The sequence below is a fragment of the uncultured Marivirga sp. genome (assembly GCF_963974845.1).
GTDB classification, from domain to species: domain Bacteria; phylum Bacteroidota; class Bacteroidia; order Cytophagales; family Cyclobacteriaceae; genus Marivirga; species Marivirga harenae.
The window spans coordinates 57,672-101,648 of sequence record NZ_CAXBEQ010000009.1 but is presented as its reverse complement, the minus strand read 5'-3'; the positions used below and the strand labels follow the sequence as shown (position 1 = coordinate 101,648).

The window sequence follows — 43,977 nt, the reverse complement described above, 5'->3', positions numbered from 1 at the left end:
ATGTAAAAGAATACTAGGACTATTCATCTTAGTAAAGTTATATTAGGACAATAATGTAAAACTGTAAAGTAAAATCAGGACGAGACAATTAATCCCTGAAACGCGCATATCATTTAAATGCTGAATCATGTATTGGGCGCCAACGGGTGCATTATTGCCATCGAAACCTGCATCAAAAGCAACATTTAATCGTACTTCGTGATCTTCCGAAAACCGTTTTTCCCAATCTGCCAATGCATATTTAGCTATGACACCTCCTGAACTCAAACCAATAATGACTATATCCTCCTCACGCTCCGAATGAGCTTTTAGCTCCTTAATTGCTTTCTGCACGAGATAAGCACTATTCTGCATATAATCAGTTGATTCGTCAAAGTTTAGATGTACTATATCGTAACCATTTGTTTCTAATCTATCCTTTAACAATTGTACTTCTGCTAACTTTTTTCTAAAAACGAATTGTAATCTTTCGGTTTATCCCTTTCCCATATCCAAAGCGTTGCAGGGTTAACATAATCTGTCTCGTCAAAGCCTTCCACAATCAATATTGGTTTATCCAGCTTTTCATTAGAGGATTCACCGTAATCGTAGGTTAAGGTACCGCTTGCGTAATTGGATGAAAGCGAATATTTATCGTCTGCTGTGATTGGGTCTGTAAAGTCTCCTCCTTCCTCTATAGTTCTATTTGATTCGCTTTTCCTGTTTTGAAAATACTTAGAGTGGGACTGCATTTTATCCTCAAGAGAGAAAATGATTTTAACCGAATCCTGATTTTAATATCTTATTGTGTAATAAGAACCGGGTTTGAGTTCTCGAAACCCATTTCCATCACCAAAATCAACCTTTAGGTCTTTTTTCTTAAATTCATTGTTCGAGAAAAATGATTTGTTGTCGAGGTAGAAAGTTTGATTTTGCTTCAATTCTTGGCTTCCCAGCGAACCCATCGCAAACATAGATTTCTCCACAAAAAACTCATCCTCTATTTTGTTAGAATTATTTACTAACTTCTTATTTTTCAAGATTATCTCCCCAGAGCTAATAGCGTTTTCTATTAGCCGATTATAATGGAAAGCAAACCCGGCCATGTAAATGGTATCATTGCTTCCCTTACCTTTTGCAAATAAGTCCTCAATCTCTGAATAATGCTTGAGCTGGTTTTTCTCTTTAATTTGCATGGTGAAAAGCGTGGCATAGATTTTACGCAATTCTGTTTCATCTACATAATTTGAATCTGAAAGTTCACCATTATAATAGTCTATTCTTGTAAAAGGATGCCCCTGTTCCAGCAGCAGATTAGTTGACAATTTGTTCAGTTGGAAATTATCAAATAAGTGCTCATAAAATTCTTCACGATTTGAAATGGTATCATATTTTTGCGCCATTAAAAAAACTGGGCATAGTAATATTAAGGTTAAAATTTTAAGTTTCATTTTAAGGTGATTTTAAGTTTAAAGAAATGCTATAAAGTCATATCAAATCTGCCATTGGTAATTTCAACTGTTTCCCCTTCTTTAGAGAATACAGTTCCGGAAAAGGTTCCAGCAAAAATACCCGCATCCAAATCTATTTTATGAAGATTGATTACCGCATTGCTACCATCCTCAATATTGGATCTATAATTTACACTATTATCATCATTATATTCGATATAGTTGTGATCTGATATCAGTTCGTAGGTTTTATTTTCCTCAAGTTTTTCATTAGCAACTAATAAAATGGATAAACTATGGCTATTGCAACTGCCACTTAAGGTAAAAGTAGAGTCATTAGGATTCCCAATTGCATGAGCAGACTGCCAAAGTCCTTCTATGCAGCCTTCTTGAACTTCACCGTCTGCTTCATAACCAAAGGTGCCTTTGCCTTCGGCTGTAATGGGAGGGAGTTTGTTTGGAAGTACTTCTTTGCACCCCTGATTTATAATAAACATGCATAAAAGGAATAATAAGATAGACTGTTTAATTAGGTAAGGCTTTGATACTTTAGTAAGTTATTATTTCTTTATTAAAAAAACAAGTAGACTATATGATTTTAAATCAAGCCCTATTTTTAAGCAATCTTCAACCTTACAGAATACTATCAAGTTTTATCAAATCTGCCGTTGGTAATTTCAACTGTTTCCCCGACCTGAGAAAATACAGCTTCGGAAAAGATATCTTTTTTGCCTTCGAAAGTGATGAAGGACTTTGAGCTAATTAAAAGGCTGTGGAAAAAACATCGATTTGGAATTATTCCTAAATCCGTAAAAGTATCTGCTAGGAAATATGAACTCAATAGTTATTGGACAGTGAACATGGCGAATCTGAAAATGTACCGCATGTTTATGAAAGGCTATCATCCTCAAATCTTGAAAGGAAAATATTTTCAGTTGATAAAGCATCCGAAAGAAAGTAAATAGTCAACCCTTATTTAAATTAAATTTGACATATTGACAATAAATCCATTTCCCACCTTTCAGGTGTTTTCACCTGAAAGAATCTATTAGATGCGATGAGCCAATTTAGTAGTTGTTTAGGTGAAAACACCTAAACATGATAGGGGTTAGAGCAGTTATTTAAGTGAGAACACCTTAATACGGGAAGAACAAAATAACGTGACCAAATTCAGCCACTAATTATATAAAAACATCAACAATAGTCAACCCCTCCAATTTAAACTCACCTATTGAGCTATAAACCCTAATTACCCAATTTGCTTTCCAAAATTAATCGACATTTATGGAAAGACTAAAAGATAAAGTAGCGGTGATTACGGGTGGAGCCAACGGAATTGGAAAAGCCACCGCAGAAAAATTCATTGCCGAAGGTGCTCAAGTTGCCATTTGGGATATTACTAATGAAAAAGGTGAAGAAACTGCCAAAGATTTAGGAAACAATACCAAATTCTATCAAGTAGACACTACTTCGTTTGAGCAAGTTGAAAAAGCGGCAAAGCAAACTCATCAAGATTTTGGTAAAATCGACATCCTCATCAACAATGCTGGTATCACACAAGATGCGACATTAACTAAAATGACGATCGAGCAATGGCAGAAAGTATTGGATGTAAATCTCAGCGGAGTGTTTTATTGCACTAAAGCTATTTCACCTTTCATGGTGGAGCAAGCCTACGGAAGAATTGTTAATGCTTCATCAGTGGTAGGTGTTTACGGCAATTTTGGACAAACCAATTATGTAGCTACAAAAGCTGGGGTAATCGGTATGACCAAGACTTGGGCAAAAGAATTAGGCAGAAAAGGAATTACCGTGAATGCAATTGCTCCGGGCTTTATTGCTACGGAAATGGTCAAAAGCATACCGGAAAAAGTAATCAATATGCTAGAAGGAAAAACACCACTGGGAAGATTAGGTGAACCGTCAGAAATTGCCAATGCCTACGCATTCTTAGCATCTGATGAAGCCTCTTTCATCAGTGGAACTACGCTTAGTGTTGATGGGGCAGTTACCATCTAATTTAGAGATTTCCAAAACCATTCTATTCAGACTTTATATAAACTATGAGAAAAGCAGTAATAAGCGGGACAGGTTCACATGTTCCTAAAAGACTATTAAAAAACGAATACTTTAATGAACTTTTGGGTGAGGATGTTGATACCTGGCTGCGTGAGAATTTAACCATTGAGCAGAGATACTGGTGCGATGAGGACGAATCAACCATTGACCTATGTGAGCAGGCTGCTCACAAAGCATTGGAAAGTGCCGGTGTACGAGCAGATGAATTAGACCAAATTATCGTCTCTACCGATACTCCTGAGTATATTTCACCGGCAACTGCTGCCATATTACAACATCGCTTAGGTGCAAAAGGAGCGGGAACATTCGACTTAAATACCGCCTGCGCAGGATTTGTAACTGCACTAGATACCGCCTCAAAATATATTATTGCGGATCAGCAGTACCGGCATATTTTAGTGATTGGTGCATATGCAATGAGCAAATATTTAAATAAGTCCGACAAAAAAACCGTGACGCTCTTCGCTGATGGTGCTGGCGCGGTAATCCTTAGTGCGGAAGAAAATACTGAGAGCGGTTTTATCAATGCACACCAATTCACTGAAGGTCAATATCATGATTGGATGGGAATTTATGCTGGAGGTGCTGGATCTCCTGTGACACACAGTGTAGTTGATAGCGGTAAACATCAACTGCAATTTGTCAAGAAATTCCCTAAAGAGTTGAATCCTACCATGTGGACGGAAATGAGTAATAGAATGGCGAAAGAAGCTGGAATTGAAATAAAAGATGTAAGCAAATTCTTCATGACTCAAATTAATATCAATGCCATCTATGAAATGTTGGATAATTTGGGTCTGGAAAAAGACAAAGCAAAATACATTATGCATAAATACGGATATACTGGTTCTGCGGCTATCCCAATGGCTCTGGACGAATCTTTCCGAAGCGGAGAAATAAAAAAAGGGGATATCATTTTTATGATTGGTTCAGGCGGGGGGTTATCCTTTGCAGGAGCGGCTTTCAGATTATAATTTTTTAAACTTAGATTTAGCAGTGAATATGAACATAATATTAGGGATGATACCTGTAGCGACTGCAACGGTCATTTTATTGTCAGTATATGCAATTGCAGTTATATACCTTGTTTTCAAAGGTTTTAAGCAGACGCAAAATATGAATGACTATGCCGTTGGAAGCATTTCATTCTCACCTGCTTTTGTGGGATTATCTTTGGCTGCCTCCATGACTAGCGCTGCCACTTTCATTATCAATCCTGGATTAATTGGTACTTATGGAATCAGCGCATTTATTTCGTACGGTTTGGCATTGCCTATAGCCGCTGTTTTTTCTCTTATTTTATTAACCAAGGGCTTTAGGAAGTTTGGAAGCAAAGTGGCTGCATTAACTATGGCTCAATGGATGGGAAATCGCTACAGCAGCAAAGGCTTCGCGTTATTTTTTGCATTTCTCTCTCTCTTACTCATTACATTCATAGTATTGATTTGTGTAGGAATAAGTCAAGTATTGTCAAAAGCTTTGGACGTAGATGCTGTTTGGGTACTGATTGGAGTTGTAGTTTTTATTTTTGGATATATGATGTTTGGTGGAGCTAATTCTATGGTTTACACCAATGCCATTCAAGCCATTTCAATGCTAGTTGTAGCAATCATATTAATTGGCTCAGGTTATGAGTATTTGGAAAATGGTATTAATGGTTTTTTTGAAAAGCTCAACAGTATAGACCCGATCTTAACCAAGCCTTTAAATCCAAAGAGTCCGATTTTTAGGGATTATTTTGAAATTATCTTTTGCCAAATGGTAGTGGGTATAGCCATTGTCTGCCAACCGCATATTTTGACTAAGTCTCTACTTTTAAAGAAAGAAAGCGATGTAAACCGCTACTTAGTAGTAGGTGCGATCGTACAATTCCTTTTCTTCTTGGTAGTGATCGCTGGACTCTATGCTCGAATTGAATTTCCTACTTTAATGCTTGACGGAAGCCCGATTGCACCTGACGGATTAATTTCCACCTATGTAGTCAGTAAATTTCCAGTTTACATCAGCATTATTATTATTTTTGGTCTAATCTCTGCAGGTATGTCGACCCTTGAAGGCTTAATTCAAAGTTTAAGTACTACCATCACCTCTGACATTCTATTAAAAATCAGTCCTAAGAATATGCGTAAAAAGCTTACTAAGCCCAAAACCGGGATGTTAGTAAACAAATTGGTCATTATCTTATTGGCAGTAGTTTCCTTTATATTTTCATACCAGCAATTAATAAACCCCAACATGAGCGTGGCAATATTTGCGCAAAACGGAGTTTATGCCTACTTCTCCTGCGCATTCATACCCGTTCTTTTTGGTATGTTCTTTCAAAAAACCAATCCAAAAGCGGTGTATTTTGCAGCATTTACTGCACTAATAGTATACTTTAGCATCTATTATGGAGGCTTAACTCCTTATATGCAAGGAGAGGTTAAAAATCCAGCAATATCATCGACCATTGCCATAATAAGCTCTTCAATTGTCGGATTAATTTTTTATGTTGTATTACCAAAACAAGAAACAAATGAAGTGTGATTGGTTTGAAAAATGGAGCACTTACAGTCCGAATAAATTAGCTGTTAAAAACATTGATACCGGCCTAGGGTATGATTACAAATCGCTCAATTACGGTGCTAATGGCTTATCCAAAATCTTGGAGAACGATTACAACTTAACTAAGGGAGATAGACTATTAATCCTCGCAGACTTTAATGCCGAATATGTAGCGCTTTTGGGTGTCTCTCAAAAAATGGGTGTGATTTTGGTACCTATCAATTATAGATTAAGTGCAAGTGAAATCGCATTTTTGGTTCAAAATTCAGATCCTAGCCTTATCATAGTAGCTGACGAATATAGAAGTTTACTGAAAGAGGTACCTAAAATAGTCGGTGAAAAAGTGATTAGTTTCACTCAGTACAGTGAATGGCTTGGCAGCGCTGCAACAGAGCGAAATGCAGAATATATCTCTAAGCCTTTGGAAGAAACTCATCCTGCATTTATCCTTTATACATCAGGAACAACGGGTCAACCGAAAGGAGCCATCTATACACACGGGATGATGCTTTGGAATAGTATTAACACTTCTATTCGGTTGAAAATCACTTCTGACGATATCTACTTAAACGTAATGCCACCTTTTCATACCGGAGGCTGGAATGTTCTGACTGCACCTATTCTACATTTTGGTGGAACCCTCATCATGATGCCTAAATTTGATTCGGAAAAAGTTCTGTATGCTTTAGAAAAAGAACAAGTAAGCATAGGTATGTTGGTGCCTACCATGGTAAGGATGCTGAGTGAAAGTGAAAATTTCAAAAAGACAGATTTCAGCAAATTACGCTTTATGATAGTGGGTGGTGAAGCATTACCGATTCCATTGATTGAGCAATGGAATGAACAGGGAGTCCCTATCCGCCAAGGATATGGGCTGACAGAATGCGGTCCCAATATTACCTCATTGGAAGCTGAAGATGCTATTCGAAAAAGAGGATCGATTGGTTTCCCGAATTTTTATGTGGATACAAAATTAATGGATGAAAATGGCGTGGAAGCAGGGTCTCAAGAAAAAGGAGAGCTTTGGATTAAAGGCCCGATTGTAACGCCTGGTTATTGGAAAAACCCTAAAGAAACGGAAAAAGCTATAGTGGATGGATGGTTCAAAACTGGAGACATTCTTAAAGAAGATGAAGAGGGCTACTTATATGTGGTCGATAGAATTAAAAACATGTATATCTCTGGGGGAGAAAATGTATATCCAGCTGAAGTGGAGAAATGTATTCTTAGGCATCCTGAAATAAAAGAAGTCTGTGTTATTGGGGTACCACATGAAAAGTGGGGAGAAGTAGGGAAAGCTTTTGTGGTATTTAAAAATGGCCAAAAAGAAACCTGCGATCTAACTGCCTATTGTATTAAGCATCTGGCAAAATATAAAGTTCCTAAACACTTTGAGGTTTTAGAGGAGCTGCCTAAAAACGATACTGGTAAGATTAATAGGAAAATGTTGAGCTGACCCCTTCCCTTGTTTGCATTTAAATTAGCAGTATAAAGTTAAAAGCGCTTTGTCCCCCATGTTTAGGTGTTTTCACCTAAACAACTCCAACAGCTATCTTTATCTCACAGATGCTTTCAGGTGAAAACACCTGAAAAGGGGAAAGCAAAGTTATTAAAGCGGAAGTGGTGAAAACACCTGAAAGAGTGAGTAATAAATTTGATTAGGGGACACACATTACATAATTTATAGAAATTTGCTTTTACCTCTTGATGTAATAGGCTTATTACAAAAATAAACACGGCTAATTTTCTTTGTTTTCTTTTGTAACTTTTGTGATGGGAACGGGCTGACTGTTGGTGAAGTATAATATATTTTTGATTTAATACATAAATTAACTTAATTTTCGTGGCCGTAAGATTCAGGTTTCACATTAGTCCACTACCCTTTTGAAAAAACAGAAACTTAAAAAATTCAATGAATACATTTTGGGTCTTTTACCCCATGAAACTACTTACCTATTAAATAAACAACAATTTGCAGACCCAGACAATCTCACCATCCTAAAGCAAACTCATGAGAAGGTTGCTGGCGTTACTCCACAACCTGATTTTTCCACTCATATTGATAAACGGAAATATTCCCGTATGATGCAGTGGATTAGCGAAAACCTGAATAATGCAGATGTAGACAAAGAATTTGACCAACTGATCGAGCTAGAGAAGAAATTAATGAATGATGCCATCAGTACTGAGGATGAGCAGATTCTGTTAACCATAATTAAGAATACGGATACCTCTCATTACTACTTCATGAAGCGCTTTGAGTTAGCAATGCATTTACTTAATTACCTATTGGTTCGAATGCGCCATAAAGAATATAATGAAGCAGTGAATTTTGTCAATTGTTATAAAAACAATTACGACCAATGTCGACTGGTGTACGGTCGAATTCAAGAAGCAACTTTCGATATTACGAATCAATACACTTTTAACGATAAAGAATCAAAGCAGTGGGAAAGTTGGCTTCTCACCATCTTCAGAGATCCCATGATGGATGGAATGAACCGCTATTACGCTTTGGTCCGGTTGATCTTTCTATACTACAACTACAATCAGCAAGAGAAAATGGAAAACCTGTTTGAGGAAGTAGAGCCTCTGCTGGAATCCGGAAATTTTTATAGCAAACGAATTTTGATCAACTATTATGGAAATCGGCTACTATTCCATAGCAAGGCTAATCAGCTGGATTTAGCAGAAAAATACGGTTATCTATCGATTCGAGTTGAAAACAGTGATTTTTTGCACTATGTAAATAATCTCAATACCGTTTTATTAAAAAAAGGAAAAACACAAGAAGCCTTAAGTTTAATGAAAACTGCCTTCCCACAAGCAAAAAAAAGTGCCAATTTCCACCACCGGGTCAGCTTTGTAGCTTCTTACGTTCGTTGTCTTACCGATTCAGATGAATTAAACAAAGCCATAACCCATGCAGAAATATTTCTTTCCGCTTACAAAAAAGAACTTCTGGAACATAGATGGCATTTTTTCTTTACTGTTTACTTTAGGGCCTTGTTCTTAAAAGGTCATTACAGAAAAATATTACAACACATAAACAAGTACAAACTTCTAGAAAGAGAAGCTAAGTATCTCCAAAAAATTACGTCCGTTGCGACATTAGAATGGTATTACAATTCTGCATCTTACAAAAGTGAAAAAATAGAACTTGATGCCTTAAAAGAATTCTCAAAAAGTTTCTTAAAGTCCTACAACAAAATCACTAACCGAAGCAAAGCAGTAAACGAATTGTTAAAAGACACCCAAAAAGTGATTCCCGAGATGTTCTAAAACACGAAAGTCGCACCCATTTAGAACTACTGAAACCAATCTATTTTATCTAAATTGATGCTTATTTACACTTCCCCTTGCAATAGTCAACCTCCATTTAATAATATTCTTCATTTGGTTTAAAATAAGCTTTCATAGATTAGCAAAAGCGATTTAAAGCAAAGTTAATTTTATACAAATGAAAAATGAAAGTACATTATTCTTACAACAAAAAGAATTTCACTCTAAGTGTTATTCTTCTAATAATCATAATCATGGGCTTGATCTCTAGCAATGCATATAGTCAAGCTCAATTTGAGGCCTTGGCATATCCTTACGAAATGAAAGTAGCAAAGCTTTCTGACAATAAGTCCATGGCATATGCTGACTTAGGGGAAGGCGAGCCTATCCTATTTATTCATGGTTTGGCCAGTTATGCCCCTGCTTGGAAATACAATATCAAAGATCTGTCTAAATCCTATAGGTGTATTGTGGTGGATTTGATAGGCTACGGAAAGTCGTCAAAGGGAAAATACACTGCCGACATGAGTTTTCATGCCGAACATCTATTTGAATTAATGGAAAAGCTTAATATCTCTACGTATCATGTAGCGGGTCATTCGATGGGCGGGCAAATCGCATTAAAAATGGCTATTGAGCAGCCTGAAAAGGTAAAGTCGCTAATGTTAATGGCTCCAGCTGGAATTGAAACCTTCACAGATCAGGAAAGGACTATTTTTAAGAACTCGACAACTGTAGAAAATATTGCTAATGTTTCAGATGAGCAATATCGAATTAATCTTTCATTGAATTTCTACGAAATGGATGAAAAGGCTGAATTTATGTATGAAGACAGGATGAAAATCAAATCCGATGAACAATTCATGGAGTACAGCTATGTGGTAGCTGAAGGCGTAATCGGAATGTTAAATGAACCTGTATTCGATCAATTGGGTAAAATTATTCAACCCACATTAATATGCTACGGAAAGGAAGACCGATTAATCCCAAATACCTACTTACATAAAAATTTAAATACTGAATTAATCGGAGAGATTGCTGCAAAGAAAATCCCTGATAGTCAATTGGAAATGATATCAAAAGCAGGTCATTTTGTTCATTTTGACCAAGCGGAACAAGTGAATCAGATCATGAAAAAATTTTTAGAAAACAATTAAACCACTAAATATACGACTACTATGAAAACTATAATTACAATTTTTATGAGTGTTTGTCTTTTTTGGGCAAATACTTCATTCGCACAACAAACCATTACTGGTAAAGTAATGGATGGAGACACAAACGATCCTTTACCAGGCGTGAACGTGATGATCGAAGGGACTCAAGAAGGTGTTTCAACTAAAACAGATGGTACCTTCGAATTAAAAACTTCAAAAACTGATTTTACATTAGTTTTTAGTTTTATAGGCTTTGAAACACTTAGGAAGTCAGTAAGCGGATCTTCAAATGTAGGAACAATTACAATGACACCTTCACTGGTCTATTTATCAGAACAAGTAGTGGTTTCTGGAACAAGAAAAGCAGAGAAAATCACAGAAACACCGGCAACCATACAGGTTATTGATTCAAGACAAATCAATGAATTACCTTCTTTCAATCCAGGAGAACTACTTGCAAGAGTAAAAGGAGTTGAATTTGTCAGATCGGGTGTGATTGGTACGGGTGTCAATATCAGAGGTTTTAACAGTAACTTCAATGCAAAAAATCTCCAAGTAAATGATGGTAGATTTGCCACTTTAGTTGCGACCGGTTTACCATTCGGCCCTCTATCCACTAATATCAAAGAAGATGTTGACCGAGTTGAAGTTATTTTAGGACCAAATGCGGCTCTTTATGGACCTAATGCCCACAACGGATTAGTAAATACAATAATGAAAGACCCAAGAACCTCGGAGGGAACAACAGTTGCCTTAGGAGCTGGTAATCAAAACATGTTTACTGGTAGATTAAGACATGCGCAAAAGATCTCTGATAAGCTCGCATTCCGAGTTTCAGGAGAATATACTAGAGGTACCGAATTCGAATATGCTGATTCTGTCTATATCACAAGAATTGACAATGAAGGTAATCCTTACAGAAGAGGATATGAGGAATTGGAACTTGATAGAGATTTCGAATTTTTAAGAGGTAATGCTTCAATGGTGTATGAAGTAGCCGATAATGCAGAGTTAGTGGCCACTTGGGGAGGAAGTAGCAGTACCTATCTTGCTCCGACTAATGTAGGTAGAAACCAAATCAAAGATTGGAGAATCAATCATTATACTTTAAAATTCATCTCTGATAAATGGTTTGCACAAGCTTATTTAACTACAAGTAAAACTGATTCTACTCATTCACTAGATGATAGAACCAAAGCCTATTATGGAGCTATAGATGCTGGCGTTTCTGATGCAGAGGCTAGAGGACCTATGTCATATCAAACGGGAGCTTTGTTTATTGATGACTCAAGAAGATTCAATGCTGAAATTCAGCACAACAATAGCATAGGTGATTTGGATATTGTTGTAGGTTCTCAGTTTCAAAGAGACATGGCCAATAGCCATGGAACCTATTTATTGGACGAAGATGAAAATGATTTTATTACTATTAATCAAGTCGGTTTCTACACACAACTGGATTATAAACTTGGTAATGGTTTTAAGTTAACCGGAGCAGCCAGAGGCGATTATCATCAAATTTATGAATTCAATTTTGTTCCAAAAGCAGGGCTTGTAAAATCATTTGACTTTGGTGCAGTACGATTAACCTATAGCAAGGGAATAGCCGCTCCTACCATCTTGAACATGTATGGTGATTTGTTTAGCGGTTTAATTTTAGGAAATGCAGAAGGATTTACCTTAGCTGATGGGAGCATGATTGAACCTCAGAGAGTAGAACAAATACAAACCATTGAATTGGGATATAAGGGTAAGCCTGCAAAAAAATTATTTGTAGATGCTAATGCGTACTACAATATGTCCAAAGATTTCCTAAGCCCTGTGACAGTTGTTGGTGTTACTACCCAAAGAGGTGATACGCCAATAGAAGAAGTGCAGTCTGGTTATGGCGCTTATGGTGGATTGGTTGCTACTTACATTAATTTTGGAGAAGTAGATACATATGGTTTTGATCTCGGCATAAACTATGCCCTAACGAATACTTTAAGCTTGAATTTGAATTATTCATACTTCGACTATAGTGTTGATGAAAACAATATGGAAAATGATTTCAATAACGATGGCGTAGTGAATAAACTAGATGTATTGGTCAACTCCCCAAATAATAGAGCAGGTTTTGGACTAACGTATTCAGGTAGCAAATTTTTTGGTACTGTTTTCACCCGCTGGGTGGAAGAATTTGACTATTTCTCTAGTTTTCAGATCGCAGCTAAAACTCAGGATCTAACCTATAGAGGTACTCCTATTGTTGAAGATGCTAGAAGTACAGATTCTTGGAATTATGGGCCACTGGGAGGATTTGTGAATGTTGATGTAAGTTTAGGTTATAGAATAAATGATAAATTCACTGTTTCAGGTCAAGTTACCAATCTATTTGATTCAGAAATCAGAGAATTCACAGCCTCCCCTTTCATAGGCAGATTATTCAATTTTGAATTTAAAATGAACTTGCCTCCGATCGGAAGTAAGAAGTAATATTCAAAATCATTACAACCAACCTTCACTTAAAAGACTGCTAGTACTAGCAGTCTTTTTTTGCTTCAAAAAAGCCTCTGTATTGCTACAGCAGCTTCGGTCTTACTTCATTTAAAATATATCAATTCAGCTCTCCTCTTAGATCATACGCCTTTCGCATCTTATTTACCATCGCACTGCTTTCCTCAAAATATAGAGATTGTTGACCATCACTCATAGCTTTTTCCGGATCAGGATGTAATTCATATATTACGCCATCAGCCCCAGCCATGATTCCTGCTAAAGCTACCGGTTCAACATATTTTCTGATGCCTATTCCATGTGATGGATCAACCACTACTGGCAAATGCGATCGGTCCTTTAAGACAGGGATAGCATTGATATCTAAAGTATTTCTAGTCATATTTTCGAAGGTTCTTATACCTCTTTCACATAAAATTAAGTCTTCATTTCCTCCACTGAACACATACTCTGCTGAATACAATAGCTCCTCAATAGTACCACTCACTCCCCGTTTTATCATTACAGGTTTGTCAACTTTTCCCAAAGCATCAAGTAAATTGTAGTTTTGTGTATTTCTTGCTCCTACTTGGAATATGTCAATGAAATCATACATCTCTTCCACCTGAGAAACTTGCATCACTTCTGTAATGATCTTGATGCCAGCCGCTTTGGCTTTTTCATGCCACATACGCAAGCCTTCCATCCCCAGGCCACGGAAAGAGTAAGGGGAACTTCTAGGCTTGTACACTCCTCCACGCATAATTCTTACGTTATTTGCCACTAAATGAGCAATAACAGCATCTACTTGCTCTTCATTCTCAATACTGCATGGACCCGCCATAATATTGAAATGATTTTGGGAGATAATATCTCCATCTCTAAGCTTGATTTCAGCAGGATTGACCTTCCATTTTTTAGAAACCAGCTGATAACTATCGGAAACCACATGCACATCCTTGACACCTTCAATATGTCCGATTTCACGGATGTCAATATCACCTTTTTCTAATGCAACCAGGTAAAATCCTTTTTGAGTTTGTACCTCACTCACCGATTTGGTGAATTTTCCCAAAGAAGCAATTAAGTCCTCTTTTTGAGTGTTGTTTATGTTTTTTTCTAATTGTAAAATCATATTTTTAGATATTTAGAACCTAGAGTCTAGATTCTGGAATCAAGACTTTTCGATCAACTCTATGTTTATTTTTTATATATTTCAAATAAGCTATTCTTAACTAACACGATTCAGTTTCTCCTAGCTGAATTATTCTAAGCACTGAACACCCCTATAATCCCCTCTAGGGGATAGCCTCCCGGAATCCCTCTACTGGTAAATGATAAATTGCATCTCTATTTTCTCTCCAAGTACTTCAATTTTTTATGTCAGCATGACATGTTTTATCAAAATTGAAAGCAGTAAAAATCCGTGCGTCTCCCCCCTTAAGGGGGGGCGAGGGGGGTGTTGCAATCACCGTCTCTCTCTCATCTTAATAATGAAACTTTCAACACTAGCCTCCAAATCATTTTCATCCAAAGCCTTGATAAACGCACTGCCGATAATTCCTCCATCAGCATATTTATTTACCATACTTAAGGCTTTATTATCACTGATCCCAAAACCTACCATTCTTGGAGTTTTTAAATCCATTGCTTGAATTCGCGTCAAATAATCAAGTCTTTCCGGACTATCTCCCCAGCTGCCTCCTGTTGTACTGGAGCTGCTCACCATATAAATAAAGCCACCTTCTTGGGCATCTACTTCCCGTATTCTTTCTTCAGCAGTTTTTGGAGTAACCAAAAACACATTCTTTAAATTATACTTTTCAAATATAGGCTTAAACTGCAATTTGAATTCATGCATTGGCATATCGGGCAAAATCAAACCGTCCACTCCTACCTCAGCACACTTCTGGCAAAACTTTTCAGTGCCGAATTTCAATACATTATTACAATAGCCCATCAGGAAAACTGGTTTGTCTGTAATTTTACGCATTTCAGCCAATTGCTCGAAAAGTTTATTCAAATTCATCCCGTTTGACAAGGCTTTCATGCTGCTCTGCTGAATCACAGGTCCATCAGCCAAGGGATCTGAGTACGGCATTCCTATCTCGATAATATCCACATCGGCTTTATCCAAGGCTTTTAAAATAGTAGAGGTGTCTTCCAAATTTGGATATCCTGCCGTAAAATAAATCGTCAGCTTTTCTTTGTCTTTTTGCTGAAATATATGTTCAATTCTGTTTTTCATGTTTCAAGAACCTAGAGTCTAGAACCAAGAACCAAGACTATAATTCTCAATTCTCAATTATTAATTACTAATTAGTTTTCAGTAGTTTCCGAAATTAATGTAAGTCTGCAAGTCTTTATCACCGCGACCTGATAGATTAATCACCACAATATCATCTTTCTTAAATTCAAATTGATCTAAAGCTGCTAAAGCATGTGCAGTTTCCACCGCTGGAATTATTCCTTCCAATTTACTTAATTCTACTCCCGCATCCATGGCTTCCTTATCAGTTACATATTTAAAAATTCCTCTTTTGCTAGCATATAAATGAGCATGCAATGGCCCAATACCTGGGTAATCTAAACCTGCTGAAATAGAGTATGGTTCTGTTACTTGTCCATCTTCAGACTGCATCAATAAAGTTTTAAAACCATGCAAAACCCCTGAACTTCCTCTGGCAGTAGTCGCTGCAGTTTCTCCACTATCTAAACCATGTCCAGCAGCTTCAACGGCTACTAGTTTAACTTTTTCATTATTCAAGTAGTGATAAAATGCTCCAGCAGCATTGCTACCTCCACCTACGCAAGCTACTACGTAATCTGGTGCATGGGTTCCTTCTTGCTCTTGCAGTTGGGCCATCATTTCCTCACTAATAACAGACTGGAAACGAGTCACCATATCGGGAAAAGGATGAGGACCAACAACCGACCCTATAATGTAATGTGTATCATCAGGATTATTGATCCAGTATCGCATGGCTTCGTTAGTAGCATCTTTCAATGTTTTTGATCCTGAAGTAGCCGGAATCACCTCAGCACCTAATATTCTCATTCGCTCTACATTAGGCTTCTGTCTTACCATATCTTTTTCTCCCATAAAAACCTTGCATGGTAAATCCAATAAGGCGCAAGCTGTAGCGGTAGCCACTCCGTGCTGACCTGCGCCTGTTTCCGCAATAATCTTCTTTTTACCCAGCCTTTTGGCCAACAATGCCTGACCAATGGCATTATTGATCTTGTGTGCGCCTGTGTGGTTCAAATCTTCTCTTTTCAAATAGATCTTCGCTCCGTGCTTTTCTGAAAGTCTCTTTGCTAAATATAGTGGTGTTGGTCTTCCTACATAGTCTTTTAGCAAAGCCTTAAATTCTTCTTGAAATTCTGGATCAGCTGAAATTTTCAAGTAATTATTTTTTAATTCTTCGATATTCGGGTGTAGAAGCTCAGGAATATAAGCACCACCGAACTCTCCGTAATATCCGTTTTCATCTATTTTAATTTCCATAATCCTTAATTCCTAATTATTAATTACTAATTGAACTTTGTCCAAATCCTTTAATCCGGGTTCTAGCTCTAATTTACTGTTGAAATCCAATGCGTAGAGCTTTTTAGATTTAAAATCGTTAATCCTGTGCTTATCTTCTATCGCCAAGCCACCGCTTAGGAAAAAAGGCTTCTTTATCTTACTATTTTCTAATAGCTCCCAATTAAATTGAACTCCATTTCCACCTGGTAACTTTCCCTTAGTATCGAATAAGTAGTAGTCAGCATCAGAGTATTTATTTAAAACCTTAAAATCAAAATCATCATCAACTGAAAATACCTTGATAACCTCCAAGCCTTCCTCTTTCAATGCCTTTACAACTTTCGGTTCTTCATTTCCATGCAATTGCACAATGTCAAAAAAACCTTTATCTGCATAATCTAAAATCTTTTCAGCGCTTGCATTCACAAAAACACCTACCCTTTCCGTTTCGCCAAAGTTCAATTTGATAATTTCCTTCATTTCATTTTCCGAAACGTAGCGCGCAGATTTCTCATAAAAGATAAAACCTAAATAATCAGGTCCAAACTCTATAAGTTGCCGAATATTATTTAGATCCCGCATTCCGCAAATCTTTATTTTCAAGTCTTGTTCTTTCATATTTTTACAAAGGTTTTGATTTCAATTTGAGCTGTCTATTTACCAATTTTGTCTGCCATCATATTTTTCACTTGCTGAGAAAAACGCTGGCAAGCTTTACCCGGTTCACTACTTTTCATAAAAGAGGTACCTATCAAAAAGCCATCAAATCCGGCTTTTTTCATTTTCACCACATCTTCAGGAGTCTTTAATCCGCTTTCAGCTATTTTCGGAACATCACTAGCTAGTTGATTTACAAGTGCCTCAGCTATTGTCAAATCGGTATTGAAGCTTTTCAAATCACGACTATTTATTCCTACCAAATCAGCATAGTTTCCATAGTGTGAATCCAACTCTTCTTGATTGTGAACTTCTAATAGCACTTCCATTCCCAGCTCGTGAGCCAAAGAAGCTAGGTCCTGACATAGTGATTTATCAATCATGGAGGCAATAAGCAATATGGCATCTGCTCCATGCGCCTTTGCTTCATAGACTTGATAAGGGTCTAGCATGAAATCTTTGCGAAGAATAGGGCAATAATTGTACTTTCTAGCCACTTCCAAATCTTTTAAACTCCCGCCAAAGGAAGGTTCATCTGTTAGTACAGACAAAGCACTCGCTCCACTTTGCATATAGCCAATAGAAACCTCCTCCACTGATATGTGGGCATTGATTTTCCCTTCAGAAGGAGATTTTCTTTTAATCTCTGCAATGATTCCTGTTTTAGTTTCATCCATTACATAGGATTTAAGGCTTACAGGTTTCGATTTGTAATAGAGCTTTTGCTTCAAGAATTCCACAGGAAATAGTTTTTGCCGCTCTATTACTTCTGCCTTTTTATATTCTGCTATTTGTTGTAGTATATTCATTTTCGTTAGATTTTAGATTCTAGAGCCTAGAACCTAGATTTTATATATTAATCAATTTTTTAAATACTTCATTCGCTTTTCCTGATTCAATGGCATCTTTGGCTGCTTCGGTTGCTTCGATTAAAGTGCTATATTTTCCAGCTGCTTGGAGAGCTAAAGCACTATTAGCAAATACTACTGAATTTTGAGCTTTTGTTCCTTCACCTTTTAAAATATCAGTAAAAATCTTAGCGGCTTCTTCTATGGTTTCGCCCCCGTGAATTTCATTTGCATTTATTTTTTCCAAGCCGAAATCAGCGGGTTTCAAGATTTGCTCTCCACTGGAAGAAAACACCTTCGTTTCTCCTGTCAAGGAACATTCATCATAGCCTTCCAAGTCATAAACCACGATATATTGAGCATCTGATTCCTGAAATAAGTAAGAATAGATCCTTGCCAATTCATGACTAAAAACACCAGCCATTTGTTTTTTAGGTAAAGCAGGATTTACTAATGGCCCTAGCATATTGAAGAAAGTTTTTACTCCCAATTCTTTCCTAATTGGACCTACAAAGCGCATAGCAGGATGAAATTTTGGTGCATGCAAAAAGCAAATTCCACTTTCTTCTAATTGCCTTTCCAATCCATCTTGTTCATTTGTAAATTCATATCCAAAGTGCTCTAACAAATTAGAACTTCCACATTTGGAGGAAACTCCGTAATTACCATGCTTTACCACATTCTGACCACAAGCCGCAACTACAAAAGCAGACATGGTGCTGATATTAAAAGTGTTTTTACCATCACCTCCAGTTCCGCACAAATCCATTCCGTCATAAGCGGAAAGATCGATCGGAACCCGCAACTCCATAAGCCCATCACGGAAACCGCTCAGCTCCTCTACTGTTACTGGACGAATCATGAACAGCGTCATAAAGGCCGCTAGTTCCGAATTATTAAATTCACCTTGTCCAATTCGTAAGAAGATTGCCTTCGCCTCTTCTGTAGTCAAAGTATTGTATTGTGATAATCTATTAATAAGTTCTTTCATTAATTTTAAATTTTTAGATTCTAGAACCTAGATTCTAGACTTTTCTCTGATTCACTGATTGTCTGTATTTCTATTTGCTTCAACTGCATTGCTATTCTCCCATCATCCTTGGCCAAATATCTACCTTCTGAGTTCAATCTTACTACTCCTAACTCCCCACTTCAATCTCTGGCTATCCAATTTTTCAGAATTTTGCTACCCTCAGGTGTCATCACTGACTCAGGATGAAACTGCAACCCGCAAACATCATATTTTTTATGCTGCACTGCCATGATTTGACCATCTTCTGAACGAGCCACTACTTCTAAATCCGCGGGGAAATCTACTTCATTGATTGACCATGAATGATATCTTCCAATGCTGATTTCTTCGGTAATACCTGCAAAGAGGTAATGATTATCCAGTTTAGCTCGGCTTTGAATCCCGTGCATTACGGGTTGAATATTAAATAATTTCGCTCCAAAAGCCTGTCCAATGGCTTGATGCCCTAAACAGATTCCCAAAATCGGTTTTTCGGCTGCATATCTTTTGATCAAATCCAACATAATACCCGCATTTTCAGGTACACTCGGTCCTGGTGAAAGTAAAATCTTGTCATATTTTTCTACTTCCTCTAGCGTGATTTTATCATTTCTAATGACATCAATTTCAACATTAATGTTTTGTTGTCTGATTACCTCCACCAAATTGTAAGTAAAGGAGTCATAATTATCTAGTAATAGTATCTTCATGTCCTAAACTTATTTTTGATATTGGTCGAATAGATTTTCTGCTTTCTCCATCGCCTTTCTCAAGGCATATAATTTATTGTGGACTTCCTGCAATTCACTCTGAGGATGTGACAAAGCCACAATTCCTGCTCCAGCTCGATAATTCAATTTATTATCTTTACTTACAAAGGAGCGAATTACAATGGCATGATTTAAATTACCATTCAACCCAATTAAACCCACAGCACCACCATACAGTCCTCGACCTGTTGGCTCGTATTTATTGATCAGTTCTAATGCTTTATATTTTGGTGCCCCACTCAAAGTGCCTGCCGGAAATGTATCGGCCAGCAATTTCACAGCTGATTTCTCAGGAACATCTGCCGTTACTTTACTTACTAAATGAATCACATGAGAATAAAACTGGATTTCTTTATAGACATCCACTTTAACATTACTTCCATGCTTTGACAAATCATTTCTTCCTAAGTCTACCAGCATGGTGTGCTCGGCATTTTCTTTTTCATCATTCAACAGCTGTTCCGCTAATTTTGCATCTGCGGCATCATCTCCACTCCTTCTGTATGTTCCAGCTATTGGGTTCACATAAGCTTTGTTGCCTTTGACTCCAACTTGTGCTTCGGGTGATGACCCAAATAATTTATAATCTCCATAATCAAAATAGAACAAATAAGGAGATGGATTTAAAGATCGTAATGCTCGATAAACAGTAAACTCATCTCCTTTAAATTCTTGGGAAAAAGCACGGGAAAGCACCATTTGAAAAACATCCCCTAATTGAGCGTGAGCTATTCCTTTATTAATGATTTCCAGAAACTCCAGATCGCTCATATTGCTGCTTTCCTCACCTACTTTTTGGAATTTGAATTGCGGAACTGAACGATTTAAAATGACTTGGACCAAATCATCTTGTGTGAACTCATACTTAGTATTGATTTCATGTTCAAAAACATGAAGCTCATCTTTAAAATGATCAAAAACCAGTACAAATCGATAAAAGTGATAGCGAAGAAACGGGATATCCTCTTGTACTTTCTCAAAATTGATATCTTCGAAGTATTGAACACCATCGAAGCCAGTTGCACCAAAAAATCCACTTTCCTCAAACTCTTCTCCTTTCAAAATATCCTCAGCTTCAAATTGATTAATGAAATCTTGAAGTTTAGCTGGAAGCGATAGTTTATCTACCAATTCCTCAGTTCTTTCCACCCCCTCAATTTCAGTATAGAATGAATTATTCGTGGCTTTAACTTCTGCTATGGATTGCACTCCAATATATGAAAATCTATTCCTTCGCGTGTGATAATCAGAACTTTCCATCAAAAAAGTATGGGGGAATTGATCTCGCAGCCGAAGATATAATGCAACGGGGGTAAATGAGTCTGCCGGTAGTGTGATATGTGATTTCTTTACTTTCATTTATCTGTATTTAGGTCTTTAAAACCTGTCAGGTTTCAATTAGTTTATTGGTAAAATTCTTCAATTGTCTAGTTAATTTACCGATCCAAACCTGACAGGTTTAGTCAGATTTTAATAGACAAAAAAAAGGCTTACCGAATGTCCGGTAAGCCTTTTTTGTTTGCATTTTGAGCATGGCATATCCTTTCATCCAGTATTAGATGCTATTCCGTGCCACCACCATGCGTTATTCAATTTATTAATCATTTTCGAAAATATTAAGTCAAAAAAAAACCTCGCTAGACAGCGAGGTTTTAAATATTTTATATACCAGTGCTGTCTTCTAAAATTTAGAAGTCCACCACCAGTTGATATTTGTTTTTCTATTTTGCATTTGCACAAATGTAAACGCCAAATTCAAATTACCAAAGTTATTTTTCAGTTTTTTTCTTGGTAGTTGTTTTTTTAGCTGCAGTAGTCTTTTTGGATGTGCTGTCCTTTTTAGCTGTACTTGCTTTCTTTTCTTTTGACTCTGCCTTAGGAATCACAGCACTACTTGTAGTTTTCTTTGGTCTTCTTACTCCAAAAGAACCAGCAAAGATTTTGCCTTTTTTTGTTTTTTTATCTCCTTTTCCCATAGTTTTAAATTTATTAACTCTATTAATTATAGAATTCTAAAATAAGAATATTTACACTATTTTGACAATAATTTATAGTACTTGTTTCCCAATATAAATAGTTATGCTAAATTGGTGAGTAAAATTTTAACATTATAATTTGGAATTATTACTTGATACGGGATTAATTGTTTTAGGATTTATACTATTAATAAAGGGGGCTGATTTTATGGTCACGGGAGCCTCTTCCTTCGCTAAAAAATTTAATGTTTCTGAAATCGCTATAGGCCTAACCATTGTCGCCATGGGAACTTCAGCACCAGAACTCGTGGTCAACTTAGTTTCGGGCTCTCAAGGATTGGATGATGTTGTATTTGGAAATCTAATAGGTAGCAATATTTTCAATTTATTTTTCATATTGGGCATAGCAGGTGTTATAAGACCGCTTGTAGTTCAGTCTGAAACCGTTTGGAAAGAGATTCCATTTGGAATGGCTTTGGTAATTATCTTATTCATCCTAGTAAATGATGTTTTCTTTTTTGGCAGCGAAGAAAACAGCGCAGGCTTAATTGATGGATTTATACTTTTATTATTGTTCGTTGCATTTATTTACTACGTCTTTTATAATGTCAAAAACAATAGCGATGTAATTGAAACAAATGTCAAAGAAACACCTATTTACAATCATTGGGTAACACTATTAATGATTCTAGGTGGAATTACTGGTTTGGTAATAGGCGGGAAGCTAGTGGTTGACAATGCTGTGGAAATTGCGCGTAGTTTTGAATTAAGCGAAAAATTAATCGGCTTGACAATTTTGGCCGCAGGAACCTCCTTACCTGAATTAGCCACTAGTGCGGTGGCAGCATTTCGAAACAGAGCCGATATCGCCATAGGCAATGTCATAGGTTCTAACATTTTCAATTTAACCTTCATCTTAGGGATCAATTCGCTGGTGACACCCCTAAATTTCAACACTGAAATGAACTTTGACTTTTTTGTTCTAATCGGAGGTTCCATCATGCTTTTCATCTTCATGTTTACCTTAAAAAGTAAAAAGTTGGACCGCTGGGAAGCTGTTCTTTATTTGATTACGTTCATAGCTTATGTCTGCTATATTTTCATCAGAAAATAACCAACATTAACACCTGAAAATCAACGTCTTAAAAATTTATTGAAAATATTTTCTTTACAAGAAACTAATCGTAATTTCTGGCGTTATCGAATTACTTTTAAAAAATAAATTGAAAAATAACATACTCCGACTGGATATTTCCAGACAACCTACTGACAGCACTTGCGGTCCAACAAGTTTACATGCTGTTTATAATTATTTCAATGAAGATCTTAGCTTAGAGGAAGTCATCCAATCCATAGAATATTTGGCAAGTGGTGGAACATTAGCTGTTATGTTGGGTATAGATGCCTTGAAAAGGGGGTTTCAAGCTGAAATCATAACTTTTAATTTAAAAATATTTGATCCTAGTTGGTTTCAAAATGAAAATATTGATTTAGTAAATAAATTAAAAGAACAACTTAAACACAAAAAGACTCCGAAATTTAAACAAGCCTCTAAAGCATACATACAATTTCTGGAAAGCGGTGGGAAAATTTCATACAAGACTCTAAGTAAAGATTTAATACAATCATACTTGAGCAAAGAAATCCCTATTTTGACAGGTCTAAGTGCCACTTATCTGTATAATGAGAAAAGAGAGTTTGGTGAAGAACCTGTACTGTATGATGATATTAAGGGGCAACCATCAGGTCATTTTGTTGTTTTAAATGGATTGAATTATGAAAATGGAAGTGTAAAAGTAGCAGATCCACTTCATGCTAATCCGTTCGAAACTCAAAATTATTCTGTCGATATCGATCATCTAATTTGCGCTATTCTATTAGGTATTATTACCTATGATGCTAACTTATTAATTATTAATAAATGAAAATTATCATAACCGTTACGAACCTCAAAGATTGGGATTTTGATATTAAAGGCATTGAAGTAATTACAGGTAAACAGTACCTGACCAATCCTGTATATTCAAATATGAAAAATGCAAGAGTTTTCAACCTTTGCAGAGATTATAAATATCAAAACACCGGTTATTACGTATCTCTATTGGCAGCAGCAAGAAAGCACAAGGCCGTCCCAAGTATAAATACCATTCAGGAAATGAAAACACTTTCTGTTGTGAAAATTTTATCAACAGAATTAGATTCACTGATCCAGAAATCATTAAAGGACATAAAATCAGAAAAATTTACGCTAAGTATCTATTTCGGAAAAAACCTTTCTAAGAAGTATGATGCACTTAGCATGCAGTTATTTAACTTATTCCAATCTCCATTTATTAGAGCACATTTTGCTAATAGTAATGGCAAATGGTCAGTTCAGTCGATTTCTCCAATAGCTGCTGGCGATATTCCTGAAGATCATCAGCCATTTGTGGAAGATGCGACCATGAAATACTTCGAAGCTAAAAAGTTTACTGTTCCTGAACGAACGACTGCAGCTTATTCCATGGCTATCTTATGGGACCCTTTGGAAAAAACTGCTCCGAGTTCAGAAAAAACTTTACATAAATTCATTAAAGCGGCTAATCAAAAAGGGATTCAGGCCAATTTAATCACTAAAGATGATTACAGTACGCTTTCTTCCTACGATGCCTTATTCATCAGAGAAACCACTGCTGTCAATCATCATACTTTCCGTTTTGCGCAACGAGCCAAGGCTGAGGGTTTGGTGGTGGTCGATGATCCGGAAAGCATCATCAAATGTAGTAATAAGGTTTATTTGGCTGAACTTTTAAAAATGCACCAGATTGAAGCACCAGAAACTATGATTATCCATAAGGAAAACATCAATCTGGCACCTGATATATTGGGCTTCCCAATTATATTAAAACAACCTGATAGTGCTTTCAGCCAGGGGGTTAGCAAAGCCGAGAATATGGAAGAGTACAAAAAGAAGGTAACTGCACTGCTAGAAAAGTCTGATTTAATCATTGGCCAACAATTTCTGCAAACTGATTTCGATTGGAGAGTGGGTGTTTTCAACGGAGAAGCGATCTATGCTTGTAAATATTACATGAGCAAGGAACATTGGCAGATTGTTAACTGGAACAAAGGGGGTAAATATGGTAAGGTGGAAACTATGCCTGTGGAAATGGCACCCCCTGCACTGATAAAAACTGCAGAAAAATTGTCTAAACTCATCGGTGAAAGTCTTTATGGTGTTGATATCAAGCAGAAAGGAAATAAATTCTTTGTGATTGAAATCAATGACAATCCAAATATCGATACGGGAGTTGAAGATGCCGTTTTGAAAGATAAATTATACGGAAAAATGATGGATGTCTTCTTGAACCGCATCCAAAAGTCAAAACAAATTAGTAATCAATAAGATGGAAGTGACAAAAAAAACAAAGACCTACTCCTTATTTGAATGTATCGGCATAGAATTGGAATACATGATAGTAAACCGAAAAACTTTAATGCCCGCACCCATTTCTGATCAATTGATTATCAAGAAAATAGGTCAAATTACAGACGAATTGGAAAACGGAAATATTAGTTGGTCCAATGAACTAGTGCTACATGTTTTGGAATTAAAAACCACCAAGCCAATGCCCGGACTGGAAGGACTATCTGATGACTTTCATGAAAACATTAAAGAAATCAATGGGATTTTGGCTGAAATGGATTGTCAGTTGATGCCAACAGCCATGCACCCTTTAATGAATCCTTTGATGGACGTAAAGTTGTGGCCACATGATCGAAATGAAATATATAGTCGATACAATGAAATATTCAATTGTAAAGGACACGGTTGGGGAAATTTGCAAAGTATGCATATCAACTTTCCATTTGCCAATGATAAGGAGTTCTATTCGCTTCATGAGGCGATAAGACACATAATGCCGCTTATTCCTGCACTCACGGCCTCATCACCTATTTTTGAGGGGAACGGTTCAGATATTCTGGACAACCGATTAGCTTTCTACGAGAAAAATCAAAAGAAAATACCTTCCATCACTGGAAAGGTAATTCCTGAATCGGTAGCTAATAAATCGGAATACGAAGAAGTTATTTTCAAGAAAATCTTTCAGGATATTGCACCTTATGATAAAGACAAAAGCTTACAATATGAATGGTTAAATTCCAGAGGTGCAATTGCACGCTTTGATCGAAATGCTATTGAGATCAGAATCATTGATTTGCAAGAATGTCCGGCTGCAGATATTGCCATTGCTGAATTTATTGTTCAAGCGCTAAAATACATTATCCCTAAATTAGACGATTTCAATCCTATAGATGAATTTCAACTTTATGACATTTATAGATTAGCATTGGAGAAAGGTGCGAAAAGCAATGTTTCAAATCAAAATTACCTTCAACTCTTTGGTTTAGAAAATGAGTCTAGCATCAGTATAGAACAAATCTGGAGATCAATTTTGAAGCATGTATATCTTTCAGAAGACAAAAAGCAGATCATTGAATACATTTTGGATAATGGAAACTTATCTCAGCGGATTCTGTCCAACCTTAAAAAGGAGAATTGGTCCGAGAAAAATATAAAAAGCGAATATGAGTTATTAGTGAATTGTTTAAAGGAAAACAAGCTTTATGAGCTACGGTAATGACCAAATTTATATTCAGTTGTGAGCACGGGGGTTATGAAATTCCGGAAGAATTTCAATCGTACTTTAGAGGCAAGGAAAATGTTCTTTTAAGTCATAGAGGTTGGGACAGGGGAGCCTTGGAAATTGGCAAATACATTAGCAGAAGGGCGGACAGTAAACTTATTGCCAGTTCAATAAGCAGGCTATTAATTGAAAGCAATCGAACGCTTCAGCATGAAGATCTATTTTCAGAATTTTCAAAAATAATGCCCCAAGAAATTCAACAACAACTCATTGAAGAATATTACCTACCCTATAGGGCTAAATTGGAAAGAAAGATAGAACAACATCTGCAGCATAATCATAAAGTAATACATCTATCATTTCATAGTTTTACGCCTGTTTTAAATGGTGAAACTCGCAAAACGGAAATAGGTATTCTTTTTGATCCTGCTAATTTATTGGAACAAGAATTTGCCTTGGCCTGGAAGGAGAGTATCGAAGATAAAATTGACAGCTGGCGCATAAAATTCAATTATCCGTATAAAGGCACAGACGATGGCTTAACCACTTACTTCAGAGCAAAATATCCAAAAAATTACGCGGGCTTGGAGCTAGAAGTCAACACCAAATTAATGGACTGTTATCCTATGCATCAAATTAGCAATTGGGTCTTCCCCCCACTGTTTAATCGCAAAGGAGCAAACTTGGCTGACGGCAAGCAGGGACGATAAAATGATTTTAAAAGCGTAAGGCATAACTAACAGCAAAGACGCAAAGTCGCGAAGGAAATTGGAAAACCAAATGCTTTTGGGTTTACCACAAGATCTATGGGGTTTCACTAAAATCTCCCAAAGAGTATATTTAAAATTCTTATTTTTTTCTTTGCGAAAACTTGGCGTCTTTGCGGTTCAAACCAGCCTTTAGTTGTAAAAATTTCCTTCTCTTTATTATGCATGCCTACTACTTTTTGTCTATTTTTCGGAAATGCAATCAGAAAGTCTATTTATTGAAAAGGAAAAGTACAAGCTACACCTCAAGCGGTTTTATAAAAATGAAAATGCGCCCTCCGTATTATTAGTCCATGGAAGTATAGAAGACGGTAAAATCTTCTACTCCAAATCAGGTAAAGGTTTTGCTCCCTTTTTAGCTGAAAATGGCTTTGATGTTTTTGTGGCAGATTTAAGAGGCAGAGGAAAAAGCACTCCCCATCCAAGCCCTGACAATAATTTCGGTCATGCCTCTGCTTTCGAAGAAGACATTCCTGATTTCATTGAAAAAATAAGAACTACTACCGGAAAAGAGCCAGAGCATTGGGTTTCCCACAGCTGGGGAGGTGTACACTTAATGGCTTACCTGGCAAAAAATGAAGCCCCCTCGTTAAAATCTATGATATTTTTTGGCAGTAAGAGAGATATCAGGGTCTGGAATCTCAAAAAGTTCTTGATAGTAGATTTAATATGGTTTGGCTTTTGTACATTCCTTGCTAAAACAAAAGGCTATCTGCCTGCCAGAAGATATAAAATAGGCAGTGCTGATGAGGCAAAAGATTATTTCCTTGAAGTAAACAAATGGGTGCGTTCTCGAAACTGGAAAGACCTTAGAGACGGTTTTGATTATGCAAATGCCTTGCAAAATAAACAGCTACCGCCCATTCTTTCCATCACGGGCGCAAGTGATCGGCAAATCGGTCATCCTGTAGATTGCAGGAGATTACTAAAAGAAATAGGTGACCAAGATAATTTTAAATTTAAAGTTATTGGCAAAAAGCAGGGCTACAAACATGACTATGACCATATCAATTTACTGACACACAAAGATGCTAAAGATGATCATTTTCAGGAGGTTTTGGAGTGGTTGAAGGACAGTACTATATAAGCTTCCCGTTTAATAAAGACTAAACTAAAAACTGCACTGCATTTCATTAGGATTTGAGCTTTACCTAATTGAAAAAGTCTTCATGCTACTAAAAGCTTGGTTTAATTCTACTTACATTAAAACCAACATTTAACAATTCCGTTATCCTTTTCTAAATTATACCGATTGTGAGACATCTAATCTTTTTCTTGGCCTTCATTATGTTGATTCCTTTCGGATTTCATCAGCAGGAGGCTTTTGAAAAAAGTGAAACAGAAAGAATAGAGGAATTTAGTCACTCGCAAAGAATTCCCTCCAAAGAAGTTGTAAAGAGCGTTGCTAGGTCAATAAAAATATACTTGCCGCCCTCCGATTTTCACTATCATTATGATGAGTTCTTTCAATCATATAAATTAGTTCAAAAAATATATTTACTCCAAAGAAACCTACTGATTTGAGACTTTAAAATGACAACTATTTTTTTTCAAAAGTTTCATTTTAAAGTTTTTACCAATGAGTAGATTATTCCCTAAAATGGTGGATAAGCTGAACAGGATAGATCAGCTGATCCGTATGAAAGCAACCGGTCAACCACATGAGTTGGCAAGTAGATTAGAAATTTCACCAAGTACACTGTATGAATATATTGAAATTATGAGAAGTGTACTATTAGCCCCTATAAGATATTGTCATATCAAGAGATCTTATGTGTACGAAAAGGATGGAAAACTGCATATAGGTTTCAAAAATCAACAGCAAGTAAACAGGATCGGGTAATCACAAATGAGAGGGGCAAGTACTAATTGATCGGCACTTTCCCCTTCTTTTTAAACAAACTTCTCTATTTAAAAAGACCAATTTTTAAGCCGATGTAGCCGGTGAGACCAGATAGGTCGGACTGGTTGAAGTTACGATATGTCATATCTCCAATAATCCGATATCCTGCACCCAAATTGAAGCGAACATTTTTATGTAAATTCACTTCTAGAAGTGCTGAAGGTTCAACTTGAAAAAAATTCGCTTCCCCTAATCCGGCAGTTCCATTCTCATTATCCATTTGTACTTCTCCGTAGCCAAGGTAAACTGGTAGGCTTAAGTGAAATACCTTTTTAGAGAAAAGGGTATATTCTGCAAAACCGCCTACTGTCCAATAGTCCATATAAATATTGGGAACAGTCTCGCTTTCTGGATATATCTGATTTATTGAGGTGTTAAAATAGGCTCCAATTGATAGTTGATCCTTAAGGCTTATTCCACCTCTTAAGTTGAAAAATGAAGCAGTACTACCATCCATTTGGGTGAGACCAAAAGAAGGTGCAATAAAGAAGCCGAGATTCTCCGTATTAATTGAATTATTACTCCCTAGTAATGTATTTGCCTCTTCACTATCTTGTGCGAAAAGCTTGTTGTTCAGCATTAGGTATGCTGCTGCTAGAACCAGTAAATATGTGTTTTTCATTTTTTGTTTTTTTAGGTTAATAGATTTTTATTCAAGCGGATACACTGCAAATGCTCAATTTATATTTTACTAACTTCCTTCGATGACTTCCCTTAAAAATATATGCTCGATTTTCTTAAAATTAAACTTGCTAAATATTAGAATTTGATATGTTTCCATTATGAGTTTGAATTCCATTTTTGATAATGATACTTACACTATTTGGATAAAAAAGCCTAATCTGCTTTGCTTCGTATCTTACTTGAAGATATTTTGCCCTAGCCAAGGCCTCCCTAGCAGTGGAATACTCTGAAAATCCTAATCTACTTTTGTTATTCTTCGCAGCTATGCAAAAAATGGCAATATAATTATCAGGCTTTGGGTTCGATTCACCAACCAGCCAAACTTGATCATTCATAGTCATCTTTATAAATTATTTTTTATTTACAAAATCCACCTTTTAAAATTTTAAATGGCCATTGATTCATCATATCATCTCAAGCTTAGTAAAGATTAAGCAATGAATTACCTAGGAGAGTAAACCCCCGATTGTTGACTTTATGCTACAATAATATTAGCGGCTACTCTGATTTTATCGGAGTGGTGAAAAAAAAGTAATATTTTTTGTGAATAGTAGATTAGACAAAAGGAAATGTTTAAATAACTACAACTGAGTGATTAAGTATAGACCGTGGTACCCACCTCGTCTTCGTTTCTAACGAGGATGCCTACTCCAATCTGTCTCGTCCTGAAAGTGAGCTACAATAGGCTCTGTAGGGAATGTATTTCTACAATCTAATCAGTTTTGATTTATGGTGAAATTTAATCCACGAAAACCAGTATTCATCAGAAATGGCTATTGGTTTTAAATCACTTTTGATCTCGCCTGAAATATGTTTTCCTCTTATATTCCATCTTGTGTTGCTTTTGGCATCAAATAGTTCTCCCTCATCAATTTCAATATCTAACTTCTGAGCATTCCATGTATTTTTGAAAGCATTGACTGTTTTTCCAGCACCAATAAGAATAAAAGCATATTCTTCATTTTCTACTATCCGTTTTGCCAATACTTCCTTTTTTAAATACACCAATTGCTGATCAATGAGTCCGATCACATGCGTTCTTGCCGGAAAAGTTTTATCCCGATTCTTGGCCGAGAGCCCTGGAGTAGATTCAGAAGCCATTATTTTTTTCCAAATGCCCGGTATAGGCAATTCAAAATCTTTAAAATCCTTTTCAGACACTTTCACCACTGATGGGTCATCAATCACCTTTTTAACTTCAGCCCAGGAAAGAATTTGAAAAGGGATCATCGTTAATTCATATGGATGCAATTTGCCAATTAATGACTTGAAAGTAGCTTGCTGGAAGAATGTTTTGGTCCTTTTGTCTGCAACTATCATATTGGCATTCTTAAATGAACCTACAAACAAAGGCCCGATTTCGGTTACATCAAAAGGAATGATGCTTCTACACATGGCACAGTAAGTTAAGGCCACCGTCTTGTCTTTAAATTTATCATTTACGATATGATGGTGAATGACGTAGTCGAGCGGGTAGGATTTTGTAACTCCTTCGTATTCAATCACTGCCATTTCCATTTCATCATTTAAAGGCAATTTCTCTGGTTCATCGGATATTTCTGGGAAAAATACAGCTGGGAATGCCTTTTCCTGATGCATTTTGTAAGTTAAAATCAAGGCAAATCCAGAGATGATAAGTGCTACAATCGCCCAGCTAGGGAATTCATTAGTATCATAATAGATGTAGAAGGACCACCCTAGCAATACTATAAATATTGTCCAATTGACGGGTTTACGGATAAAATAATGGTAGTACAACCATTTTAAAGGGAAACCTTCTATCAAGGCCATGTAGATGGCCGCAGTTCCAATCAATAAGGCAGAAAAAGCCAAAATGTAAAAAACTACTATTTCCATAATCTAAATCCTTTAACTCGATCTGTTTGGAGACAGAAAGCTACTTGCTTAATCATCAATACTTGAAAATACAAATTTTTCGCTTAAGCAAGAAAGCAATCTGCTGGATTAGCTAGCTATTTTGAGCTGCTGTCGGCAAAATGGAAGAGAAGGGATGTCTTATTAAGCTACTCGTATGGCTATTTTGCTCAGAAAAAACCTGGACTGCACCATCTCAACTTCGTTACAAACGAGGACTTGCGGGGGGTTGGACACGAACACAGAAAAATTCATGAATCTTAGTACTTGAGCGTCTGTGTCATCATAAAATTGACATAACAAACCTCCATTTACCAATGGAGGTTTGTTACCCAATGAGTAATTGAAAATATTATCTTCTTTTACCTTTTGACGGCCTAATATCATTTACAGGGCCAAAATGCTTAAATTCCAGTACCTTTTTCCTTCCTTTTATTAGTTTAATTTCAGCTGGGGCTAGCTTTAGATCAGAGGTCTTAACAATAGCTTCGTCAAAAAAGGTTTTGGCCTGTTGGAATTCTCCCTTGTCAAAATCATGGCGCTCTTTGTTAGATTTCACAGGTACCCCAGGGATAACATGATATAAATCTACCTCCACGGCATATGTTGGCTTTAATGAAATAATAAAATCTTGCACACTCTTCTTAATACTTTTGATCATACACTTTATAATTTAAAAGCTTTGAAATAGCTTATAAAAATTGGCTTATGCAAGTTTGATAGCACTCGCTTTCATTAGGATTGACGTAATTTAAAAGGAGGGATTTTATAATAAATCACTCATTTTTGCTCAAAGACCATCATTCTAAAACAATGTTTGAATAGTTGCTATGTATGTTATACTAGAAAATTGCTGATTACATCATTCAGTCAATAGCATAATTCACGACCTTAAGAAAGTTAAACCCATCTCGTCCTCGTTTGTAAAGAGGATGCCTAATCCAAGCATTTTCAATGCTTAAAAGCTATAAATTAGATGTTTTGGAAAGACGATAATCCTGCAACTGAATTACCCAGCAAGATGATTGATGCGAGAGTTGATTATATTCATCAAAATCTTGTAGAAGCTTAATAGTAGATCATGCAGAAGAGTATGTGTATCGTTCAGCAAGAGATTACTCAGAAAGAAGTGGTTTGGTTTAGATTAGCATATTGAGTTAAAAACTCATGTTTTGTTAATCCTCGTTACAAAGGAGGACTAGCAGATTTCAAGTTTAGGGAAAAGTCTCTACTTTTTCACTTTGTAAATTAATGATTTTTAGAGAAGGCTCAGCGTAACTGTACGGGAAGCAAGAGTGATTAACCACCATTAAGAGCACAATAGGACTGAAGCTTAATTCTCATTACTCATTAAAACCTCAATTAATGGATATCGCAGTTCTACATATTGGTCGGTATTGGATAAGTAAATCACTACCAATTCTTTATTCACTCCTCTCATAAATTGTGATTTATAACCATTTGCTCCACCATTATGACCGGCAAAAATTAGCCTTTTGCCGTTAATCTCAGGGTCATTAATATGCCAAGCAAATCCATATCTTATTTCATCACTATAGGGTGTGAAGATTGTTTCTATTCCACTACTTGAAAGCAATTGTGTACTGCGCAATGCCCTGTCCCACTTAAATAAATCTCCAATTGTGGAATACATTCCAGCTGCCGAAAACGATTGTGACATATCCCAGTGGGGTGCATATAAAAAGCTCATTTCCTTTTGAATATAGCCTGTTGCTAAGTTTTGTATGACAGTATCTTTTGAATAATAGCCAGTATTTTGCATGTCCAAAGGACCGAGTATTTTGTCTTCTAACAATTTGGGAAAGTCCTGACCCGTCACTTTCTTCAATATTACACCCAGCAAATAATAACCTACGATATTGGAATATTCGAACTGTGTACCCGGCTGAAATTCAAAGTCTATTTCACAATATTCCCTAACAAATTCTTCTTTACTCATGGGTTTATACCTGCTTAGTAAGTCTGTATTGGGTATTCCATGAGTATGAGTAAGTAAATGTCTAATGGTAATTTTATCAGCAAGATCCTTTCTAAAATCAGGGAGATAAGTTGATATGGGTTCATCTAAATTCAATTGGTACGCCTCAACCAATTGCATGACTAAAACAGCCGTAAACTGCTTTGTGAGCGACCCCACTAAAAACTTTGTATCAAGAGTATTGGACACGCTAAAAGATTGATTAGCTTTTCCATAAGCCTTTTGAAAGATAATTTCTTCTCCTTGACCTACTAATACCACTCCGCTTAAATGCTCTTTGGAATTGATTTCCTCCAATATTGCGGATATCTTTTCGACTTGACCGTATGAGGAGACAGTAGTAAGGAATAAAAAAGTAATAAATAAAAATCTCATCTTTTAAAATTTAGTTTGCTTCGCACTATAGAGTTTTTAAAGGTAATAAAAAGCAAGCACAGTTTTCCTTCACTATTAATATCTCCAAACCGTCAATCCAAAAAAGAGCCATTAGAAGAATTTAAGTTTTGTAGTTCTATAATATCTAAGAATGCGAACGCTTACAATAGATTCAGCTTTAGCAAGCAGAATATGGTGGGAACTGTGAGTATTATTGATTTCTATTTATTCTCGAAGTTTAATTCTATAACATCCAAATAGCCTAACAAACCTAGAATCAACATTAAAACACCAATTGCCACGAAAATACGAGGCAAAATCTCCAATCTAAATGTTGAATTGATTTCCACTTCTTCAGGATTTTCTTGATTGTAGATCAATCGAAGTTTTTTACCCTCCTCAAGGGCTGGATATTGTCCGATATCGAGTTCTTTGGTAATCCATTCTTGCTTTTCGGTTAAAAACCGCACCACAGGAAAATACAAACCCGTTTTATTGTTAATACTCCCTTTAAAATTATTTTTGAATACAATCCCTTCTGCTTTTATTCCATTTCTTATCAAACTAATTCCCTTTTGCCATAGATGAGCTCCAACAATTAAAGGGATAATGGAAAAGATAGCGACCAAAAGATTGTTGTCCATTTGAAATCATTATGAGTTACGGAAAAGGCTCAACTTATTTACTGTTCAATTTAATGATTTTTAGGGAAGGTTTATTGGAGGGGAGGTAGTATTAATTGACCACCGTGCAGAGCATGGCGGGACCGGGGGACACATAGGATATGTTGCCTATTAGCAAAACCTTATTTGAAAATCCTTTTGAAAAAAGACGGCTCTTTAGGAGGTTTTAATTGTTTTAGTTCATTTATAAATTTTTCAATATTCCTATCTCTTTCAGTTAATTCATTTATCCAATCTTGGATTGCTAAACCATTATTATCTCCATTTTCACCAACATGATTATTTATCTCGTCAAGTTCAGAATTAATTAGTTTTTGTTGGTCATGAAGATTTCTATCGATAAAGTCCTTAAACGTATTATATGATTTAATACCGCCAAGTTTTGATTCAGTTCTTAAGATTTTCTTTGCAAAGAAATTCCAATCATCTAAATAGTCGTGTTTTATCATCATGTAGCTTGCATATGCAATACATATTTCTTTAAACTTTGGCTTTTCAATAAATATTAAAACAAAATTTGATGTTTGATTACCCAAGAACATTTGAAAGTATTTCAATTCAGCAGTTTGATAATTTTCTAGAGCTTTAATATTTGATTTTTTGTCTTTATCAACTTCTATTATAAAATGACTATAAGACTTAATATTGCTTATACTTAACCAAGACCTTCTTATTGGTATATGGTTTTGAATGAATACTTGATTTAACTTTTTGTAAATCTCATATTTTGAATCTATTTCCAAGATTCTTGCAATTTGAGATATATTAAGATTATGTTTTTCTAATGATAATAAATATAGGAAATCTTGTAACTCTGGGTGTTTCTCTCCTTCTTTCAATTTGAGATCATATATAATATCTATGATCTCAACTAAGGAAGCCCATTTATGTGTTCTAACATGTCTAAGCTGAATTTCCACCTGTTTATTTTTATTGACAGGACTCTGAATATAAATATGATATCCTTTGTAACCATCAGGTTTAGGCTCGGAAACATAGTCTTTAACTTTAGTTACGGTATACAATTTCGAAATTTCGTTGCGGATTAAGGAAAGGGCGGATTTTGAATGACAAATTACTCTGCATCCTGCAATATCCCCCATATTTCCTAATGCCATTGTGGGCTCTCTCCTGATTTTGGAAAGAATTGATTCAATCCGCTTAATTCGTAAAGATATTAAACTGTCTCCCCTAACTTTTTTAGCAACAGCTGCAACATTTTCGAATACTGGAGAAATATCCTCTCTAAAAGAAGTTCGGTATTCTTGCAATTTCTCTAATTCGACTGAACCTACGGTATCACCTTCTAGTATAATTGTTCGAAGCTGTTTTCCTAACTTATTTATTTGAGATTTAGATATCATCTATTTTTCCTAACATGTAAATACAAATATTATTATTGCTACAAAGATTATAAAAAAACATTGCATGGTGGTAAAGCTATTTAGTCACTGGCATTTTGTTCTTTATTTTCTTCTTGGCTTAACTCAAAAGTATACTTATCAATTGCAGACTTATACATAGAATTAACACTATCTTGAAATCTAGTTCTGTTACTTAAAAGCTCTGAAAATTTACTGTAAATATTTCTATAAATGATATTATGTGCTGGGTTCATCAGAAGCTCATCTTTGTATTCATCCATAGAAAAATCTTGGGTCGTTGCAATATTCAACAACTTTAATAAGTCGTCTTTTCCAATTTGATCAATTTCATACCAGTCATCTTTGGACGAGTCAACTCGAAAAAATCCTTTGTTATTATTTATTTTTAAGTATGTCATAAGTCTTTTCTTTTCTTTCGGTGTATGCTTCCAGCCCCGCCTCTAAACAACCCAGTAGAGTTTCATAGTTTTCTATTTTTTTCCCATCAGAAGCAGTTAGTTCTATATCAGACGGATACCCTGTATAAATGCGATAAACGAAATGATTATCTTCAATAGCTTTCTGTGTTATTGCCAAATAATTGGGTTTAATTGAAGCACCCACTGTGCTATTGTGTGTCACTACGACAACAGGCATCAGAGTAGAAATATGTTTAATCATTGAATTAATCTCACTATTCAGAAAGTTATTGTCAAATGATGATTCAGGTTCATCTATTAAGAGCAAATCATATTTTGTTGCATCTTGAATTTCGTGAATAAGATTGAATTCAGATCGTTCACCGCCTGAAACGACAAATCCATCTTGGTTTAGAGTACTTGATTCAATTTTTATAAAGAACTTATAAAGACTTGCATCTTCAACATCAAGCTCGCGTAATTTAAGTAAATATTCATATGAAGAAGAGTTGTAATACTTGAAAGCATTACTATATGGTTTTTTATCTCTTCCAATCTTCCCTAAATCAGAAGCTCCCTCAATCCTTGATGTTGACGTTATGACTGAGAACTTACCAAGATCTTCTTTGTGAATCTGTCGATCAACCTTTAACATATCTGCAACGTGATTAAATCGATCTACTTTAACCTCATCCAAAGCGATCTGATAAAAATCTATGTCTTCGATTACAACACCAGTCGTTTTAATTTTTAATTCTCTCGTGATATCTTTCATCAAAGAGTTAAGCCAAACTTTTTCACTATTCTCAATTTTTGAGTTTAATGCTTTCTGATATAATTCAATTGCAAGAGTTTTTAGACTGTCAATTGACACATGTTTTTGGATAATATCTTGATATTCATTATTCTTAATGAGAGTTTCAACAGACTTAATAACCTTTTCAAGATTAGTAAGGTCATTTATAATGAATGTGTCTTCGCTAAATATCTTGCATTTTGAATACAAATCCTGCTTTTCGTTTTCACTGGCAAATTCCTTGAGAGATTCTAAATAGTTTCCAAGATTTATATGATTTTGTTTTTGATCAACGTGAACCACTTTTTCAACAACTTTTATAAACTCATCAAGGTAATTATTATTAATAAGACTCAGCCTTGTTTTATTTGTTTCATTAAAACGTTCTTCGTCTCCACCTAACAGGGAAAACTGTTTAATATACTTAGCATTTCCTGATGCAGAAGCAATCTTATCAAGGGTAACAGACTTTCCAGATGATCTTTGACCAAGAACAATATTCAAACCAGTAGAAAGTAAAAGTCCATCCGCTGTTGCTTGAAAAAAATCATTTCCACTTTCCTTAGTTAGAGAGATTTTACTTCGATCAAACAAACATGATTTAATACCGCTTAGTGAAATTTCATTAAGGTCGATATATGTCTGACGAGAAGGGAAGTTATTTAAGTCATCTTTAAATCTAACATCACTGAACAAAACTGGAACTAGTTTTCCAGTATCTTTATAAGCTCTTTTAAATTTTGAAACGCTGGCAACTTCACCTGCGGTTATATGGGGTTGCAAAGAATCAATTATTTCCTTTTTTATATTAGGTCCTTTATCGATGTGAGGTATCAATAGATATTTTGATAAGTCAGGAAAGATTTCAGAAAATTGTTTTAATGTGATGTCATCTTTACTAGTATTTATTAGTCTAGAAACCCTTTTACACCGTTCTTCAAAATCGGAAATTTCAAATTCATCGACATCAGTGATTAATAGAATATGTCCACCTTCTAAATCAATCTCTATACCTGGAAAAACTGTTATTGTTAGGTAGTTCTTTATGTCGAAATATTGTTTCGAGTCAAAAACATTATGATTCGTTATTGCCAGTGCATCAATTTCCAAATGTTCTACGTAATCTTTTACTTTATCAAGATTAAAATCAAATGCACTATCACTCACCGTTGCAATAGTATGAGTATGTAAGTCAATTTTTTTCATTGAGATAATTGCTTGTTGTTAAGAATCGATAAAACAATTCACGTTTTTAGCACACTTAGTACCTGCGTATAAAACAACAAAGGTTACTTTATCCGCAATACACCTTCAACCTAAACCCAGAAAACAATTTGAAATTCGACTTTAAGGTTTTGGTTATTGATGTACCGTAAATGTATAGGATTTAATTTTAAATACATCTTAAGAATCTAGGAGTTAGTCGAAAATATAATAATGCCCTGAAAAAATATAAGATTAGAGACTAATATTGGCTTGCTCCATCTCATACAAATCAAAACCCTTCGCCCAATAGTCTTTTTCTACTTTTAATAGTTTAAAGCCCATCTTTTCGTAGAATTTATCAGTATGTTGGGAGGTTCTTACTATAATCTTTTCAATATCAGCTTTTGTATTGATATGCTGAATTCTATGTTGGGTTAGTTTTCTCCCTATTCCTTTTCCGTGTTCAGTGGGTTTGATTATATCCCATGAAATGACAGCGGCTTTAGATTGCGGTTCGTAATTTATACCGCCCGCTCCTACTATCTGGCCTTCTCCCTCCACTACAAAGTAATCTTCGGTTTCATTCTCAAGGTAATGGACTAATCCTGCTCTTTCCGTTTCATCAAAGTATTGCGGTGTGTTCCCATCAAACAGTTGAAGAACGGCTGCTTGGTCTGAAGGTATGTAGGGTCTTATTTTCAATTATAATCATATGTTTAGGCATGCTAAATTTAAAATTTTCTCTCTCGAGAATCGATTTAATGTCCAGTTTTTTAATAAATATGGACATAAAACAAAACCCTGTCCAAAAACTGGACAGAATTCGGCACTATGTCCAGTTTTTGGTCAATATTGGACAAAGAAAACCTGTAGAACAGAGCATACATTGGAATTTATATCTCTCTACTTACGAGCAATCGCTTCTATTTAAATCGCAGATTAATTACTAGTACAAAGCACCTAGATAGCACGAAAAAAGAATCTTAGTTAAATAAGTCATATGAGTGATAAAAACACCATAATTTGGGCACTAAGTATATGTATTTCTATAGCTGAGCAAAAAAGAAACCCTGGTCGCATTAAAATTCTATTGCAAATATTTCAAAAAACAGTCACGACCTCCACAGAACGATCATTAAAATCAAATTCTTGAGCTAAACTGCCATCAGTATTGAAAACTTGAACCTCTGTTCGGCCAGCTAAGACAATTTGATTCATCTGCTTATCAAAAATTAACGATCCTAAGCCATCCGCATAGACCTCTAACTCTTCGGAAAAAGTTGATTCAACTAATGCTGTGCTTTCTTGCGTGCTGATATCAAATTGCGACAGATAGTAAGAATAGGGTGAGGGTTGCGGAACACTAATTGCATGATATACGGTAGCATTTCTTTTATCAAAAGCTACAGATGAGTTTTGAGGATCGGAAATAACAAAGCCGTTACTAAAAGTACCGATTTCTGTGATATTGTCGTTTGCTGCAGAAAGCTCGTATAGCTTATCAGAAGTTAGCATCAACAAATTATCATTATCTAGAACCTTGAAATCAGCAAAACCAAAGAAGTCATCTGATACCTGAGTGGCCGAAGTTTCCTCCCTAACATCAATAGAATATAGGCCAGATGGTGAAGAAAAAAACACTCTATTGTCAATAGAAGCCATGCTGTAGAACTCTGTTTCCAGATCAAGATTTACTATTTGGATTTGTTCAAGCGAATTGATATCAAGAACCAGTAAAGAAATAACAGCAGTAGAAAAATTTTGAAAAGCTACAATCAGGTGATCGCGTGTGGCTACAATTTGCTGAAGCTGGTCAACACTATCAGGAATTGAGGTATACTCTTTAAAGTCTATAGATTCCATTTGATTCAAATCAATGACCTCAAGATTCCAATAATCAAATACATATAGTAGATCTCCAACACGAGTAGTGGTACCCTCAAAATTAGACCTTAAAGTAACTGATTTCTCCTCTTCGTCTAAACAAACCACTTCTTGGGTTGTACCTGTTGTAGAACGCAATAGCGCATAAGAATTTAGCTCCTTGGGCTTGACCTCTTTGTCTGTGCAACTTGCAGTTACGAACAATAGAAGGAAAATAATAGATACAAAGTTTTTCATGACCGCACTTGAAATTGTAAGCTGCAAGTTATTTTAGTGCAGCGAAGAGCAAAGGTACTTACTCCCTATAGAAAATGAAAAGAATAAACTTATAGATACGCATCAGTCAGTCCTTCTAGAAAACACCAATGCCTAATTACTCTCTGATTCACACCCTTCATCAAGCATCCTACATCCATCACCCTACATCCCACATCCTACTTCCATCTTTAATCTTTAATCTATTGCCGGTCTGACCTTCGGTACTGACCTAAGTGGTATCTTCACTTCCTACTTCTAACTCCCCGCCAATTGGCGGGCTGGGGGGCTTCTCCCAACTTTTTTTCCCTTTCCCTTGCATATTTAAAATCAATCTTTTACTATTGCACTGTATTAGTTAAGTAGTACACTAAATCAGTAATAATGATTGCAATAAAAAACCTAACTTTTAATTACGCCAAAAAGCAGCAGCCGCTCTTCAATGAGTTGGATTGCGAGTTGCAAACGGGCAGCATAGTCGGCCTTTTGGGAAAAAACGGAGCAGGTAAAACCACCTTGCTCAAGCTCATGATCGGCTTATTATTTCCTGATAAGGGTGATATTTCTATTTTGGGGCAGGAACCTGCCAAACGGCAGCCCTCTCTTTTGCAGGATGTCTTTTTTGTTTCGGAGGAGTTTCATCTCCCTCCTATTTCCATCAATAACTATGTTAAGGCCAATGCCGGTTTCTATCCGCGATTTGATAAGAACTTACTACTTCGCTTAATCAAGGATTTTGAATTACCAGAAACCAAAAGCTTGCAAAAGCTATCTTATGGTCAGAAGAAAAAGTTCTTGATTTCATTCGCACTGGCTACCAAATGCCACTTGTTGGTACTTGATGAGCCCACCAACGGATTGGATATTCCTTCAAAATCTATTTTCCGTAAAGTATTGGCGGGTTCTTTGGATGAAGATCAGTTGGTTATCATTTCTACCCATCAAGTAAAAGATGTGGAAAATTTGATCGATAAGGTATTGATGTTGGATAATGGCAAGTTCATTATGCAAAAAGACCTTTATGAAATTGGCTCACAGCTGAATTTCTCCACGGTTTCCTCGGCAGAAGGCGAGCATATTTTGTACAGCGAAATGGTGCCGGGCGGCTTCCGCGTTATCACTCCACAGGAAAACGGAAATTCCAATGTAGATATAGAATTATTGTTTAACGCCATTGCCAATGGCCATGAAAACTTGAAAAAATATGTCCAATAATATATTCAATCTCAAAAGGTTTATAATGTTGGCCAAACAGCATTATATCCAAAACAAAAAGCTATTGTTATTTGCATCCGTAGCATATGTGGGGGTTATATTCCTACTGCTTACTATTGTGCAAATGGGCAATGACCGCGAACCACATGATCTGGAAATGTTCAGAGGATTTATTATCGGTTTCGTGGCCGTATTTGGTATTCTCTATACCGGTTATTCTTTCCCAGCTTTTAGAAGTAAAGAAAGCACCATCAATTATTTGATGCTACCCAGTTCGGTGCTGGAAAAGTTTTTATTTGAATTGATTACCAGATTAAGCATTGTGGTGATCCTACTTCCAGGGCTATTTTGGCTTACGTTCCACTTTCAGGGTTACTTCTTCAATCTGTTCACCCCTGAAAAATTTGAAAGCATTGGCTTCGGAATGGCGACAGATTTGGAATTTCCCGATCAGATTCAAGAGTTTCAATCCTGGTTTATGACCATGATCATAGCATTGGTGATGTTAGGCTTTGTTTTGCCTTTTACGGGCGGGGCCATGTTCAGCAAACAACCATTAGTTAAAACACTTTTTGCAGTAGCCTTAATCGTGATTTTTTATGTCGCTGTTACCTATGTCTTACTCGAACCCATGGGATTTGGTGAATACGAACCCAATGAGAGCCTGTGGCTAATGCCGCAAAGTGAAAAAGGGGCAATGCAATTTTTCGGCACTTTAGCCATCATCGGTAATTTGGTGATACTATTTGTGGCCTACAGAAAATTAAAAGAAAGGGAGGTATAAAATGGAATTTCAAAACGGCAAAAGCATATTTCTGCAGATAGCGGACAGCATTACCGACAAGGTGGTGAATGGTGAATTTCCTGCAGGCAAGAAAATTCCCTCAGTGCGAGAGTTAGCAGCTGAAATGGGGGTAAATCCGAATACTATCATGAGAACTTACAGTGAACTACAAGCTATGGATATTATAGAAAACCAAAGAGGCATTGGCTATTTCGTCAATGAAAATGCCCCTAAAATTATTTTAGAGGGCAAAAGAGAAGAATTCTTTAATCAGGTATTGCCTGAATTCTTGAAGCAAGCTCAGCTATTGGGCATTAGCGCCACTGAATTGAAAAAACATATTGAAAAAATAAACTGATCGTTATGAAACTAAGCAATAAAATATTGATCGGCCTCTTCGGTTTCTTATTCCTTTATATGATTGTGGCATTTACTGAAATGCGATTGAAAGGGGATTTAAATCGACTAGATGACAGCAACAGCATTTCAGAAACTGTTGACATTACAGCTGCAAACTATATTACGCTTTCTAATCTAGACCCACACGTCACGATTATTGGATCTGATAATCCTGAATTAGAAGTCAAAAGTATAAAAGGCAATATGTTGCAGCATTTAGAATATGAAATGATAGGGGATACACTGCATGTCATCTCCATAAAAATAGAGGAAAAGCAGTTGGTAAATCTGACCATTCATGTTCCCAAATCCACTTTTAGAGGGTTGAGTAGCACCCATTCCGGAGTCGTTATAGCAGACTTGCAACAAGAAACACTTGACATTCATCAAAAAGATGGCTGGGTCAGAATGACTGACAGTAATAAAATAGGTCAGCTTAATTTGATCGCTCAAAACACAGCCTATTTCAACTTTCTTAAAGGAGAAATTGATATTCTGAATACTACCATTGATGATTCAGAGGTTTCTATTCCACAGTCCATGAAATTGGTCAAAGGCTCTATGGCTAATAACTCCTATTTATACCTAGATGGGGCTAGCGAAATACAATTCAAAAAAGATGAAAGCAGTAGGCTGATCTTGAATTAACCCAATAAATCCATAGAGGCTGCAACAAAAAAGCAGTTGCAGCTTCTTACTTATATCCACTCAGAATGAAATACAGGCAACGATCTAAAGCTATCAACTTTAAAGCCCTATGAATATAGAAATAACAGGACTTACTAAAACCTATCCGAACGGACATACTGCGATTAAAGATGTGAATCTGGAAATCGGTAGTGGGATGTTCGGACTGCTGGGCCCTAATGGTGCCGGGAAATCCAGCTTTATGCGAGTGTTGGTTACAGCCCAACAAGCCTCCTCAGGCAAAATTCTGATGGACGGCTTGGATATTAATGAGAATCGTCAAAAAATTAGAACG

The 43,977-nt window shown here is 36.1% G+C and carries 45 protein-coding genes (1 of these 45 cut by a window edge); 21 read left to right on the top strand and 24 right to left on the bottom strand.

All coding sequences use genetic code 11. The annotated features are described in order from the left end of the window. Positions 1–42: 42 nt before the first annotated feature. Genes AAC601_RS17425 through AAC601_RS17410 form a run of 4 tightly spaced genes read right to left on the bottom strand, consistent with a single transcriptional unit; the run spans position 43 to position 1,927 of the window. Positions 43–426 (bottom strand): hypothetical protein, encoded by a 384-nt coding sequence (locus AAC601_RS17425; protein ID WP_340153970.1) that lies wholly within the window; start codon positions 424–426, stop codon positions 43–45. A gap of 11 nt (positions 427–437) precedes the next feature. Next, positions 438–731, bottom strand: a complete 294-nt coding sequence (locus AAC601_RS17420) for a hypothetical protein (RefSeq protein WP_340153969.1) — start codon at positions 729–731, stop codon at positions 438–440. A 42-nt stretch (positions 732–773) separates the two neighbouring features. Then, on the bottom strand, positions 774–1,430 hold the full coding sequence (locus AAC601_RS17415) for a hypothetical protein (protein ID WP_340153968.1): 657 nt from the start codon (positions 1,428–1,430) through the stop codon (positions 774–776). A 29-nt stretch (positions 1,431–1,459) separates the two neighbouring features. After that, positions 1,460–1,927 (bottom strand): hypothetical protein, encoded by a 468-nt coding sequence (locus AAC601_RS17410; protein ID WP_340153967.1) that lies wholly within the window; start codon positions 1,925–1,927, stop codon positions 1,460–1,462. A 231-nt stretch (positions 1,928–2,158) separates the two neighbouring features. Between AAC601_RS17410 and AAC601_RS17405 the strand changes: the two genes are divergently transcribed. The 8 genes from AAC601_RS17405 to AAC601_RS17370 all read left to right on the top strand — a co-directional run bounded on the left by AAC601_RS17405 (position 2,159) and on the right by AAC601_RS17370 (position 12,967). After that, positions 2,159–2,395: a hypothetical protein gene (locus AAC601_RS17405; RefSeq protein ID WP_340153966.1), complete on the top strand. Its 237-nt coding sequence runs from the start codon at positions 2,159–2,161 to the stop codon at positions 2,393–2,395. 319 nt (positions 2,396–2,714) lie between these two features. Beyond that, positions 2,715–3,449 (top strand): 3-oxoacyl-ACP reductase FabG, encoded by a 735-nt coding sequence (fabG, locus tag AAC601_RS17400; protein ID WP_340153965.1) that lies wholly within the window; start codon positions 2,715–2,717, stop codon positions 3,447–3,449. Positions 3,450–3,493: 44 nt separating this feature from the next. After that, positions 3,494–4,483 (top strand): ketoacyl-ACP synthase III, encoded by a 990-nt coding sequence (locus AAC601_RS17395; protein ID WP_340153964.1) that lies wholly within the window; start codon positions 3,494–3,496, stop codon positions 4,481–4,483. Between the two features lie 28 nt (positions 4,484–4,511). Then, positions 4,512–6,035: a sodium:solute symporter gene (locus AAC601_RS17390; RefSeq protein WP_340153963.1), complete on the top strand. Its 1,524-nt coding sequence runs from the start codon at positions 4,512–4,514 to the stop codon at positions 6,033–6,035. Then, on the top strand, positions 6,025–7,509 hold the full coding sequence (locus tag AAC601_RS17385) for an AMP-binding protein (RefSeq protein WP_340153962.1): 1,485 nt from the start codon (positions 6,025–6,027) through the stop codon (positions 7,507–7,509). Before AAC601_RS17390 ends, AAC601_RS17385 begins: the two co-directional genes overlap by 11 nt. 428 nt (positions 7,510–7,937) lie before the next feature. Next, the gene (locus AAC601_RS17380) at positions 7,938–9,335 is read left to right on the top strand and encodes a hypothetical protein (RefSeq protein ID WP_340153961.1); all 1,398 of its coding nucleotides are present in this window, start codon (positions 7,938–7,940) and stop codon (positions 9,333–9,335) included. Positions 9,336–9,520: 185 nt separating this feature from the next. Further along, the gene (locus AAC601_RS17375) at positions 9,521–10,492 is read left to right on the top strand and encodes an alpha/beta hydrolase (RefSeq protein ID WP_340153960.1); all 972 of its coding nucleotides are present in this window, start codon (positions 9,521–9,523) and stop codon (positions 10,490–10,492) included. 21 nt (positions 10,493–10,513) lie between these two features. Beyond that, complete coding sequence (locus AAC601_RS17370; RefSeq protein WP_303270247.1) at positions 10,514–12,967, top strand: TonB-dependent receptor; 2,454 nt, start codon at positions 10,514–10,516, stop codon at positions 12,965–12,967. Positions 12,968–13,088: 121 nt separating this feature from the next. Here the strand turns inward: AAC601_RS17370 and aroF are convergent, their stop codons facing one another. The 9 genes from aroF to AAC601_RS17325 form a co-directional block, all read right to left on the bottom strand. Then, positions 13,089–14,102 carry a 3-deoxy-7-phosphoheptulonate synthase gene (aroF, locus tag AAC601_RS17365; RefSeq protein ID WP_340153959.1) on the bottom strand — a complete coding sequence of 338 codons (1,014 nt, stop codon included), beginning with the start codon at positions 14,100–14,102 and terminating at the stop codon, positions 13,089–13,091. Positions 14,103–14,435: 333 nt separating this feature from the next. Then, positions 14,436–15,215 carry a tryptophan synthase subunit alpha gene (trpA, locus tag AAC601_RS17360; protein ID WP_340153958.1) on the bottom strand — a complete coding sequence of 260 codons (780 nt, stop codon included), beginning with the start codon at positions 15,213–15,215 and terminating at the stop codon, positions 14,436–14,438. A gap of 78 nt (positions 15,216–15,293) precedes the next feature. Beyond that, complete coding sequence (gene trpB / locus AAC601_RS17355; protein WP_340153957.1) at positions 15,294–16,475, bottom strand: tryptophan synthase subunit beta; 1,182 nt, start codon at positions 16,473–16,475, stop codon at positions 15,294–15,296. A gap of 12 nt (positions 16,476–16,487) precedes the next feature. Continuing rightward, complete coding sequence (locus tag AAC601_RS17350; protein WP_303270251.1) at positions 16,488–17,114, bottom strand: phosphoribosylanthranilate isomerase; 627 nt, start codon at positions 17,112–17,114, stop codon at positions 16,488–16,490. Between the two features lie 35 nt (positions 17,115–17,149). Beyond that, positions 17,150–17,962 carry an indole-3-glycerol phosphate synthase TrpC gene (trpC, locus tag AAC601_RS17345; RefSeq protein WP_303270252.1) on the bottom strand — a complete coding sequence of 271 codons (813 nt, stop codon included), beginning with the start codon at positions 17,960–17,962 and terminating at the stop codon, positions 17,150–17,152. A gap of 40 nt (positions 17,963–18,002) precedes the next feature. Then, positions 18,003–18,992, bottom strand: a complete 990-nt coding sequence (gene trpD, locus AAC601_RS17340) for an anthranilate phosphoribosyltransferase (RefSeq protein ID WP_340153956.1) — start codon at positions 18,990–18,992, stop codon at positions 18,003–18,005. Positions 18,993–19,153: 161 nt separating this feature from the next. After that, positions 19,154–19,723 (bottom strand): aminodeoxychorismate/anthranilate synthase component II, encoded by a 570-nt coding sequence (locus AAC601_RS17335; RefSeq protein ID WP_340153955.1) that lies wholly within the window; start codon positions 19,721–19,723, stop codon positions 19,154–19,156. 9 nt (positions 19,724–19,732) lie between these two features. Continuing rightward, positions 19,733–21,142, bottom strand: a complete 1,410-nt coding sequence (locus AAC601_RS17330; RefSeq protein WP_340153954.1) for an anthranilate synthase component I family protein — start codon at positions 21,140–21,142, stop codon at positions 19,733–19,735. 410 nt (positions 21,143–21,552) lie between these two features. Further along, on the bottom strand, positions 21,553–21,759 hold the full coding sequence (locus AAC601_RS17325; RefSeq protein ID WP_303270256.1) for a 30S ribosomal protein THX: 207 nt from the start codon (positions 21,757–21,759) through the stop codon (positions 21,553–21,555). 139 nt (positions 21,760–21,898) lie between these two features. Between AAC601_RS17325 and AAC601_RS17320 the strand changes: the two genes are divergently transcribed. The 8 genes from AAC601_RS17320 (at position 21,899) to AAC601_RS17285 (ending at position 28,997) form a co-directional block, all read left to right on the top strand. Next, positions 21,899–22,873: a calcium/sodium antiporter gene (locus AAC601_RS17320; RefSeq protein ID WP_303270257.1), complete on the top strand. Its 975-nt coding sequence runs from the start codon at positions 21,899–21,901 to the stop codon at positions 22,871–22,873. Between the two features lie 109 nt (positions 22,874–22,982). After that, positions 22,983–23,684: a C39 family peptidase gene (locus AAC601_RS17315; RefSeq protein WP_340153953.1), complete on the top strand. Its 702-nt coding sequence runs from the start codon at positions 22,983–22,985 to the stop codon at positions 23,682–23,684. Next, positions 23,681–25,144: a RimK family protein gene (locus AAC601_RS17310; protein ID WP_340153952.1), complete on the top strand. Its 1,464-nt coding sequence runs from the start codon at positions 23,681–23,683 to the stop codon at positions 25,142–25,144. The genes AAC601_RS17315 and AAC601_RS17310 overlap by 4 nt, the downstream gene beginning before the upstream one ends. A gap of 7 nt (positions 25,145–25,151) precedes the next feature. Further along, the gene (locus AAC601_RS17305; RefSeq protein WP_340153951.1) at positions 25,152–26,381 is read left to right on the top strand and encodes a glutamate-cysteine ligase family protein; all 1,230 of its coding nucleotides are present in this window, start codon (positions 25,152–25,154) and stop codon (positions 26,379–26,381) included. After that, positions 26,381–27,097 (top strand): N-formylglutamate amidohydrolase, encoded by a 717-nt coding sequence (locus AAC601_RS17300; RefSeq protein ID WP_340153950.1) that lies wholly within the window; start codon positions 26,381–26,383, stop codon positions 27,095–27,097. Before AAC601_RS17305 ends, AAC601_RS17300 begins: the two co-directional genes overlap by 1 nt. Positions 27,098–27,350: 253 nt before the next feature. Further along, positions 27,351–28,241 carry an alpha/beta fold hydrolase gene (locus AAC601_RS17295; protein WP_340153949.1) on the top strand — a complete coding sequence of 297 codons (891 nt, stop codon included), beginning with the start codon at positions 27,351–27,353 and terminating at the stop codon, positions 28,239–28,241. A gap of 167 nt (positions 28,242–28,408) precedes the next feature. Continuing rightward, a complete protein-coding gene (locus AAC601_RS17290) occupies positions 28,409–28,678 on the top strand; it encodes a hypothetical protein (RefSeq protein WP_340153948.1) in 270 nt (89 codons plus the stop codon). 55 nt (positions 28,679–28,733) lie between these two features. Then, complete coding sequence (locus AAC601_RS17285; protein WP_340153947.1) at positions 28,734–28,997, top strand: hypothetical protein; 264 nt, start codon at positions 28,734–28,736, stop codon at positions 28,995–28,997. 64 nt (positions 28,998–29,061) lie between these two features. On the opposite strand, the gene AAC601_RS17280 is transcribed toward AAC601_RS17285, so the two are convergent. From AAC601_RS17280 to AAC601_RS17230, 11 genes are all read right to left on the bottom strand, one after another. Further along, complete coding sequence (locus AAC601_RS17280) at positions 29,062–29,679, bottom strand: hypothetical protein (RefSeq protein ID WP_340153946.1); 618 nt, start codon at positions 29,677–29,679, stop codon at positions 29,062–29,064. A 130-nt stretch (positions 29,680–29,809) separates the two neighbouring features. Next, positions 29,810–30,076, bottom strand: coding sequence for a hypothetical protein (locus AAC601_RS17275; RefSeq protein ID WP_303270266.1), 267 nt, complete (start codon positions 30,074–30,076; stop codon positions 29,810–29,812). Between the two features lie 370 nt (positions 30,077–30,446). Further along, entirely contained in the window at positions 30,447–31,598 is a 1,152-nt protein-coding gene (locus AAC601_RS17270; protein WP_340153945.1) for a DUF3179 domain-containing protein, read from the bottom strand. A 370-nt stretch (positions 31,599–31,968) separates the two neighbouring features. Continuing rightward, complete coding sequence (locus tag AAC601_RS17265) at positions 31,969–32,277, bottom strand: hypothetical protein (RefSeq protein ID WP_303270268.1); 309 nt, start codon at positions 32,275–32,277, stop codon at positions 31,969–31,971. A 672-nt stretch (positions 32,278–32,949) separates the two neighbouring features. Continuing rightward, positions 32,950–33,990, bottom strand: coding sequence for a serine hydrolase domain-containing protein (locus AAC601_RS17260; protein WP_340153944.1), 1,041 nt, complete (start codon positions 33,988–33,990; stop codon positions 32,950–32,952). A 221-nt stretch (positions 33,991–34,211) separates the two neighbouring features. Further along, positions 34,212–34,634 (bottom strand): DUF3592 domain-containing protein, encoded by a 423-nt coding sequence (locus AAC601_RS17255; RefSeq protein ID WP_340153943.1) that lies wholly within the window; start codon positions 34,632–34,634, stop codon positions 34,212–34,214. Between the two features lie 161 nt (positions 34,635–34,795). Next, the gene (locus tag AAC601_RS17250) at positions 34,796–36,037 is read right to left on the bottom strand and encodes a RelA/SpoT domain-containing protein (protein ID WP_340153942.1); all 1,242 of its coding nucleotides are present in this window, start codon (positions 36,035–36,037) and stop codon (positions 34,796–34,798) included. Between the two features lie 80 nt (positions 36,038–36,117). Beyond that, positions 36,118–36,456, bottom strand: coding sequence for a hypothetical protein (locus AAC601_RS17245; protein ID WP_340153941.1), 339 nt, complete (start codon positions 36,454–36,456; stop codon positions 36,118–36,120). Beyond that, positions 36,434–38,458, bottom strand: a complete 2,025-nt coding sequence (locus tag AAC601_RS17240; protein ID WP_340153940.1) for a histidinol-phosphatase — start codon at positions 38,456–38,458, stop codon at positions 36,434–36,436. The genes AAC601_RS17245 and AAC601_RS17240 overlap by 23 nt, the downstream gene beginning before the upstream one ends. 252 nt (positions 38,459–38,710) lie before the next feature. After that, positions 38,711–39,160: a GNAT family N-acetyltransferase gene (locus AAC601_RS17235; RefSeq protein WP_340153939.1), complete on the bottom strand. Its 450-nt coding sequence runs from the start codon at positions 39,158–39,160 to the stop codon at positions 38,711–38,713. Positions 39,161–39,559: 399 nt separating this feature from the next. Further along, entirely contained in the window at positions 39,560–40,579 is a 1,020-nt protein-coding gene (locus AAC601_RS17230; RefSeq protein WP_340153938.1) for a hypothetical protein, read from the bottom strand. Between the two features lie 402 nt (positions 40,580–40,981). Between AAC601_RS17230 and AAC601_RS17225 the strand changes: the two genes are divergently transcribed. From AAC601_RS17225 to AAC601_RS17205, 5 genes are all read left to right on the top strand, one after another. Further along, positions 40,982–41,812, top strand: coding sequence for an ABC transporter ATP-binding protein (locus AAC601_RS17225; RefSeq protein WP_340153937.1), 831 nt, complete (start codon positions 40,982–40,984; stop codon positions 41,810–41,812). Continuing rightward, positions 41,802–42,596, top strand: a complete 795-nt coding sequence (locus AAC601_RS17220; protein ID WP_340153936.1) for a hypothetical protein — start codon at positions 41,802–41,804, stop codon at positions 42,594–42,596. Before AAC601_RS17225 ends, AAC601_RS17220 begins: the two co-directional genes overlap by 11 nt. Before the next feature lies 1 nt (position 42,597). Beyond that, positions 42,598–42,954 (top strand): GntR family transcriptional regulator, encoded by a 357-nt coding sequence (locus AAC601_RS17215; RefSeq protein ID WP_340153935.1) that lies wholly within the window; start codon positions 42,598–42,600, stop codon positions 42,952–42,954. Between the two features lie 5 nt (positions 42,955–42,959). Further along, on the top strand, positions 42,960–43,643 hold the full coding sequence (locus AAC601_RS17210; protein WP_340153934.1) for a hypothetical protein: 684 nt from the start codon (positions 42,960–42,962) through the stop codon (positions 43,641–43,643). Between the two features lie 109 nt (positions 43,644–43,752). After that, on the top strand, positions 43,753–43,977 hold the 5' end (the start) of the coding sequence (locus tag AAC601_RS17205) for an ABC transporter ATP-binding protein (protein ID WP_303270279.1). The gene runs 666 nt beyond the window's last position; only the first 225 of its 891 coding nucleotides appear in the window; its start codon is at positions 43,753–43,755; the stop codon falls past the right edge of the window.

Coding starts and splice junctions, on each gene's coding strand:
- AAC601_RS17230 (WP_340153938.1), bottom strand. CDS start 40,579: ATGAAAAACTTTGTATCTATTATTTTCCTTCTATTGTTCGTAACTGCA.
- AAC601_RS17420 (WP_340153969.1), bottom strand. CDS start 731: ATGCAGTCCCACTCTAAGTATTTTCAAAACAGGAAAAGCGAATCAAAT.
- AAC601_RS17280 (WP_340153946.1), bottom strand. CDS start 29,679: ATGAAAAACACATATTTACTGGTTCTAGCAGCAGCATACCTAATGCTG.
- AAC601_RS17390 (WP_340153963.1), top strand. CDS start 4,512: ATGAACATAATATTAGGGATGATACCTGTAGCGACTGCAACGGTCATT.
- aroF (WP_340153959.1), bottom strand. CDS start 14,102: ATGATTTTACAATTAGAAAAAAACATAAACAACACTCAAAAAGAGGAC.
- AAC601_RS17295 (WP_340153949.1), top strand. CDS start 27,351: ATGCAATCAGAAAGTCTATTTATTGAAAAGGAAAAGTACAAGCTACAC.
- AAC601_RS17245 (WP_340153941.1), bottom strand. CDS start 36,456: ATGACATACTTAAAAATAAATAATAACAAAGGATTTTTTCGAGTTGAC.
- AAC601_RS17300 (WP_340153950.1), top strand. CDS start 26,381: ATGACCAAATTTATATTCAGTTGTGAGCACGGGGGTTATGAAATTCCG.
- fabG (WP_340153965.1), top strand. CDS start 2,715: ATGGAAAGACTAAAAGATAAAGTAGCGGTGATTACGGGTGGAGCCAAC.
- AAC601_RS17285 (WP_340153947.1), top strand. CDS start 28,734: ATGAGTAGATTATTCCCTAAAATGGTGGATAAGCTGAACAGGATAGAT.
- AAC601_RS17330 (WP_340153954.1), bottom strand. CDS start 21,142: ATGAAAGTAAAGAAATCACATATCACACTACCGGCAGACTCATTTACC.
- AAC601_RS17385 (WP_340153962.1), top strand. CDS start 6,025: ATGAAGTGTGATTGGTTTGAAAAATGGAGCACTTACAGTCCGAATAAA.
- AAC601_RS17415 (WP_340153968.1), bottom strand. CDS start 1,430: ATGAAACTTAAAATTTTAACCTTAATATTACTATGCCCAGTTTTTTTA.
- AAC601_RS17370 (WP_303270247.1), top strand. CDS start 10,514: ATGAAAACTATAATTACAATTTTTATGAGTGTTTGTCTTTTTTGGGCA.
- AAC601_RS17325 (WP_303270256.1), bottom strand. CDS start 21,759: ATGGGAAAAGGAGATAAAAAAACAAAAAAAGGCAAAATCTTTGCTGGT.
- AAC601_RS17275 (WP_303270266.1), bottom strand. CDS start 30,076: ATGAATGATCAAGTTTGGCTGGTTGGTGAATCGAACCCAAAGCCTGAT.
- AAC601_RS17240 (WP_340153940.1), bottom strand. CDS start 38,458: ATGAAAAAAATTGACTTACATACTCATACTATTGCAACGGTGAGTGAT.
- AAC601_RS17410 (WP_340153967.1), bottom strand. CDS start 1,927: ATGTTTATTATAAATCAGGGGTGCAAAGAAGTACTTCCAAACAAACTC.
- AAC601_RS17310 (WP_340153952.1), top strand. CDS start 23,681: ATGAAAATTATCATAACCGTTACGAACCTCAAAGATTGGGATTTTGAT.
- AAC601_RS17270 (WP_340153945.1), bottom strand. CDS start 31,598: ATGGAAATAGTAGTTTTTTACATTTTGGCTTTTTCTGCCTTATTGATT.
- AAC601_RS17375 (WP_340153960.1), top strand. CDS start 9,521: ATGAAAGTACATTATTCTTACAACAAAAAGAATTTCACTCTAAGTGTT.
- AAC601_RS17210 (WP_340153934.1), top strand. CDS start 42,960: ATGAAACTAAGCAATAAAATATTGATCGGCCTCTTCGGTTTCTTATTC.
- trpC (WP_303270252.1), bottom strand. CDS start 17,962: ATGAATATACTACAACAAATAGCAGAATATAAAAAGGCAGAAGTAATA.
- AAC601_RS17225 (WP_340153937.1), top strand. CDS start 40,982: ATGATTGCAATAAAAAACCTAACTTTTAATTACGCCAAAAAGCAGCAG.
- AAC601_RS17265 (WP_303270268.1), bottom strand. CDS start 32,277: ATGATCAAAAGTATTAAGAAGAGTGTGCAAGATTTTATTATTTCATTA.
- AAC601_RS17335 (WP_340153955.1), bottom strand. CDS start 19,723: ATGAAGATACTATTACTAGATAATTATGACTCCTTTACTTACAATTTG.
- AAC601_RS17250 (WP_340153942.1), bottom strand. CDS start 36,037: ATGATATCTAAATCTCAAATAAATAAGTTAGGAAAACAGCTTCGAACA.
- trpD (WP_340153956.1), bottom strand. CDS start 18,992: ATGAAAGAACTTATTAATAGATTATCACAATACAATACTTTGACTACA.
- AAC601_RS17350 (WP_303270251.1), bottom strand. CDS start 17,114: ATGAAAGAACAAGACTTGAAAATAAAGATTTGCGGAATGCGGGATCTA.
- AAC601_RS17220 (WP_340153936.1), top strand. CDS start 41,802: ATGTCCAATAATATATTCAATCTCAAAAGGTTTATAATGTTGGCCAAA.
- AAC601_RS17215 (WP_340153935.1), top strand. CDS start 42,598: ATGGAATTTCAAAACGGCAAAAGCATATTTCTGCAGATAGCGGACAGC.
- AAC601_RS17260 (WP_340153944.1), bottom strand. CDS start 33,990: ATGAGATTTTTATTTATTACTTTTTTATTCCTTACTACTGTCTCCTCA.
- trpA (WP_340153958.1), bottom strand. CDS start 15,215: ATGAAAAACAGAATTGAACATATATTTCAGCAAAAAGACAAAGAAAAG.
- trpB (WP_340153957.1), bottom strand. CDS start 16,475: ATGGAAATTAAAATAGATGAAAACGGATATTACGGAGAGTTCGGTGGT.
- AAC601_RS17255 (WP_340153943.1), bottom strand. CDS start 34,634: ATGGACAACAATCTTTTGGTCGCTATCTTTTCCATTATCCCTTTAATT.
- AAC601_RS17395 (WP_340153964.1), top strand. CDS start 3,494: ATGAGAAAAGCAGTAATAAGCGGGACAGGTTCACATGTTCCTAAAAGA.